At 65.0% G+C, this 56,253-nt stretch carries 49 protein-coding genes, 5 tRNA genes and 2 pseudogenes (1 of these 56 only partly in view); 17 read left to right on the top strand and 39 right to left on the bottom strand.

Going from position 1 to position 56,253, the window contains the following annotated elements; all coding sequences use genetic code 11:
• The 6 genes from N5C91_RS25560 to leuC all read right to left on the bottom strand — a co-directional run.
• Window positions 1-829, bottom strand: partial view of a FimV/HubP family polar landmark protein gene (locus N5C91_RS25560; protein WP_279832884.1) — the 5' portion only. It extends 359 nt beyond the left edge of the window; only the first 829 of its 1,188 coding nucleotides appear in the window; its start codon is at window positions 827-829; the stop codon falls past the left edge of the window.
• A gap of 257 nt (window positions 830-1,086) precedes the next feature.
• The gene (gene asd, locus N5C91_RS25555; protein WP_236170979.1) at window positions 1,087-2,199 is read right to left on the bottom strand and encodes an aspartate-semialdehyde dehydrogenase; all 1,113 of its coding nucleotides are present in this window, start codon (window positions 2,197-2,199) and stop codon (window positions 1,087-1,089) included.
• Between the two features lie 80 nt (window positions 2,200-2,279).
• Complete coding sequence (leuB, locus tag N5C91_RS25550; protein WP_279832881.1) at window positions 2,280-3,362, bottom strand: 3-isopropylmalate dehydrogenase; 1,083 nt, start codon at window positions 3,360-3,362, stop codon at window positions 2,280-2,282.
• Between the two features lie 88 nt (window positions 3,363-3,450).
• Entirely contained in the window at window positions 3,451-4,215 is a 765-nt protein-coding gene (locus N5C91_RS25545) for a class I SAM-dependent methyltransferase (RefSeq protein WP_279832880.1), read from the bottom strand.
• Between the two features lie 35 nt (window positions 4,216-4,250).
• Window positions 4,251-4,895: a 3-isopropylmalate dehydratase small subunit gene (gene leuD, locus N5C91_RS25540; protein ID WP_236170982.1), complete on the bottom strand. Its 645-nt coding sequence runs from the start codon at window positions 4,893-4,895 to the stop codon at window positions 4,251-4,253.
• Between the two features lie 11 nt (window positions 4,896-4,906).
• On the bottom strand, window positions 4,907-6,334 hold the full coding sequence (leuC, locus tag N5C91_RS25535) for a 3-isopropylmalate dehydratase large subunit (protein WP_236170983.1): 1,428 nt from the start codon (window positions 6,332-6,334) through the stop codon (window positions 4,907-4,909).
• A gap of 204 nt (window positions 6,335-6,538) precedes the next feature.
• Between leuC and N5C91_RS25530 the strand changes: the two genes are divergently transcribed.
• Both N5C91_RS25530 and N5C91_RS25525 read left to right on the top strand, forming a co-directional pair.
• Window positions 6,539-7,432 (top strand): LysR family transcriptional regulator, encoded by an 894-nt coding sequence (locus tag N5C91_RS25530; protein ID WP_017520368.1) that lies wholly within the window; start codon window positions 6,539-6,541, stop codon window positions 7,430-7,432.
• Between the two features lie 112 nt (window positions 7,433-7,544).
• Window positions 7,545-10,421 carry a GGDEF domain-containing phosphodiesterase gene (locus N5C91_RS25525; protein WP_279832877.1) on the top strand — a complete coding sequence of 959 codons (2,877 nt, stop codon included), beginning with the start codon at window positions 7,545-7,547 and terminating at the stop codon, window positions 10,419-10,421.
• A gap of 6 nt (window positions 10,422-10,427) precedes the next feature.
• Here N5C91_RS25525 and N5C91_RS25520 read toward each other — a convergent pair whose 3' ends face one another.
• Window positions 10,428-11,051 carry an XRE family transcriptional regulator gene (locus tag N5C91_RS25520; protein WP_279832875.1) on the bottom strand — a complete coding sequence of 208 codons (624 nt, stop codon included), beginning with the start codon at window positions 11,049-11,051 and terminating at the stop codon, window positions 10,428-10,430.
• 111 nt (window positions 11,052-11,162) lie between these two features.
• Between N5C91_RS25520 and N5C91_RS25515 the strand changes: the two genes are divergently transcribed.
• From N5C91_RS25515 to N5C91_RS25505, 3 genes are read left to right on the top strand one after another with little or no spacing between them, the layout of a single operon-like run.
• Complete coding sequence (locus N5C91_RS25515; protein WP_236170986.1) at window positions 11,163-12,278, top strand: FAD-binding oxidoreductase; 1,116 nt, start codon at window positions 11,163-11,165, stop codon at window positions 12,276-12,278.
• Window positions 12,279-12,298: 20 nt separating this feature from the next.
• On the top strand, window positions 12,299-12,673 hold the full coding sequence (locus N5C91_RS25510) for a RidA family protein (RefSeq protein WP_236170987.1): 375 nt from the start codon (window positions 12,299-12,301) through the stop codon (window positions 12,671-12,673).
• 58 nt (window positions 12,674-12,731) lie between these two features.
• Window positions 12,732-13,799 (top strand): hypothetical protein, encoded by a 1,068-nt coding sequence (locus N5C91_RS25505; RefSeq protein WP_279832871.1) that lies wholly within the window; start codon window positions 12,732-12,734, stop codon window positions 13,797-13,799.
• A gap of 95 nt (window positions 13,800-13,894) precedes the next feature.
• On the opposite strand, the gene N5C91_RS25500 is transcribed toward N5C91_RS25505, so the two are convergent.
• Window positions 13,895-14,341 carry an Hsp20 family protein gene (locus tag N5C91_RS25500; protein ID WP_236170989.1) on the bottom strand — a complete coding sequence of 149 codons (447 nt, stop codon included), beginning with the start codon at window positions 14,339-14,341 and terminating at the stop codon, window positions 13,895-13,897.
• Between the two features lie 147 nt (window positions 14,342-14,488).
• On the opposite strand from N5C91_RS25500, the gene N5C91_RS25495 reads away from it, so the two are divergent.
• Window positions 14,489-15,235 (top strand): SDR family oxidoreductase, encoded by a 747-nt coding sequence (locus tag N5C91_RS25495; RefSeq protein WP_279832869.1) that lies wholly within the window; start codon window positions 14,489-14,491, stop codon window positions 15,233-15,235.
• Window positions 15,236-15,334: 99 nt separating this feature from the next.
• On the opposite strand, the gene N5C91_RS25490 is transcribed toward N5C91_RS25495, so the two are convergent.
• From N5C91_RS25490 to N5C91_RS25440, 11 genes are all read right to left on the bottom strand, one after another.
• Window positions 15,335-16,294 (bottom strand): tRNA-dihydrouridine synthase, encoded by a 960-nt coding sequence (locus tag N5C91_RS25490; protein WP_236170991.1) that lies wholly within the window; start codon window positions 16,292-16,294, stop codon window positions 15,335-15,337.
• A 76-nt stretch (window positions 16,295-16,370) separates the two neighbouring features.
• Window positions 16,371-16,826, bottom strand: a complete 456-nt coding sequence (locus N5C91_RS25485; RefSeq protein ID WP_279832866.1) for a thioesterase family protein — start codon at window positions 16,824-16,826, stop codon at window positions 16,371-16,373.
• Window positions 16,823-17,473: a bifunctional 4-hydroxy-2-oxoglutarate aldolase/2-dehydro-3-deoxy-phosphogluconate aldolase gene (locus N5C91_RS25480; RefSeq protein WP_279832864.1), complete on the bottom strand. Its 651-nt coding sequence runs from the start codon at window positions 17,471-17,473 to the stop codon at window positions 16,823-16,825. The genes N5C91_RS25485 and N5C91_RS25480 overlap by 4 nt, the downstream gene beginning before the upstream one ends.
• 165 nt (window positions 17,474-17,638) lie before the next feature.
• Window positions 17,639-18,478 carry an alpha/beta fold hydrolase gene (locus tag N5C91_RS25475; protein ID WP_236198541.1) on the bottom strand — a complete coding sequence of 280 codons (840 nt, stop codon included), beginning with the start codon at window positions 18,476-18,478 and terminating at the stop codon, window positions 17,639-17,641.
• Window positions 18,479-18,490: 12 nt separating this feature from the next.
• On the bottom strand, window positions 18,491-19,030 hold the full coding sequence (locus tag N5C91_RS25470) for a TetR/AcrR family transcriptional regulator (RefSeq protein WP_236170995.1): 540 nt from the start codon (window positions 19,028-19,030) through the stop codon (window positions 18,491-18,493).
• A 169-nt stretch (window positions 19,031-19,199) separates the two neighbouring features.
• Window positions 19,200-19,275: transfer RNA gene (locus N5C91_RS25465), tRNA-Glu, on the bottom strand.
• A gap of 58 nt (window positions 19,276-19,333) precedes the next feature.
• Window positions 19,334-19,409: transfer RNA gene (locus N5C91_RS25460), tRNA-Ala, on the bottom strand.
• Between the two features lie 44 nt (window positions 19,410-19,453).
• Window positions 19,454-19,529 (bottom strand) — tRNA-Glu (locus tag N5C91_RS25455).
• A gap of 52 nt (window positions 19,530-19,581) precedes the next feature.
• A tRNA-Ala gene (locus N5C91_RS25450) sits at window positions 19,582-19,657 on the bottom strand.
• Window positions 19,658-19,937: 280 nt separating this feature from the next.
• Complete coding sequence (gltX, locus tag N5C91_RS25445; protein WP_236170996.1) at window positions 19,938-21,422, bottom strand: glutamate--tRNA ligase; 1,485 nt, start codon at window positions 21,420-21,422, stop codon at window positions 19,938-19,940.
• Between the two features lie 61 nt (window positions 21,423-21,483).
• Window positions 21,484-22,404, bottom strand: a complete 921-nt coding sequence (locus N5C91_RS25440; protein WP_236198539.1) for a LysR family transcriptional regulator — start codon at window positions 22,402-22,404, stop codon at window positions 21,484-21,486.
• 110 nt (window positions 22,405-22,514) lie between these two features.
• On the opposite strand from N5C91_RS25440, the gene N5C91_RS25435 reads away from it, so the two are divergent.
• Both N5C91_RS25435 and N5C91_RS25430 read left to right on the top strand, forming a co-directional pair.
• Complete coding sequence (locus tag N5C91_RS25435) at window positions 22,515-23,549, top strand: HlyD family secretion protein (protein ID WP_279832862.1); 1,035 nt, start codon at window positions 22,515-22,517, stop codon at window positions 23,547-23,549.
• Window positions 23,550-23,598: 49 nt separating this feature from the next.
• A complete protein-coding gene (locus N5C91_RS25430) occupies window positions 23,599-25,098 on the top strand; it encodes an MDR family MFS transporter (protein WP_236171066.1) in 1,500 nt (499 codons plus the stop codon).
• Window positions 25,099-25,186: 88 nt separating this feature from the next.
• Here N5C91_RS25430 and uvrB read toward each other — a convergent pair whose 3' ends face one another.
• A complete protein-coding gene (gene uvrB / locus N5C91_RS25425; RefSeq protein WP_236170999.1) occupies window positions 25,187-27,202 on the bottom strand; it encodes an excinuclease ABC subunit UvrB in 2,016 nt (671 codons plus the stop codon).
• Between the two features lie 184 nt (window positions 27,203-27,386).
• Here uvrB and N5C91_RS25420 point away from each other — a divergent pair, with 184 nt between their 5' ends.
• Together N5C91_RS25420 and N5C91_RS25415 are read left to right on the top strand one after the other, a co-directional pair.
• On the top strand, window positions 27,387-28,583 hold the full coding sequence (locus N5C91_RS25420) for an amino acid aminotransferase (protein ID WP_236171000.1): 1,197 nt from the start codon (window positions 27,387-27,389) through the stop codon (window positions 28,581-28,583).
• Between the two features lie 69 nt (window positions 28,584-28,652).
• A tRNA-Asn gene (locus tag N5C91_RS25415) sits at window positions 28,653-28,728 on the top strand.
• Window positions 28,729-28,975: 247 nt separating this feature from the next.
• Here the strand turns inward: N5C91_RS25415 and N5C91_RS25410 are convergent.
• The 9 genes from N5C91_RS25410 to N5C91_RS25370 form a co-directional block, all read right to left on the bottom strand.
• Complete coding sequence (locus tag N5C91_RS25410) at window positions 28,976-29,323, bottom strand: helix-hairpin-helix domain-containing protein (protein WP_236198538.1); 348 nt, start codon at window positions 29,321-29,323, stop codon at window positions 28,976-28,978.
• Window positions 29,324-29,516: 193 nt separating this feature from the next.
• The gene (locus tag N5C91_RS25405; RefSeq protein ID WP_236171002.1) at window positions 29,517-31,505 is read right to left on the bottom strand and encodes a nucleoside-diphosphate sugar epimerase/dehydratase; all 1,989 of its coding nucleotides are present in this window, start codon (window positions 31,503-31,505) and stop codon (window positions 29,517-29,519) included.
• Window positions 31,506-31,578: 73 nt separating this feature from the next.
• Entirely contained in the window at window positions 31,579-32,604 is a 1,026-nt protein-coding gene (locus N5C91_RS25400; protein WP_236171003.1) for a glycosyltransferase family 4 protein, read from the bottom strand.
• Window positions 32,601-33,563, bottom strand: a complete 963-nt coding sequence (locus N5C91_RS25395; RefSeq protein ID WP_279832857.1) for an SDR family oxidoreductase — start codon at window positions 33,561-33,563, stop codon at window positions 32,601-32,603. Before N5C91_RS25395 ends, N5C91_RS25400 begins: the two co-directional genes overlap by 4 nt.
• A 55-nt stretch (window positions 33,564-33,618) precedes the next feature.
• Window positions 33,619-34,644, bottom strand: a complete 1,026-nt coding sequence (locus tag N5C91_RS25390; RefSeq protein WP_279832855.1) for a tetratricopeptide repeat protein — start codon at window positions 34,642-34,644, stop codon at window positions 33,619-33,621.
• Window positions 34,645-34,762: 118 nt separating this feature from the next.
• The gene (locus N5C91_RS25385) at window positions 34,763-35,068 is read right to left on the bottom strand and encodes a LapA family protein (RefSeq protein WP_236171006.1); all 306 of its coding nucleotides are present in this window, start codon (window positions 35,066-35,068) and stop codon (window positions 34,763-34,765) included.
• A gap of 33 nt (window positions 35,069-35,101) precedes the next feature.
• The gene (gene ihfB / locus N5C91_RS25380) at window positions 35,102-35,386 is read right to left on the bottom strand and encodes an integration host factor subunit beta (RefSeq protein WP_003091441.1); all 285 of its coding nucleotides are present in this window, start codon (window positions 35,384-35,386) and stop codon (window positions 35,102-35,104) included.
• Between the two features lie 199 nt (window positions 35,387-35,585).
• Window positions 35,586-36,185 (bottom strand): FMN-dependent NADH-azoreductase, encoded by a 600-nt coding sequence (locus N5C91_RS25375; RefSeq protein ID WP_236171007.1) that lies wholly within the window; start codon window positions 36,183-36,185, stop codon window positions 35,586-35,588.
• A gap of 142 nt (window positions 36,186-36,327) precedes the next feature.
• A complete protein-coding gene (locus N5C91_RS25370) occupies window positions 36,328-36,642 on the bottom strand; it encodes a 3-phosphoglycerate kinase (protein WP_279832850.1) in 315 nt (104 codons plus the stop codon).
• A 55-nt stretch (window positions 36,643-36,697) separates the two neighbouring features.
• Here N5C91_RS25370 and N5C91_RS25365 point away from each other — a divergent pair, with 55 nt between their 5' ends.
• From N5C91_RS25365 to N5C91_RS25350, 4 genes are all read left to right on the top strand, one after another.
• Complete coding sequence (locus N5C91_RS25365) at window positions 36,698-37,624, top strand: LysR family transcriptional regulator (protein ID WP_236198533.1); 927 nt, start codon at window positions 36,698-36,700, stop codon at window positions 37,622-37,624.
• Window positions 37,625-37,653: 29 nt separating this feature from the next.
• On the top strand, window positions 37,654-38,445 hold the full coding sequence (locus N5C91_RS25360) for an alpha/beta fold hydrolase (protein ID WP_279832848.1): 792 nt from the start codon (window positions 37,654-37,656) through the stop codon (window positions 38,443-38,445).
• A gap of 29 nt (window positions 38,446-38,474) precedes the next feature.
• The gene (locus N5C91_RS25355; RefSeq protein ID WP_279832957.1) at window positions 38,475-39,035 is read left to right on the top strand and encodes a peptidylprolyl isomerase; all 561 of its coding nucleotides are present in this window, start codon (window positions 38,475-38,477) and stop codon (window positions 39,033-39,035) included.
• Window positions 39,036-39,110: 75 nt separating this feature from the next.
• Window positions 39,111-40,943 (top strand): ABC transporter ATP-binding protein, encoded by a 1,833-nt coding sequence (locus N5C91_RS25350; protein WP_279832845.1) that lies wholly within the window; start codon window positions 39,111-39,113, stop codon window positions 40,941-40,943.
• 151 nt (window positions 40,944-41,094) lie between these two features.
• On the opposite strand, the gene N5C91_RS25345 is transcribed toward N5C91_RS25350, so the two are convergent.
• Genes N5C91_RS25345 through zwf form a run of 3 tightly spaced genes read right to left on the bottom strand, consistent with a single transcriptional unit; the run spans window position 41,095 to window position 43,932 of the window.
• Complete coding sequence (locus N5C91_RS25345) at window positions 41,095-41,742, bottom strand: bifunctional 4-hydroxy-2-oxoglutarate aldolase/2-dehydro-3-deoxy-phosphogluconate aldolase (protein WP_138520581.1); 648 nt, start codon at window positions 41,740-41,742, stop codon at window positions 41,095-41,097.
• A 17-nt stretch (window positions 41,743-41,759) separates the two neighbouring features.
• Window positions 41,760-42,476 carry a 6-phosphogluconolactonase gene (gene pgl / locus N5C91_RS25340; protein WP_236171013.1) on the bottom strand — a complete coding sequence of 239 codons (717 nt, stop codon included), beginning with the start codon at window positions 42,474-42,476 and terminating at the stop codon, window positions 41,760-41,762.
• Window positions 42,463-43,932: a glucose-6-phosphate dehydrogenase gene (zwf, locus tag N5C91_RS25335; RefSeq protein ID WP_236171014.1), complete on the bottom strand. Its 1,470-nt coding sequence runs from the start codon at window positions 43,930-43,932 to the stop codon at window positions 42,463-42,465. Before zwf ends, pgl begins: the two co-directional genes overlap by 14 nt.
• 185 nt (window positions 43,933-44,117) lie before the next feature.
• On the opposite strand from zwf, the gene N5C91_RS25330 reads away from it, so the two are divergent.
• On the top strand, window positions 44,118-44,975 hold the full coding sequence (locus N5C91_RS25330; RefSeq protein ID WP_236171015.1) for a MurR/RpiR family transcriptional regulator: 858 nt from the start codon (window positions 44,118-44,120) through the stop codon (window positions 44,973-44,975).
• 79 nt (window positions 44,976-45,054) lie between these two features.
• Here N5C91_RS25330 and N5C91_RS25325 read toward each other — a convergent pair whose 3' ends face one another.
• From N5C91_RS25325 to edd, 3 genes are all read right to left on the bottom strand, one after another.
• Window positions 45,055-45,891, bottom strand: coding sequence for a D-hexose-6-phosphate mutarotase (locus tag N5C91_RS25325; protein ID WP_236171016.1), 837 nt, complete (start codon window positions 45,889-45,891; stop codon window positions 45,055-45,057).
• Window positions 45,892-46,130: 239 nt separating this feature from the next.
• Entirely contained in the window at window positions 46,131-47,129 is a 999-nt protein-coding gene (locus tag N5C91_RS25320) for a glucokinase (protein ID WP_279832837.1), read from the bottom strand.
• A gap of 122 nt (window positions 47,130-47,251) precedes the next feature.
• The gene (gene edd / locus N5C91_RS25315) at window positions 47,252-49,078 is read right to left on the bottom strand and encodes a phosphogluconate dehydratase (protein WP_279832834.1); all 1,827 of its coding nucleotides are present in this window, start codon (window positions 49,076-49,078) and stop codon (window positions 47,252-47,254) included.
• A gap of 128 nt (window positions 49,079-49,206) precedes the next feature.
• Here edd and gap point away from each other — a divergent pair.
• Window positions 49,207-50,193 (top strand): annotated as a pseudogene (gap, locus tag N5C91_RS25310) (type I glyceraldehyde-3-phosphate dehydrogenase); the annotation flags it as partial.
• A 116-nt stretch (window positions 50,194-50,309) separates the two neighbouring features.
• Here the strand turns inward: gap and N5C91_RS25305 are convergent.
• A complete protein-coding gene (locus N5C91_RS25305; protein WP_024766417.1) occupies window positions 50,310-50,492 on the bottom strand; it encodes a DUF1289 domain-containing protein in 183 nt (60 codons plus the stop codon).
• A 153-nt stretch (window positions 50,493-50,645) separates the two neighbouring features.
• Here N5C91_RS25305 and N5C91_RS25300 point away from each other — a divergent pair, with 153 nt between their 5' ends.
• On the top strand, window positions 50,646-51,425 hold the full coding sequence (locus N5C91_RS25300; protein WP_279832829.1) for a hypothetical protein: 780 nt from the start codon (window positions 50,646-50,648) through the stop codon (window positions 51,423-51,425).
• Window positions 51,426-51,486: 61 nt separating this feature from the next.
• Here N5C91_RS25300 and bglX read toward each other — a convergent pair whose 3' ends face one another.
• The 3 genes and pseudogenes from bglX to N5C91_RS25285 form a co-directional block, all read right to left on the bottom strand.
• Complete coding sequence (bglX, locus tag N5C91_RS25295; protein ID WP_236198855.1) at window positions 51,487-53,784, bottom strand: beta-glucosidase BglX; 2,298 nt, start codon at window positions 53,782-53,784, stop codon at window positions 51,487-51,489.
• Between the two features lie 205 nt (window positions 53,785-53,989).
• Complete coding sequence (gene scpB / locus N5C91_RS25290) at window positions 53,990-55,030, bottom strand: SMC-Scp complex subunit ScpB (protein WP_236198525.1); 1,041 nt, start codon at window positions 55,028-55,030, stop codon at window positions 53,990-53,992.
• A gap of 263 nt (window positions 55,031-55,293) precedes the next feature.
• Window positions 55,294-56,001, bottom strand: a pseudogene (locus tag N5C91_RS25285) (ScpA family protein); the annotation flags it as partial.
• Window positions 56,002-56,253 lie beyond the last annotated feature (252 nt).

The raw sequence follows: 56,253 nt of genomic DNA, 5'->3' as shown, positions 1-56,253 counted from the left end.
GCGCACTCCCCGCCTCGGCCTTGTGGGTGGCGTCGAGTTGCCGCCCCTGCTGGGCCGTTTCCGGATTGCGCTTGGCCTTCCACTGCGAATTCTGGGTTTCCACATGCGCCACTGCCTGGGCATGGGTCTGCTCACGAACCTGCTGTTCGCTGGGCAGACGCAGCACCTGGCCGACCTTGATGCGGTTGATGTTGCCGTCGACGAAGGCATCCGGGTTCATCCGCTGGATCGCCGCCATGGTCTGCATGACCGAGACGCTGATGGACGGGCGATTGCGCGAGGCGATGTCCCACAGCGCGTCATTGCGCTGGATCCGATAGCTGTCCGCGGCCGGCGCGCTGGCCACCGACGGTGCCAGCGGCTGCGCCTGCGCTGCGCGCACTGCGGCAATCGGCGCGATGGCCGGCGGCACCACCGGGCTGGCCACATAGGTCGGCGGGTCCAGCAACAGGGTGAATTCGCGCACCAGACGCCCCTGCGGCCAGACGACCTGCAGGACGAAATTCACGTAGGGCTCGCGAATCGGCTTGGACGAGCTGACATGAATGACGCCACGGCCATTCCCGCCGAGGTCGGGCGTGAACTTCAGCCCGCTGGTGACCACATTGCGATCCACCCCCAGGCGCTCGAAGTCTTCTGCCGAGGCGAGGCTGACCACGACTTCCTCGGAGCTCAGGTCTGCCGTGCCACGCAGGTCGATATTGGCCGAAAGGGTCTGCCCCAGCGCCGCGCGCGAGGAAATGTCGCCCAGTTCCAGTGCGCCCGCCATGCCCGGCATGAAGGCTGCCGCCACCGCCGTCGCCAACCACAATCTGTGTAACCGAGCCATTTTCTCCCCCGCTGCTTGCTTGCCGTCGGCCGGCACGAAAAGGCGCGCCGAAACCTGTCCCCATGGACGGGCTGCGAGGATAGCGACTGGTTCCCGGTGGCTTTTCCGGGTGCGTCACAGAAACTGGCGCCAAAGTACCGGCAGCCAGACGGACTGGCGTTTTTGTGCGGCGGTTCACCTACACAACCGGAACTTCTCGTGCTCCAGAAAGCACAACGCCGGCACTGGGCCGGCGTTGCGAGGTCACGCGGGGTGGATCAGCGCTCCAGCAGGATACGCAGCATGCGGCGCAGCGGCTCGGCAGCGCCCCACAGCAGCTGGTCGCCGACGGTGAAGGCGCCGATGTACTGCGAGCCCATGTTGAGCTTGCGCAGACGGCCGACCGGAACGCTCAGGGTGCCGGTAACGGCCGCCGGAGTCAGTTCGCGCATGCTGATTTCACGCTGGTTGGGGATCAGCTTGACCCACGGGTTGTGCTGGCTGATCAGGCCTTCGATGTCGGCCATCGGCACATCCTTGTTCAGCTTGATGGTCAGCGCCTGGCTGTGGCAACGCATGGCGCCGATGCGCACGCAGATGCCGTCGACCGGGATCGGGTTCTTGAAGCGACCGAGGATCTTGTTGGTCTCGGCCTGGCCCTTCCACTCTTCGCGGCTCTGGCCGTTGGGCAGTTCCTTGTCGATCCACGGGATCAGGCTGCCGGCCAGCGGCGCACCGAAGTTCTCGGTGGGCATGGCGTCGCTGCGAATGGCCTCGGCGACCTTGCGGTCGATGTCGAGGATGGCGCTGGACGGGTTGGCCAGGTCATCGGCGACGGAGGCGTTGATGGCGCCCATCTGCTTGATCAGCTCGCGCATGTTCTGCGCGCCGGCGCCCGAGGCCGCCTGATAGGTCATGGCGCTCATCCACTCGACCAGGCCAGCCTCGAACAGGCCACCCAGGGCCATCAGCATCAGACTGACGGTGCAGTTGCCGCCGATGTAGTTCTTGGTGCCGGCATCCAGCGAGTTGTCGATGACCTTGCGGTTGACCGGGTCGAGAACGATGACCGCGTCATCCTGCATGCGCAGGCTGGAAGCAGCGTCGATCCAGTAACCCTGCCAGCCGGCTTCGCGCAGCTTGGGGAAGACTTCGCTGGTGTAGTCGCCGCCCTGGCAGGTCAGGATGACGTCGAGGGTTTTCAGTTCCTCGATGCTGTAGGCGTCTTTCAGGGGGGCAATGTCCTTGCCAATGGACGGACCTTCGCCACCCACATTGGAGGTGGTGAAGAACACCGGCTCGATCAGGTCGAAGTCCCGCTCTTCCAGCATCCGCTGCATGAGCACCGAACCCACCATGCCACGCCAACCGATCAGACCTACACGCTTCATCGCTACTACACCTTCAAATATTTAGAGGGCCGTCGTTCCCGCCTTCCTACAAAAGTGCGGGAACGAGCGAGCCGAACAGATTACAGATTCCGCAGAGCCGCGACTACCGCATCGCCCATTTCGCGGGTACCGACCCTGGTGCAGCCTTCGGACCAGATATCCCCGGTACGCAGACCCTGGTCGAGCACCAGGCTCACGGCCTTCTCGATGGCGTCGGCGGCAGCACCTTCATTGAAGGTGTAGCGCAGCATCATCGACACCGAGAGGATGGTCGCCAGCGGGTTGGCGATGCCCTTGCCGGCGATGTCCGGCGCGGAACCATGGCAAGGCTCGTACATGCCCTTGTTGTTCGAGTCCAGCGAGGCGGAAGGCAGCATGCCGATGGAGCCGGTGAGCATGGAAGCCTCATCCGACAGGATGTCGCCGAACATGTTGTCAGTGACCATCACGTCGAACTGCTTGGGCGCGCGGACCAGCTGCATGGCGGCGTTGTCGACGTACATGTGCGACAGCTCGATATCCGGGTAGTCCTTGGCGACTTCCTCGACCACTTCGCGCCACAGCTGGCTGGAAGCCAGGACGTTGGCCTTGTCCACCGAGCAGAGCTTCTTGCCACGCACGCGGGCCATGTCGAAGCCGACGCGGGCGATGCGGCGGATTTCGCTTTCGCTGTACGGCAGGGTGTCGTACGCCTGGCGCTCGCCATTCTCCAGCACGCGCTGCTCGCGCGGTTGGCCGAAATAGATGCCGCCGGTCAGCTCGCGGACGATGAGGATGTCCAGGCCGGCGACCACTTCGGGCTTCAGGCTGGAGGCATCGGCCAGTTGCGGGTAGAGGATGGCCGGGCGCAGGTTGCCGAACAGGCCCAGTTGCGAACGGATCTTCAGCAGGCCGCGCTCGGGGCGGATGTCACGCTCGATCTTGTCCCACTTCGGGCCGCCCACGGCGCCCAGCAGCACAGCGTCGGAGTTGCGCGCGCGTTCCAGGGTCTCGTCGGCCAGCGGTACGCCGTGTTTGTCGATGGCGGCACCACCGATCACGTCTTCGGTCAGCTCGAAGCCCAGGGCGAACTTGTCGTTGGCCAGCTCCAGCACCTTGACCGCTTCGGCCATGATTTCCGGGCCGATACCGTCGCCGGGAAGAACCAGAATCTGTTTGCTCATGAAATGTTTTCCTTCGGAAAAAGCTGCAGGCCGCAGGCTTCAGGCCACAGGCTTTTTCTTACTGCCTGTAGCCTGCCGCCTGCAGCCGTTATTTGATTGCCCAGAGCACCAGCACGTCAGTGCTGAAAGAACCCTCGGCGTCGATCTCGAAATACTCGCGCACCTCGTCGCCCATCGAAAGCTGCAGGGCACGAATGGCCTGGCGCATCACTTCGGGCGTACGCATGCGCTCGACCCAGGAGGTGAACTCCAGGCGCAGGCGCTGACGCTTGGCAGCGGTCACCGCAAGCCCAGCCTCGCCCACTAAGCGCGCCCACTCCGACGGCGAGTAGTCACGCACGTGGCTGGTGTCGCGCAGGACCTCGACAGTCTGCAGATAGGTGTCCAGCAGAGGCAAGCCGGGCGCTGCGACATCGATGAAGCAGGCCACGCCACCCGGCTTGAGCACCCGGCGCACTTCGCGCAGCGCCTGGCCAACATCCCGCCAGTGGTGCGCGGAATAGCGGCTGAAGACGAAGTCGAACTCGCCCTCTTCGAACGGCAACTGCTCGGCGCCGCCACAACGCGTGGCGATGTTGCCCAGGCCGCGCTCGGCGGCGGCCGAAGCCACCACGTCGAGCATCTGCTGGGACAGGTCGTAAGCCACCACTTCGCCAGCCAGCGGCGCGACGTTGAAGCTCACGTGCCCTGCCCCGCAACCCAGGTCCAGCACGCGCGCACCGTTAGTCGCCGACAGTCGCTCGCGCAGCTGGGCGAATTCCTCGCCCTGGGCGTGTACGGCACTGGTCAGGTAAGCGCTGGCCTGGGCGCCGAACTGGCGCTGGACCACTTGCTCGTGACGACTCTCGGTCATGACTGTCTCCTTGGCTTGCGGCTGCTGCGGCGCCATCAGGCGTCGCGGAATAACCAGGGCTGCTGCTGTTTATAACCACCTTCGAAACTGCGGATGGCGTCGGCGTCCTGCAGGGTCAGGCCGATGTCGTCCAGGCCGTTGAGCAGGCAGTGCTTGCGGAACGCGTCCACCTCGAAGCTGTACTGCTTGCCGTCCGGACGGGTCACGGTCTGCGCGGCGAGGTCGACGGTCAGTTGGTAACCCTCGGTGGCTTCGCACTGGGCGAACAGCTCGTCCACTTCTTCGTCCTTCAGGATGATCGGCAGCAGGCCGTTCTTGAAGCTGTTGTTGAAGAAGATGTCGGCGAAGCTCGGCGCGATCACGGTGCGGAAGCCGTACTCGTCCAGCGCCCACGGCGCGTGCTCGCGGGAGGAGCCGCAACCGAAGTTCTCACGGGCCAGCAGCACGCTGGCGCCCTGGAAACGCGGGAAGTTGAGAACGAAGTCCTGGTTGATCGGGCGCTTGGAGTTGTCCTGGTTCGGCTGGCCGACGTCCAGGTAACGCCACTCGTCGAACAGGTTCGGGCCGAAGCCGGTGCGCTTGATCGACTTGAGGAATTGCTTGGGGATGATCTGGTCGGTGTCGACGTTGGCGCGGTCGAGCGGCGCGACGAGACCGGTGTGCTGGGTGAATGCTTTCATCTCTGGTCTCCTCAGGCCTGCATCAATTCACGTACGTCGATGAAACGACCGGTCACGGCTGCCGCGGCGGCCATCGCCGGGCTCACCAGGTGGGTACGACCACCGGCGCCCTGGCGGCCTTCGAAGTTGCGGTTGGAGGTGGAAGCGCAGTGCTCGCCGCTCTCCAGGCGGTCCGGGTTCATCGCCAGGCACATGGAGCAGCCCGGTTCACGCCACTCAAAGCCGGCTTCGATGAAAATCTTGTCCAGGCCTTCCTGTTCGGCCTGGGCTTTCACCAGGCCCGAGCCCGGTACGACCAGCGCCTGCTTCACGGTAGCGGCGACCTTGCGGCCCTTGGCCACGGCGGCGGCGGCGCGCAGGTCTTCGATGCGCGAGTTGGTGCAGGAGCCGATGAACACGCGGTCCAGCTGGATATCGGTGATCGCCTGGTTGGCGTTCAGGCCCATGTACTTGAGGGCGCGGGTGATGGAATCGCGCTTGACCGCATCCGCCTCGGCAGCCGGGTCCGGCACGTTCTGGTCGACGGCCAGGACCATCTCGGGCGAGGTGCCCCAGCTGACCTGCGGCTTGATGTCCTCGGCACGCAGCTCGACGATGGTGTCGAAGTGCGCATCGGCGTCGGAAACCAGGTCGCTCCAGGCTTCGACGGCCTTGTCCCAATCGCTGCCTTGCGGCGAGAACGGACGACCCTTCACGTATTCGACGGTCTTCTCGTCGCACGCCACCATGCCGACGCGGGCGCCTGCCTCGATGGACATGTTGCAGATGGTCATGCGGCCTTCCATGGACAGGTCGCGGATGGCGCTGCCGGCGAACTCCAGGGCATGGCCGTTGCCGCCCGCGGTGCCGATCTTGCCGATCACTGCGAGGACGATGTCCTTGGCGGTCACGCCGAAGGGCAGTTTGCCTTCCACGCGAACCTGCATGTTCTTCATCTTCTTGGCGACCAGGCACTGGGTGGCGAGCACGTGCTCCACTTCGGAGGTGCCGATGCCATGGGCCAGCGCGCCGAAGGCGCCGTGGGTCGAGGTGTGCGAGTCGCCGCAGACCACGGTCATGCCCGGCAGGGTCGCGCCCTGCTCCGGGCCCACCACGTGGACGATGCCCTGGCGAATGTCGTTCATCTTGAATTCGAGGATGCCGAAGTCATCGCAGTTCTCGTCCAGGGTCTGGACCTGGATGCGCGACACTTCGTCGGCAATGGCCGCGAGGCCGCCCTTGCGCTCGACCTGGGTGGTCGGCACGTTGTGGTCCGGGGTGGCGATGTTGGCATCGATGCGCCACGGCTTGCGGCCGGCCAGGCGCAGGCCTTCGAAAGCCTGCGGCGAGGTCACTTCGTGAAGGATGTGACGGTCGATGTAGATGAGCGACGAACCATCGTCACGGCGCTTCACCTCGTGCATTTCCCAGAGTTTGTCGTAGAGCGTCTTGCCGGCCATCAGAGAGTCCTCATCAGCGTCTTTCTATGCCCCTTGGGCTTGTGGGGATGATCCTATGGAAAGGCACCGAATAACTCAAATTCATATTTTTCATCCGAAGGATTCCCATAAGGAATGCGACAAGCTATAAGCTTCAAGCTGCAGGCAAAAACGCTCCGCCCGCTGTTGCCTGCAGCCTGACACCTGACGCCTGGAGCCGCCCCGATGGACCTGACCAGCCTCAACACCTTCCTCGCCATCGCCGAGTCCGGCAGCTTCTCCGAAGCCGGCGAGCGCCTGCACCTGACCCAGCCGGCGGTGAGCAAACGCATCGCCGCCCTGGAAAACCAGCTGGGCGTGCGCCTGTTCGACCGGGTTGGCCGCGAAGTGACGCTCACCGAGTCCGGGCGCGCCCTGCTGCCGCGCGCCTACCAGATTCTCAGCGTGCTGGACGATACCCGTCGGGCACTGACCAACCTCAATGGCGAGGTCAGCGGTCGTCTGGTCCTGGCCACCAGCCACCACATCGGCCTGCACCGCCTGCCGCCGTTGCTGCGCGCTTTCACCAAGGCCCACCCGCAGGTGGCACTGGACATCCAGTTCTGTGACTCGGAAGTGGCCTACGAAGAGATTCTCCATGGCCGCGCCGAACTGGCCGTGATCACCCTCGCCCCGGAAACCGCCGAACCCGTGCGCGCCGTGCCGGTATGGGACGACCCGCTGGACTTCGTCGCCGCCCCGGAGCACCCGCTGTCCGTGCAGGGCCCGGTGTTCCTCGCCGATGTGGCGCGGCACCCGGCGGTATTCCCCGGCGGCAACACCTTCACCCACCACATCGTGCGGCGCATGTTCGAAGCCGAAGGCCTGACGCCGAACATCGGCATGAGCACCAACTACATGGAGACCATCAAGATGATGGTTTCCATCGGCCTGGCCTGGAGCGTCCTGCCGCGCACCATGCTCGATGACAGCGTCGTCCGCCTGCCGCTGCAGGACATCCAGCTCAGTCGCCAACTGGGCTACATCCTGCACACCGAGCGCACCCTATCCAACGCCGCGCGGGCCTTCATGCGCCTGCTCGACGCCCAGGCGGCCGGGCTTGCGCCTGTCGCGGCCTAACCTCTATTGTTCTGACAGAACTAGAAGAAGGGGCCCGAATGCCCGTCCGCACGCCACCTCGCGTTAGCCGGCCTCGATTGACCGGCGCCGCCAGCCATCGGGGAAGCGCCGCATGAACCGCGCCCCGCGTACGCCCCCGTTCGCCACCGACGGCCAGGACCAGTTCGCCAAGGCCTTTCATACCGCGCCTGACGCCATGGTCATCACCGACCGCGACAGCGGTAAATTCCTCGAATTGAATGCCAGCTTCGTCGACCGCTTCGGCTGGAGTCGCGAGGAAGCGCTTGGTCGCACGTCCGTGCAGCTTGGCCTGTGGCGCAGCCTCGACGAGCGCCAGCGCATGCTCGAGCGGATGGCCGCCGAACAGCAACTCGACGGTTTCGAAGTCACCTTGCTGACGCGCACCGGGGAGATCCGCAGTGCCCGCGTCTACGGCTGCCAGATCGAACTGGACGAGCAGCCCTGCCTGGTCCTGACGGTACGCGACATCACCCACGTGCGCGCCCAGGAACAGGCCCTGCGCGACAGCCAGGAGCGCCTCGACCTGGCCCTGGATTCCGCGCAACTGGGCATCTGGGACTGGCACATTCCCAGCGGCCTGCTCTACGGCTCGGCCCGCGCTGCCGTCCTGCACGAATTGCCTGATCGGGATTTCCACGGGCCCTTCGGCGAATTCTTCGCCTGCGTCGACAAGAGCGACCGCCAGCGCATGCGCCAGGCCTACGCGCGGCTGGCCCGCGGGCCGGAGAACGACTACCAGTTCACCTACCGTGCCCAGCTCGACTCGGGCGAAGTCCGCTACCTGGAAAGCCGCGCACGCCTGTACCGCAATGCCCACGGTAAGCCGTTGCGCATGGCTGGCACCCTGCTCGACATCACCGAGCGCGTACTGCGCGAGCGCAGCCTGCAGGCCTCGGAGGAGAAGTTCGCCAGTCTGTTCCAGGGCAGCCCTGACCCGATCTGCGTGTCCAGGGTGCGCGACGGCGAATTCGTCGAAGTGAACCCCAGTTTCTGCAGCACCTTCGGCTGGCTCGCCGAGGACATCATCGGCCGCTCATCCCACCAGGTCGCCTTCTGGGCCGACCACCACCAGCGCTCGCGACTGTTCGAGCAACTGATGCGCGACCACTCGCTGCAGAACGTCGAGGTGCAGTTCCTCACCCGCGAGGGCCAGACCATCACCTGCATGGTCGCCAGCCGGCTGATCTGGGTCGACCGCCAGTTGTGCATTCTCTCCAGCTTCCGCGACGTCACCCGGCGCCTGCAGGCCGAGGCGGCGCTCAAGGCCAGCCAGGAAAAGTTCGCCAAGGCGTTCCACTCCAGCCCCGACGCCATCACCATCACCGAACGCGAGACGGGCCGCTACATCGAAGTCAACGAAGGCTTCCACCGCCTCACCGGCTACCGCACCGACGAAGTGATCGGGCAGACCGCCCTGGGCATCAATATCTGGGCCGACCCGGACGAGCGCCTGAACATGATCGCCGCGCTGAACCGCGACGGCTTCGTCCACCACCTGGAAATGCGCGGCCGCCACCGCGACGGCACGATCAAGACGGTGGACGTGTCGGTGGAGCCGATCGAGCTGGGCGGCGTGAACTGCCTGCTGCTGACCGCCCGCGACACCAGCGAACTGCGCGAGGCCGAGGCGCGCATTCAGCACCTCGCCTACCACGACGCGCTGACCGACCTGCCCAACCGCGCCCTGCTGATGGATCGCCTCAAGCAGCAGATCGCCCTGCTGCAACGCCACAGCCTGCGCGGCGCGCTGCTGTTCCTCGACCTCGACCACTTCAAGCACATCAATGACTCGCTCGGCCACTCGGTCGGTGACTCCATCCTGCAGATGGTCACCGCGCGCCTGGAAGCCAGCGTGCGCCAGGAAGACACCGTGGCGCGCCTGGGCGGCGACGAGTTCGTGGTGCTGATCACCGGTATCGAGGGCAGCCGCCTGGAGACCGCGCAGCAAGTGCGGCAACTGGCGGAAAAGCTGCGCGACCTGCTGGCCGAGCCGATGCTGCTGGACGGCCACCGCCTGCAGATCACCCCGAGTATCGGTATCGCGCTGATCCCCGACGACGGCGCGACCCCCGACGACCTGCTCAAGCGCGCCGACATTGCCATGTACCGCGCCAAGGACGCCGGGCGAAACACCGTGCAGCTGTTCCACGAATCCATGCAGCAGGCCGCCAGCGAGCGCCTGCGCCTGGAGAACGGCCTGCGCATGGCCCTCGCCCGGCGTGAATTCAACCTGCACTACCAGCCGCAGGTGGACACCCGCGATTCACGTATCGTCGGTGCCGAGGCGTTACTGCGCTGGCGCCACCCGACTCGTGGCCCGCAATCGCCGGCCAGCTTCATCCGCGTCCTGGAAGACAGCGGGCTGATCGTCGAGGTCGGCCAGTGGGTCATCGAGGAGGCCTGCCGCACCGGCGCGCAGCTGCTCGCCGAGGGCCGCATCGACATCGAGAATTTCAGCCTGAGCGTGAACATCAGCCCGCGGCAGTTCCGCCAGAGCGACTTCGTCGAGCGCCTGCTGGCGCTACTGCACAAGACCAGGCTGCCAGCCAGCCTGCTGAAACTGGAGATCACCGAGGGCATCGTGATCCAGCAACTGGACGACACCATCGCGCGCATGGAACGCCTGCGCGAGGTTGGCGTGCGGTTCGCCATGGACGACTTCGGCACCGGCTACTCATCGCTCACGTACCTCAAGCGCCTGCCGGTGGACAGCCTGAAGATCGACCAGAGTTTCGTGCGCGACGCCCCCAACGACAGCAACGACGCGGAAATCGTCCGCGCCATCATCGCCATGGGCCACAGCCTCGGGCTGGAACTGGTGGCCGAAGGCGTGGAAACCCCCGAACAGCTGGCGCTGCTGACCGAACAGGGTTGCCACCTGTACCAGGGCTACCTGTTCAGCCGCCCGGTGCCGCTGGAGGACTTCATCGCCCTGCTGCCCCGGCGCGACTCACAACAGGTGACGTAAGGCCCGCTACTCGGCGGGCCGCAACTCCGACATCACCACCATCACCTGCGCCTCGTCGGCTTCACCGTCGTTGAGGTAGAGGTGGCCGACGCTGCTGTCGAAGTACGCCGTCTCACGCGGGCCGATGCTTACCGACTCGCCTGTCTCGAACTGGATGCGCACGCGGCCGGCCACCACCATGGCGAACTCCTGGCCGGGGTGGCGGACGTAATCATCGAACTCGCCCACTTCGCGGGCAAAGATGCGCGCGTACAGTGGCGTCATGCTGCGCTGCGGGAAATCACCGGCGATGGGGTAGTACTCGTAGCCCCCGGTGTCGTAACCGCCAGCGTCATCGACACGGGTCTTCACGAACGTCTTCAGTCCCGCCAGCACTCCGACGGGCGGCAATGGGCGGAACAACTGGGCGATATCCACCTGCAAGGCGCGGGCGGCGGCGGCCAGCTTGTCATAGCTCACCGCGACCTGCGCCAACTCCATCTTCGACAGGGTGGAAACCGCCACCCCAGACAGGTCGGAGAGCTGTTTCAGGGTCAGCTTCTGTTGCTTGCGAACCGCCCGCAGGCGCGCACCGACTTCGTCTCGATCCAGTTGCTGGGGTTTGGCTAGTATCTGCGCGGTTTCGCTCATGGGACATCTCGTGAGGGGGCCGACGAAAGTTTACCGGGCCTTGCCTTTGGCGCAAAAATTCTCATATCTTAGATTTCTCACATAAGAGAATACCGGCAGAAGGCCCTTGCAGTGAGCCATTTCGATTTCGTCATCATCGGTGCCGGCATTGCCGGTGCTTCTCTCGCCTACCGCCTGAGCGAGACCCACAAGGTGTTGGTGCTGGAACGCGAAGAGCAGCCCGGCTACCACGCCACCGGGCGCTCCGCGGCAATGTTCATGGAGGCCTACGGCACGCCGCAGATCCAGGCGCTGACCCGCGCCAGTCGCGCCTTCTACGAGAATCCACCGGCAGGTTTCAGCGAGCACCCGATCCTCACCCCGCGCGGCTGCCTGTACGTCGGCGGCCCCGAGGACATCGAGCGGCTGAACCAGGCCGAAGCCACGCCCGGTGTCGAGCGCATCAGTACCGAACAGGCGCTGGAGCTCCTCCCGGTGCTGCGCGCCGACGCGATCATCGGCGCGCTCTACGAGGCAGATGCGCGCGATCTCGACGTCCATGCATTGCACCAGGGCTACCTGCGCGCGCTGCGCCAGCGTGGCGGCGAGTTGCGCTGCAACCGCGAGTTGCTCTCCGCCCGATACGCGAATGATGGCGGCTGGACGCTGCAACTCAGCCATGGCGAAGTCATACAGGCCGCGCAACTGGTCAACGCTGCCGGCGCCTGGGCCGACCATGTGGCCGAGCGCTGCGGCATCCGCCCCGTCGGCCTGCAACCCTGCCGGCGCACCGCCTTTACCTTCGCCGTGCCGGAAGGTGTCGATGTCAGTCGCTGGCCGACCGTCATCGGCATCGATGAAAGCTTCTACTTCAAGCCGGACGCCGGCCAACTGCTCGGCTCGCCCGCCAATGCCGATCCGGTGCAGGCCCAGGACGTGCAGCCCGAAGAGCTGGATATCGCCATCGGCGTGCACCACATCGAGGAGCACACCACCCTGGCGATCCGCCGGCCGAACCACAGCTGGGCCGGCCTGCGCTCATTCGTCAGTGATGGCGACCTGGTGATCGGCAGCGATGCCCGGAACCCGGCGTTCTTCTGGCTGGCCGCCCAGGGCGGCTACGGCATCCAGTCCGCCGACGGCGTCTCGCGCCTGGCCCAGTCGCTGCTGCTCGGCCAGCCGCTCCCCGAATCCCTGCGCCTGGAAGGCGTCGACCCCCAGCGCCTGAGCCCGGCGCGCCTGCGTTGAATTCCCCCGGAGACTTACCCATGAGCGATATCCAGCGTTTTCCCAGCACCCTGCCCTTCCCTTTCTCCCGCGCCGTGAAGGCCGGTGGCTTCCTGTTCCTCTCCGGCCAGGTGCCGATGACCGCCGACGGCCAGGTGGTGAAGGGTGACATCCAGACCCAGACCGAAGCGGTGATGACCCGCATCGCCGAGAGCCTGGAAGCCTGCGGCGCCAACTTTTCCCAGGTGGTGAAGGCCACCGTGTGGCTGTCCGACATGACGCACTTCGCCGGCTTCAACGAGGTGTACAAGCGCTACTTCGACCAGGGCCTGCCGGTACGCTCCTGCGTGGCTTCGGCCCTGGCGCTGGGCGTGGATGTCGAGGTGGAAATCCAGGCCTACGTCGGCGCAGCGTGACCCCTTTCGGCCCCGCCGCGAGCGGGGCCGCTCGCATAACAACAACAGAGTCTCGATCATGAAAACCAGTCTCAAGCTCGGCGGAGCCTACATCGGCCTGGTGGTGGGCGTCGGCTTCGCCTCGGGCCAGGAGATCCTCCAGTTCTTCGGCGGCTTCGGCATCATGGGCCTGGCGGGCGCGCTGGTGGCGCTGGCACTGTTCGCCTTCCTGCTGATGAACCTCTACCAGATCGGCAGCCGCCTGCAGACCCAGTCGCACAAGGAAGCCATGGAGTACATCTGTGGCAAGCCGCTGGGCCGCGTCGTCGACCTGATGCTGACGTTCTTCCTGTTCGGCACCATGGTGGTGATGTTCGCCGGCGCCAACTCCTCCTTCGAACAGCAACTGGGCATCGGCCACTCCATCGGCGGGATGGTCCTCGGCGTGCTGACCATCATCACCGTGTGCCTGGGCCTGAAGCGGGTGATCACCCTGATGAGCCTGATCACCCCGGTACTGATGATCATCGTGGCGATCATCGCCATCTACGCGCTGACGCATATCCACAAGCCGCTGGCGGAGCTGGAGCAGATTGCCCAGGCCGTGCCGCATCCGGCGCCCAACTGGCTGCTCGGTGCGCTGCTCTACGTCTCCTACAACGTCGCCGCCACCGCGGCGGCCGTGGTGGTGATGGGCGGCAGCGTGGCGAACCTGCGCACCGCGGCAATGGGCGGAGTATTCGGCGGTATCGGCGTCGGCGTGCTGATTCTCGCCATGGCCCTGGTGATGCTGGTGCAGATCGACGTGATCGGCGGCAGCGCCATTCCCACCCTGCTGCTGAGCAACAACATCGCGCCCTGGTTCGGCGACGTGATGCTCGCCCTGCTGCTGGTGAAGCTGTACTGCACCACCAGCGGTTTCGCCTACACCCTGGCCGCACGCTGCGCCGCCTATGGCGTGCCGTTCCGCGTTGCCACCGTGGTCGCGGTGGTGCTCGCCTTCATCGCCAGCCAGGTCGGCTTCGTCAAGCTGGTGGGTCTGGTCTACCCGGCCATGGGCTACCTGGGCTTCGTGCTGATGGCGGCCATCGTCATCGCCTGGTGGCGCAATCGTTCGGCACCATTGCCGGACCAGCAGAAAGCCTGATCGGCAGCCGATCGAGGTACCAACGAAAACGCCCGTCTCCTGCGAGACGGGCGTTTTGCTTTGCGGCTACGGCCCGGCTAGTACCGGGGCGCCTCTCAGCCTTCGATGGCCGGGTTCTGGCCGTTGATGGCGATCCGCTTGGGCTTGGCCTCTTCCGGAACGATGCGTACCAGCTCGACACTGAGCAGGCCGTTCTTCAGCGATGCGCCCTGGACCTCGATGTGATCGGCGAGGCGGAACGACAGCTTGAAGGCGCGCTGGGCAATGCCCTGGTGCAGGTAGGTGACGCTCTCGGAAGCCTTTTCGCGCTTGCCGCCATGGACGGTCAGCACACCGCGCTCCACTTGCAGCTCCAGGTCTTCCTCCTGCAGGCCGGCGGCGGCGATGACGATGCGGTACTGGTCGTCACCATGCTTCTCGACGTTGTAGGGCGGGTAGGAACTGCCGCTTTCACTGCGCAGGGCGGATTCGAACAGATCATTGAAACGATCGAAGCCAACGGACTGGCGGAACAGCGGGGCGAGGGAAAGGACGTTGCTCATTGCGAATCTCCTGAAAATTTCAGCAAGGTATGATCGGGAGCCTGACATCAGAACTCCGGTGCGGGACCCGTCTTCGGCCTCCCGCAGGAACATAGATTGGGCTGCCCGAATCCATTTCAAGCCCCCTTCGCCACAGGATGATTTTCCATGGACAAGGTCATGCTGATCACTGGCGCCAGTCGCGGCATCGGCGCTGCCACCGCGCTGCTCGCTGCCGAACGCGGCTTCGCCGTGGCGCTCAACTATCGCCGCGAGCAGGAAGCGGCCCAGGCGCTGGTCGCACAGATCACCAGGGCCGGAGGCGACGCACGCGCCTTCGCCGCTGACGTGGCGAACGAGGAAGACGTGCTGCGACTGTTCCGCGAAGTGGACGAACACTTCGGCCGTCTCGACGCACTGGTGAACAACGCTGGCATCCTCGAGCGCCAGATGCGCCTCGAAGACATGGACGTGGCACGCCTGCAGCGGGTGTTCGCGGTGAATGTCACCGGCACCTTCCTCTGCTGTCGCGAGGCGATCAGACGCATGGCGCGCAAGCACGGCGGCAACGGCGGAAGCATCGTCAATGTCTCGTCGATGGCTTCGCGCCTGGGCTCGCCCAACGAGTACATCGACTACGCCGCCGCCAAGGGCGCGGTGGACAGCCTGACCATCGGCCTGGCCAAGGAAGTGGCGGCAGAAGGCATCCGCGTGAATGCCGTGCGACCAGGGCTGATCAGGACCGAAATCCACGCCAGTGGTGGCGAGCCGGGCCGCGTGGAACGCCTGCAATCGGCGATTCCGCTGGGGCGCGGCGGCGAGGCCGCGGAAGTGGCGCGGGCGATCCTGTTCCTCGCCTCGGACGAGGCGAGCTACTCCACCGGCAGCTTCGTCGACGTCAGCGGCGGCCGCTAAGCGTTTTTCTGTAGGAGCGAGCTTGCTCGCGAACCGCCCAACACCGATGTGCCGGGAGGAACCGCGTTCGCGAGCAAGCTCGCTCCTACGAAGAGCAGATCAGGCGGCTGCTTCGATCTCGACCTGGAGCATCCGATCCAGCACATCGCAATCATTCTCGCGGCGCACCTGGGCAAACAGCTCCACGGCTTCGGGATAACTGCGGGTGAGCATCCCCAGCCACTGCTTCAGCCGCCCCGGCGCATAGCGTGGCGCCAGCTTGCGCCGGGCCTGGCGCCAGAAGTCGTCGAGCAGCACGCGCACCTCGGACCAGGGCATCGGCACCACCTCGCGGCCATCGCGCCAGGCGGCGATCTGCCGGGCGAGATCGGGGCGTGATACCAGCCCGCGGCCGAGCATGATATCGGCCACACCGCTGATGGAGCGACAACGGTGGTAATCCTCGAGGGTCCAGACTTCGCCGTTGGCGAACACCGGCACCTTTACCGCATCGGCGACCTTCGCCACCCATTCCCAATGCGCCGGCGGCTTGTAGCCGTCGGCCTTGGTCCGCGCGTGGACCACCACGTGGGCTGAGCCGGCGTCGGCCAGGGCGCGGGCGCAGTCGATGGCGCCGTCCGGGCTGTCATAGCCCAGGCGCATCTTCGAGGTCACCGGGATGTGCGCCGGCACCGCACGGCGCACGGCCTCGATGATGCTGAACATCAGCTCGGGCTCCTTCAGCAGCACCGCGCCGCCACGGGAACGGTTCACCGTCTTCGCCGGGCAGCCGAAGTTCAGGTCGATCACCGGGGCACCCAGCTCGCAGGCCTGCACGGCGTTTTCCGCCAGCAGTTGCGGGTCGGAACCGAGCAGTTGCACACGCATCGGCACGCCGGCGCGGGTCCTGCTGCCGTGCGCCAGCTCCGGCGCGAGCGCCAGGAAGGACGACGGCGGCAACAGTCGGTCGTTGATGCGGATGAATTCGGTGACGCACCAGTCGATGCCGCCGACGCGGGTCAGCACATCGCGCAGGATGTCATCTACCAGCCCCTCCATCGGGGCCAGGGCGATCTGCACGGAAAAATCTCGGGAAATGGCGAAGGCCGCGGATTGTAGGGAATGCGCCGCGCCGGGAAAAGCGCAGCGCGACGGATCACGCGCCCGTTGCGACGTTTGCCGCCGGCAGCAGGGCGCGGCCGTAGCCTTCGATGAACTCGGCCGGCATGCGCTTGGGCCTGCCGCTGGACAGCTCGATGCAGACGAAGGTGGTCTGTGCGCGCAGCAGCGTCACCGCATCGGCGGGACGCATCAGCTGGAAGTGGCGGGTCATCTTCAGGCGCTGGTCGGACTCGACGATCCAGGTCGCCAACTGCAACTGATCGCCTTCGTAGGCAGCGGCCAGGTAGTCCACTTCATGGCGCACCACGGCCATGGCGCGATCCAGCCGGCGGTACTCGGCCAGGTCCAGCCCCAGGCTCTGGGAGTGGCGCCAGGCGCAGCGCTCCAGCCAACTGACGTAGACAGCGTTGTTGGCGTGACCGAGGCCGTCGATGTCCTCGGACTTGACCTCGATATCGATGACGAACGGGTCGGGCAACTGCCAACTCATGAAGCATGCTCCAGGCTTGCGGCCAGCGCGATCGCCTCGGCGGCCAATTGGGTGATCTGGTCCCAGGCGCGGGCGCGGACCAGGCTGGGCGGCGCGATCCAGGTGCCGCCGACGCAGGCGACGTTAGGCAGGCGCAGCACGTTGAGCAGGTTTTCCTGGGTGATGCCGCCAGTCGGACAGAAGCGGATGCCGGCGAAGGGCGCCTTCAGGCTCTTGAGCATCTTGATCGCGGCGTTGCCATCGGCGGGAAACAGCTTCAGCGAGCGGTAGCCGTACTCCAGCGCGACGAGCACTTCCGACGGCGTCATCACGCCCGGCAGGAACGGCAGCTTGGCATCGTCGGCAGCGGCCACCAGCCGCGGCGTGCAGCCGGGGCTGACGGCGAACTGGGCACCGGCATCGCGGGCTTCCTGGAACTGCTCGGTGTGGATCAGGGTGCCGGCACCGACGATCATTTCCGGTAGCTCGCGGCGGATCTCCGCGACCGCATCCAGCGCCTGCGGCGTCCGCAGGGTCACTTCCAGCACCCGCACGCCACCGTCATACAGCGTGTGCGCCAGGTCAGCGGCGAGCGCCACATCGTCGATCACCAGCACCGGCATGACCGGGCGTGCCTTCTGCAGCACCCAATCCAGCGACAGATTCATGCTTCCCCCATCGACCGCCCGCGTGCGCAAGACCTCGCGCCCAGGCCGGGGCGGCCGGAAATGCCCGAAAGTCTACGCCAGCACGGCAAACCTGACGACCCGCAACGGGCCATCATTCAACGAAAACGGCGGCCTGTAGCCGCCGTTATCAGCCTGCTGAATGTTTCAGGAAACCAGCGCCAGGGGGAGTGGCATCTCGGCTTCCTCCAACAGTTCGAGGATCGCCTCGGTGACTACGGCATCCGCCAACACACGGTGGTGCCCGCCGGCGGGCAGGCGCAACAGTCGGCTACGCGGCCAGGCCTGGTGAATGGCGGCGGCCTCGCCCACGCGCACGTACTGGTCATCCTCGGCGTGCACCACCAGGCCGGGGAAATCCAGCTGGTAGCGCGCGACGTCCAGTTGCCTGGCGGCAATTCCCGTGCGCCCCTCGATCATGCGGATGAAGCGCGAACGTGCGAGCGGCGGCAGCCCGACCATTCTGGAGAAGCCGCGCAGGACGCCAAGCACATTGCTCGGTGCGCCGATGGTCACCAGCGTCTCGGTGCGCAAGCCCATCTGCGTCGCCAGCAGGGCGCTGGCACCGCCCATGGAATGGCCGATCACGGCACGCAGCGGCGGCAGCTCGCCGGCCGCTTCCAGGAGGGCGCGGGCGAACAGCACGATATCCGCTTCCTGTCCGGGCGAGCGACCATGGCCTGGGCCATCGAGGGCAATCACGCCGTAACCGGCGCCCACCAGCTTCTCGATCAGCGTGGCGAACTGGGTGGGCCGCCCTTCCCAACCGTGCATCAGCAGCACGGCCGGGCCCTCCCCCCAGCGCAACGCGGACAGGCCAAAGCGCAAGGTGACGCGCTCGGAGCTGGCCAGCAACGGCAGCTCCCAGTCGCGCGGCGAATACCCGTTGGGCGTCACGAACAACTGCCGCATGCGCTGCGCCGCCCATTCCGGCGCGACGCGCCCCAGGGTGGCATTGATGCCTCGAACCCAGTTGAGACCATTCATTTCCGCACCTCCTCAGATCACCGCCTTCTTCGCGGCACGCAGGACACGATCGGACAGGTCTCCGCTGCCCAGGGCTCGGGCCAGCGCCAATCCGCCAATCATCAGGGCCATGTCGCTGAGCACGGAGTCGATTTCCTCGGGGCGGCCGGCCAGCGCCGCGACCATCAGCTCCACGTGTTCTTCCAGGGTCTGGCGGAATTCTTCCGGCAGATTGGCCACCTCGTTCAGCGAACTGGGGATCGGGCAGCCTTCCTCTTCGGTATCGCGATGCTTGCGCGACAGGTAGAACTGCGCCGTCAGCGCCCGCCGCTCGGCGAAGCTCAACTGCGGATCGAAGCGCTTGAGCCCTTCGCGGCGTTTGGCGAGCAGTTGCCGGAACGCCTCGAGCATCAGCGCGTCCTTGCTCTCGAAGTGCGAATAGAAGCCCCCCACCGTCAGCCCTGCCGCCGACATCACCTCGCCCACGCTGGGGCCAACAGGCCCGCGCTGCAGCAACGCACTGGTGGCAGCGGACAGAATGCGTTCGCGGGTCTGGGCTTTCTTGTCGCTCATGGCTGGGTTCTCGCTCGGGGAAATATTATGGATAGAATATTATTCCCATAATAAAAATCAGCAAGCAGAACGCGCGACCACTGGTCGGAGGAAGCTTTTTCGGAAGGGAAAAAACAAAAGGGCCACTGAAAGTCTCAGTGGCCCTATAGGCATCGCAGAGCGATAAAAATGGCGTCCCCTAGGGGACTCGAACCCCTGTTACCGCCGTGAAAGGGCGGTGTCCTAGGCCACTAGACGAAGGGGACATATCCTTCGAAGAAACCCACCAGGCGGTGGATTCTGGCTTCATCCCGTTTGGGAAATTGGTGGAGCTAGACGGGATCGAACCGTCGACCTCTTGCATGCCATGCAAGCGCTCTCCCAGCTGAGCTATAGCCCCAGATGACTCTGGCTGACGACGCGAACGCATCGTCGCTGGAATAGTGGCGTCCCCTAGGGGACTCGAACCCCTGTTACCGCCGTGAAAGGGCGGTGTCCTAGGCCACTAGACGAAGGGGACGCAAAACCTTCGATTTCAGCTCCGTTCGGACAAACGAAGCCTACTGGTAATTTGGTGGAGCTAGACGGGATCGAACCGTCGACCTCTTGCATGCCATGCAAGCGCTCTCCCAGCTGAGCTATAGCCCCAAAGTACCGCTGGATCTATCGTTCCGCTTCGCCCTGTCAGTTCAGTTCGTCGCTGGAACGGGGCGCATCTTAGGGGCGAGGCGAACCCCTGTCAACAACATTTTTTCAGATTTCTTATTTTTTTCTCCCACAGAACAATCACTTAAGTGACCGCCGCGGTTTCCGGCCGGCGAAATCCGCGGCTCGCCCGCCCTCCTCCGGTACGTCCACAATCAACGATGCCGGTATGAAAAAGGCCGGAGCTTTGCGGCATCCGGCCTTTTTCAGTGTAGGAAAGAACTCAGGAGCCGATGGCGTCGCGAATCTTTTCCCACTCCTTGGCTTCTTTCTTCGACGCACCGCCCAGCAGCTCCAGGGCCTGGCGCAGGCGATAGCGCGACAGGTCGGCACCGAGGATTTCCATGGCGTCGAGTACCGACACTGAACTGGCCTGGCCGGTGATCGCCGGGAACATCAGCGGCATCACATCACGCAGCTTGAGGCCCAGGTGCTCGGCCACGGCCTGGATGGTCGCGGTGATGCGGTCCTTCTCCCACTGGCGCAGCGCTTCGAGCTTCCACAGCACCAGCTGCAACACCTGGCGGACCTGGGTGGCATCGAGTTTCTTGTGCTCGAACAGCTTGGCGTCCAGCTGCACACCGCCGCTGAAGAAGAAACCGGCCAAAGGAGCGATCTGGCTGAAGTTCTCCACGCGGCCTTGCACGTGCGGGGCGATCTTCATCAGGTACTCGGGATTGAGCGCCCACTTCTGCACTTCCTTGGCGAAGTCCTCCACGGTCAGCTCACGGATCCACTGGCCGTTCAGCCAGGAGAGCTTCTCGATGTCGAAGATCGGCCCGCCCAGCGACACACGGGACAGGTCGAAGTGCTCGATCATCTCCGCCAGGCTGAACTTCTCGCGCTCGTCGGGCATGGACCAGCCCATGCGGCCGAGGTAGTTCAGCAGCGCCTGGGGCAACAGGCCCATGCGTTCGTAGAAGGTGATCGACGTGGGATTCTTGCGCTTGGACAGCTTGCTCTTGTCCGGGTTGCGCAGCAGCGGCATGTAGCAGAGCACCGGCTGTTCCCAGCCGAAGTACTCGTACAGCTTGATAAGCTTGGGCGCCGACGGCAGCCACTCTTCGCCACGCAGGACGTGGGTGATCCCCATCAGGTGGTCGTCGACCACGTTGGCGAGGAAATAGGTGGGCAGGCCGTCGGCCTTCATCAGCACCTGCATGTCCATGCGGTCCCACGGGATTTCCACATCGCCACGGAGCATGTCCGGCACCACGCAGACGCCCTCGGTCGGCACCTTCATGCGCACCACGTGGGACTCGCCGGCGGCGATGCGCCGGGCCGACTCCTCTTTCGCGAGGTGCATGCAGTGGCCGTCGTAGCGCGGAGTTTCCTTGCGTGCCTGCTGCTCGGCGCGCAGGGCGTCGAGGCGCTCGGAGGAGCAGAAGCAGGGGAAGGCGTGGCCCTTCTCGACCAGTTCGTCGCTGTACTGCTTATAGATGGCGCCGCGCTCGCTCTGCCGATACGGGCCGTGCGGGCCACCGACGTCCGGGCCCTCATCCCACTCGATCCCCAGCCAGCGCAGCGCGTCGAAGATCTGCTGTTCCGATTCGCGGGTCGAGCGCACCTGGTCGGTGTCCTCGATACGCAGAATGAACTGACCGCCGTGCTGGCGGGCGAAGCAGAGGTTGAACAGCGCGATATACGCGGTGCCGACGTGCGGGTCGCCGGTGGGAGACGGCGCGATACGGGTGCGGACTGTGGTCATGAAGGCTCTCGTGTGCAGCAATTCTTCGTGTGAAGCGGACAGCGCGCGACGGCGCGCGCGCTCATGGGTGCGATGGTATCAGGCGGGCCGCCTTCGGCTCCAGCCAGCGGCCGGGATCAATGGGCAGGTTATTGATCAGGAAGTCGAGGAAAGCCTTCACCTTCATCGCCTGGAAACGCCGCGACGGGTACACCGCGTACAGCTCGCCCACCGGTAGCTGGACCTGCGGCAACACGCGCACCAGACGGCCGCTGGCCAACTGCTCGTCAACGATCAGCTCGGGCAGCGAGGCGATTCCCGCCCCCGCCAGCACTGCTTCGCGGGCGAAAGTGATGTTGTTGCACGACAGCACCCGGTGGCACGGTACCGTTTCCCCGCGCAGCGGCCAGTAGCGCTGCGAATCGGCCTGCAGCAGGACGGCGCGGTGGCCAGCCAGTTCCTCGACGGTTTCCGGCCAGCCATGCAACTTCAGGTACTCGGGGCTGGCGCACAGGCAGCGGTTGGTGGTCAGCATGCGCCGGGCAATCAGGGTCGAGTCTTCCGGCTGGCCGACCATGATGACAATGTCCACGCCTTCCTCCAGCGGATCTACATTGCGCGAGGTCAGCTCGACCTCGGCGGTGATCTGTGGATAAAGGTTCATGAAATCACCCAGCACCTTGGCCAGGTACATCTGGCCGAATTCGATGGGCGCGCTGATCCGCAACAATCCCGAGGGCGCCTGCTGCAACTGCATCACCGCCTGCTCGGCCTCGGCGAAGTCATGCATGATCTGCCGGCAGCGGTCGTAATAGGCCTGGCCCACTTCGGTCAGGCGCAGCTTGCGCGTGGTGCGGTTGATCAGGCGCACACCCAGGCGCTCTTCCAGCAGCGCGATACGCCGGCTCACCGTCGACTTCTGCATGCCCAGGCTCTGCGCCGCCTGGGTAAAGCTGTGCAGTTCCACGACGCGAGTGAAGATCAGCGCATCATCCAGCCCCATGATTGTTCCCTATAAGCAACAAAGTTTCCGAAGTGTAGCGGCTACGTGCCGCCACGGAACACTGTTACATTGGCAAACATTTTTTTGGCCAACCAAACGCTCGTTTACCTATGCCCGCACAATTACAACGCCGCCTGACCGTGTTCTTCGTCATCCTCGCCGTGGTCGCCCTCGCCTTCCTGGCGCGCTGGTACTTCATCGGCCGCTTCGTCGAGACCACCGACAACGCTTACGTGCAGGGCGAAATCACCCGCATTGCCAGCCAGCTCGGCGCGCGCGTCGATGAGGTGCTGGTGCAGGACAACCAGCACGTCGAGAAGGGCCAGTTGCTGGTAAAACTGGAGGCCGCTGACTTCCAGCTCGCGCTGGACCGCGCCAAGGCCACCCTGGCTACCCGCGAGGCGGAGCTGGAACAGGCGCGCAGCAAGCTCAAGGGCCAGACCAGCATGATCGCTGCCAGCGCCGCCGATGTGAACGCCAGCCAGGCCACCCTCGGCCGCACCGAAGTCGACCTCGGCCGCGCCCAGGCACTGCGCAAGCCCGGCTATGTCTCGGAAGAGCGCGTCACCACCCTGGCTGCCGATTCCAATGTGGCCCGCTCCCAGGTGGCCAAGGCCCAGGCCGACCTGCAGGCCCAGCGCGTGCAGCGCGAAACCCTGGGCACCGACGTGCAGCGCCTGCAGGCGCAGATCGAGAGCGCCCGCGCCGACATCACCCAGGCCGAGATCAACCTCGCCCGCACCGAGATTCACGCGCCGGTCAGCGGCCTGGTCGGTCAGCGCGGCGCCCGCGTCGGCCAGTACGTGCAGGTCGGCAGCCAACTGCTGTCGCTGGTGCCGGACGACGGCATCTGGGTCCAGGCCAACTTCAAGGAAACCCAGATCGGCAAGATGCGCCCCGGCCAGACCGCCAAGCTGGTGTTCGACTCCTTCCCCGACCAGCCCATCGACGGCCAGGTGCAGAGCCTGTTCGCCGCGTCCGGTGCGCAGTTCAGCCTGCTGCCGCCGGACAACGCCACCGGCAACTTCACCAAGGTGGTGCAGCGCATTCCGGTCAAGATCACCTTCGCCGACGACAACCCGCTCAAGGGCCTGATCCGCCCGGGCATGTCCGTCGAGGCCGAGGTCGAGCTGCGTGTCCGCTGATGCACTGGTGCGGCCGGTCGGGGAACCGACCCGCCGCGACTGGATCGCCGTGTTCAGCGCCATGCTCGGCGCGTTCATGGCAGTCCTCGACATCCAGATCACCAACTCCTCGCTGAAGGACATCCAGGGCGCGCTGGCCGCCACCCTGGAGGAAGGTTCGTGGATCTCCACCTCCTACCTGGTGGCGGAGATCATCATGATCCCGCTCACCGCCTGGCTGGTGCAGCTGCTCTCGGCGCGCCGGCTGGCGTGGATGATCTCGGTCGGTTTTCTGTTTTCCTCGCTGCTCTGCTCGTTCGCCTGGAATCTGGAGAGCATGATCGTGTTCCGCGCCATGCAGGGCTTCACCGGCGGCGCGCTGATTCCCCTGGCCTTCACCCTGGCGCTGATCAAGCTGCCGGAGCACCACCGCCCCAAGGGCATGGCGCTGTTCGCCATCACCGCCACGTTCGCGCCCTCCATCGGCCCGACCCTGGGCGGCTGGCTGACCGAGAACTTCGGCTGGGAATACATCTTCTACATCAACATCCCGCCGGGCCTGCTGATGATCGCCGGGCTGCTCTACGGCCTGGAGAAAAAGCCGCCACACTGGGAACTGCTGAAGAGCACCGACTACGCCGGCATCGTCACCATGGCCATCGGCCTGGGCTGCCTGCAGGTGTTCCTGGAAGAAGGCCACCGCAAGGACTGGCTGGAATCGAACCTGATCGTCAGCCTGGGCAGCATTGCCCTGGTCAGCCTGATCCTCTTCGTGATCCTGCAGACCTCACGGCCCAACCCGCTGATCAACCTGGGCATCCTGCGCAACCGCAACTTCGGCCTGTCGAGCATCTCCAGCATCGGCCTGGGCATGGGGCTGTACGGTTCGATCTACGTGCTGCCGCTGTATCTCGCGCAGATCCAGGGCTACAACGCCATGCAGATCGGCGAGGTGATCATGTGGATGGGCGTGCCGCAGCTGTTCCTCATCCCGCTGATTCCCAAGTTGATGAAGATCATCGAGCCGCGCCTGCTGTGCGCCGTCGGCTTCGGCCTGTTCGGCATGGCGAGCTTCTTCTCCGGCGTGCTCAACCCGGACTTCGCCGGCCCGCAGTTCAATCAGATCCAGCTGCTGCGCGCTCTCGGCCAGCCGATGGTGATGGTCACCATCTCGCTGATCGCCACCGTCTACCTGCAACCGCAGGACGCCGGTTCGGCCTCCAGCCTGTTCAACATCCTGCGCAACCTCGGCGGCGCCATCGGCATCGCGCTGCTGGCAACCCTGCTGGATAGCCGCGCCAAGGTCTATTACGACTACCTGCGTGAAGCAGTGGTGCCGGTGAACGGTGCAGTGGACGAGCGCCTGGCGCAGCTGACCTCGCAGCTGGGAACGCAGCAGGCGGCGCTGGGCAAGATCAGCGAGATCGTCCACCAGCAGGCAGCGATCATGGCCTACAACGACGCCTTCCATGCCATCGGTATCGTGCTGGCAATCAGCATGGTGGCGGTGCTGCTGACGCGCCCGCTGCCCGCCGGCATGGGCGCAGGCGCGGGGGCCGGGGCGCACTGAGAGGCTTCAGGCTTCAGGCTTCAGGCTTCAGGCATGAGCTCACCTACGCTTTTGCCTGTCGCTTGTAGCCTGAGGCCTGCCGCCGCCCCTAGCCCATCGACACCATGCGGTCGCGCAACTTGCCGATCTCGTCGCGCACACCGGCCGCGGCCTCGAACTCCAGGTCGCGGGCCAACTGGTACATGCGCTCTTCCAGCTGCTTGATGCGCTTGCCGATCTCGTCCGGCGTGCGCAGTTCGTTCTCGTAGCGGCCGCTCTCCTCCGCCACTTTCGCCAGGCTACGGCGCTTGCCCTTGGCGCCCGGCACCACGGCACCTTCGAGAATGTCCTTGATGTCCTTCTTCACGCCCTTGGGCACGATGCCGTGCTTGGCGTTGAACTCCAGCTGCTTGGCACGGCGACGCTCGGTCTCGTTGATCGCCCGCTGCATCGAGCCGGTCATGTTGTCGGCGTAGAGGATCGCCTTGCCGTGCAGGTTCCGCGCGGCACGGCCGATGGTCTGGATCAGCGAACGCTCGGAACGCAGGAAACCTTCCTTGTCCGCATCGAGGATCGCCACCAGCGCCACTTCGGGCATGTCCAGGCCTTCGCGCAGCAGGTTGATACCCACCAGCACATCGAACTTGCCCAGGCGCAGGTCGCGGATGATTTCCACCCGCTCCACGGTATCGATATCCGAGTGCAGGTAACGCACGCGCACGTCGTGGTCGCCCAGGTAATCGGTGAGGTCTTCGGCCATGCGCTTGGTCAGGGTGGTAACCAGCACGCGCTGATCGACTGCCACACGCTTGCCGATCTCGGAGAGCAGGTCATCCACCTGGGTGGTCGCCGGGCGGATTTCCACTTCCGGGTCGACCAGGCCGGTGGGGCGCACTACCTGCTCGATCACGCGTCCCGCGTGCTGGTCCTCATAGGGGCCGGGAGTCGCCGAGACAAAGATGGTCTGCGGGCTGATCGCCTCCCACTCCTCGAAACGCAGCGGCCGGTTGTCCAGCGCCGAGGGCAGGCGGAAACCATATTCCACCAGGGTTTCCTTGCGTGAACGGTCGCCCTTGTACATGGCGCCGACCTGGGGAACGCTGACGTGGGATTCGTCGATTACCAGCAGGGCGTTGTCCGGCAGGTAGTCATAGAGCGTCGGCGGCGGCTCGCCGGGACCACGCCCGGAGAGGTAGCGCGAGTAGTTCTCGATGCCATTGCAGTAGCCCAGCTCGAGGATCATCTCGAGATCGAAGCGGGTACGCTGCTCCAGGCGCTGCGCCTCCACCAGCTTGTTGTTGCTGCGCAGGTAATCCAGGCGCTGCTTGAGTTCGGCCTTGATGTGCTCCACCGCCTCCAGCAACGTCTCCCGCGGGGTGACGTAGTGGCTCTTGGGGTAGAAGGTGAAGCGCGGCAATTTGGTCAGCACCTCGCCGGTCAGCGGATCGAAGGCGGCGATGTTCTCCACTTCGTCGTCGAACAACTCGACGCGAATGGCCTCCAGGTCCGATTCCGCCGGGAAGATATCGATCACGTCACCGCGCACACGGAAGGTCGCACGAGCGAAATCCATGTCGTTGCGGGTGTACTGCAGGCTGGTCAGGCGGCGCAGCAGCTCGCGCTGGTCCATCTTGTCGCCACGATCCAGGTGCAGGACCATCTTCAGGTAGGACGCCGGATCACCCAAGCCGTAGATCGACGACACGGTGCAGACGATGATGGCGTCCTTGCGCTCCAGCAGCGCCTTGGTCGCCGACAGCCGCATCTGCTCGATGTGGTCGTTGATCGAGGAGTCCTTCTCGATATAGGTATCCGAGGACGGTACATAGGCCTCGGGCTGGTAGTAGTCGTAGTAGGAAACGAAGTACTCGACGGCATTGTTCGGGAAGAAGGTCTTGAACTCGCCGTAAAGCTGGGCTGCCAAGGTCTTGTTCGGCGCCAGCACCATGGTCGGGCGCTGCACCTGGGCAATGACGTTGGCGATGCTGAAGGTCTTGCCGGAGCCGGTCACCCCCAACAGCGTCTGGTGCGACAGCCCTGCTTCCAGCCCTTCCACCATCTGTCGGATGGCTTCGGGCTGATCGCCGGCGGGCTCGAATCGCGAATCCAGCTGAAAAATCGACATGGGAACCTCGCATTGGCGTGTGACGCTTCGGTCGCCAAAGCGTCATACCAGTCGAAAAGCATGCGCGACAACTCGCCGCCTGCCATAGAGGCCTATATAATACCGGCCCGTCGACGCAACCCCCAGCGCCGTGAGCGGGTGGGTTGCAATTGCACTTCACTCCCGCCTTAGAGCTGCTGCCAAAATGAGTCTGTTCTCCGCTGTCGAAATGGCCCCCCGCGACCCGATCCTGGGCCTGAACGAAGCTTTCAACGCCGATACCCGCCCGGGCAAGATCAACCTGGGCGTGGGCGTGTATTACAACGAGGAAGGTCGCCTCCCGTTGCTGCGCGCCGTACAGGCCGCGGAGAAGGCCCGCATCGAGGCTCACGCCCCGCGCGGCTATCTGCCGATCGAAGGCATTGCCGCCTACGATTCGGGCGTGCAGAAGCTGCTGTTCGGCGCTGACTCCGAGCTGCTGGCCGAAGGCCGTGTGGTCACCACCCAGGCCGTTGGCGGTACCGGCGCGCTGAAGACCGGTGCCGACTTCCTCAAGCGCCTGCTGCCCAACGCCACCGTCGCCATCAGCGACCCGAGCTGGGAAAACCACCGCGCTCTGTTCGAAGCGGCCGGCTTCCCGGTGCAGAACTACCGCTACTATGACGCCGCCACCAACGGCGTGAACCGTGCCGGCCTGCTGGAAGACCTCAACGCCCTGCCCTCGCAGTCGATCGTCGTGCTGCACGCCTGCTGCCACAACCCGACCGGCGTCGACCTGACCATGGACGACTGGAAGCAGGTCCTGGACGTGCTCAAGGCCAAGGGCCACGTACCGTTCCTCGACATCGCCTACCAGGGTTTCGGTGACGGCATCGACGAAGACGCCTCCGCCGTGCGCCTGTTCGCCAAGTCGGGCCTGAACTTCTTCGTCTCCAGCTCGTTCTCCAAGTCGTTCTCGCTGTACGGCGAGCGCGTTGGCGCCCTGTCGGTAGTGACCGACAGCCGCGAGGAGTCCACCCGCGTGCTGTCCCAGGTCAAGCGCGTGATCCGCACCAACTACTCCAACCCGCCGACCCATGGCGCCAGCGTCGTCGCCGCCGTGCTGAACAGCCCGGAACTGCGTGCAGTCTGGGAAGAAGAGCTGGGCGAAATGCGCACCCGCATCCGCGCCATGCGCGTAGCCATGGTCGAGCAACTGGCTGCCCTGGGCGCCAAGCGCGACTTCAGCTTCGTTGCCCAGCAGCGCGGCATGTTCTCCTACTCCGGCCTGACCGCCGAGCAGGTTGAACGCCTGAAGAACGAGTTCGGCATCTACGCCGTCGGCACCGGCCGCATCTGCGTTGCTGCGCTGAACAACGGCAACCTGGACACCGTCACCCGCGCCATCGTCCAGGTGCTGTAAAAAAATCAGGGGAAGTCGTCGGCACATTGTTGACTTCCCCTTTTTAATCAGTAAGATACGCACCGTTGTTCCGCGATAGCTCAGTCGGTAGAGCAAATGACTGTTAATCATTGGGTCCCTGGTTCGAGTCCAGGTCGCGGAGCCAAATTCAAAGCCCTCGGCACATGCCGGGGGCTTTTTTATTGGGCGCTGGACTCTCTCCAGGGACTGCGTCCCAGGTGATTCCCCCTTCGGGGCCGCGCTGAAGCGCGTTCGGCTGGCGCCGTCGAGTCCAGGTCGCGGAGCCAAAATTCAAAGCCCTCGGCACATGCCGGGGGCTTTTTATTGGGCCAGGGAATGCCACCCAATAAAAAGCCGGTCATCGACCGGCTTTTTATCCCATCAGGCAAGGCTCAGAGCGAAATCCTGTCGCGGTTCTTGTCCAGCGTATTCTTGCCGATGCCTTTCACTTCCAGCAGCTGATCGACCGTGGTGAACGGACCGTTGCTGGCGCGATAGTCGACGATGGCCTGCGCCTTGACCTTGCCGATACCCTTGAGGGATAGCTGCAGTTCCTCGGCGGACGCCGTATTGATGTTCACAGCTCCAGCCTGGGCGGCAGGTGCCTTGGCCGCCGGAGCCGGGGCCTCAGCTACAGGCTTGGTCGCGGGCTCGGTCTTCGTGGCGGCCTGGACGCTGCCGCCGAAAGCGAGACTGGCGGACAGGATCATGCCTGCGATGGTAAGCAGATTCTTCTTCATGGATTGCTCCTTAACATGAAAGCCTTCTGGGCAGGCACGATTGCGCTGCCCGGAAAACATAGCGTCAGGAATATCCACGAAACCGCCGGTTTAGAGAGTCGGCGGCAATTTCCGGCGCCGCCGACAGATCAGCAAGAAAGGACTGACAACGCTAGCAGATGCAGTAATTGAAACTTCTGCTAGGAGCCCGGGCTCAGGGCTCCATCCGCCGCTGCTGATGGATCAGGTCGACAATCTCGCCCTCGGGGCAATAGCCGCTGACGGTTTCCCGCAACAGTTGCCGCACCCGTGCGTAATTGCCCTGGTCTACCGCCCTGAGCAGATCGGCCAGGACCAGCTTGAAGCCCTCCCAGGGCATCAGCTCCTCGTTGGCCTTCATGATCATCGGGTGTTCGGTGGCGCTGACGTTGTCACCAATCAGCAGCTCCTCATAGAGCTTCTCGCCAGGCCGAAGACCGCTGAACTCGATGGAGATGTCGCCGTGCGGTACCCGCTCCGAGCGAACACTCAGCCCGGACAGGTGGATCATCCGCTCGGCCAGTTCGAGAATCTTCACCGGCTGCCCCATGTCGAGCACGAAGACGTCGCCACCGCGCCCCATGGAACCGGCCTGGATCACCAGCTGGGCCGCCTCGGGAATGGTCATGAAATAGCGCGTGATCCCCGGATGGGTCACGGTGACCGGGCCGCCGCGCTTGATCTGCTCGCGGAACAGCGGAATGACCGAGCCGGACGATCCCAGCACATTGCCGAAACGCACCATGGTGAAACGGGTCTTGTTGACCTGATGCACCCCGGGCCTGTCGCCGAACAGCACTGGCGCAGACTCCTGGCTGAGGGCCTGCAGGATCATCTCCGCCAGTCGCTTGGTGCTGCCCATGACATTGGTCGGACGCACCGCCTTGTCGGTGGAGATCAGCACGAAGTGCTCGACACCGGCCTGCACAGCCACCTGGGCGGTATGCAGGGTGCCCATCACATTGTTCAGCACGCCCTCGGAAATGTTGTGCTCGACGATGGGCACGTGCTTGTAGGCAGCAGCGTGATAGACAGTGGCGACCTTCCAGGTACGCATGACATCCAGCAGTCGCTCGGCACTGCGCACCGAACCCAGGATCGGCACCAGTTGCACCGCGAGGGACTCGCGCTTGATGCGGTTCTCCAGCTCCTGGTGCACCCGGTAGAGGTTGTATTCACTGTGCTCGAACAGCACCAGCACGGTTGGCGATGAACCGAGGATCTGCCGGCACAGCTCGGAACCGATGGAACCGCCTGCACCGGTCACCATCACCACTTCGCCACGGATACAGTGCTCGAACAGCTCTTTTCGCGGCTCGACCGGGTCGCGTCCGAGCAGGTCGGCGATATCCACTTCCTGGATGTCGTCCACCCGCACGCGGCCGTTGGCCAGGTCGATGAATCCGGGAACGCTTCGCACGTGAACCGGATAGGGCTCGAGCAAGCCGAGGATTTCGCGGCGGCGCGCGCGCGTCGCGGAAGGAACCGCCAGCAGCACTTCCTGCACGCCGGTCTCGTCGATCATCTGCTGAATGTGCTTGGGCTTGTAGACGCGCAGGCCGGCGATGACGCGATTGGCGATCTCGTCATCATCATCGATGAAAGCCACCGGACGCATCGCACGGCCGAGGCGCAACGCGGCCACCAGTTGATTGCCCGCAGACCCCGCACCGTAGACGGCGACCTTGGGCAGGCCATCCTGTTGCTTGAGGAAAGGAACGGCCTGAACCGTGCTGTACCAGTCGCCCATGAAGTACTGGCGCATGGCCAGACGCAGCCCGCCGATCATCAGCAGGCTCAGCCACCAGTAGTTGAGTACCAGGGAACGCGGTACCGCTTCGATCACCGAGCGATTCCAATAGACCACCAGCGACAGCAGCAACGCCGAGATGGTCACCGCCTTCCAGATCGCAATCAGCGCGTCATTGCCCAGATAGCGCATGACGGCCCGGTACATGCCAAATCGAATGAACAGCGGAATCGCCACGGCCGGCGCCGCCAGGAACAGCCAGCCATGCACGCGGAACGGGTACTCCAGATCGTCAGTACCCAGCCGCACGATGAAAGCCAGCCACAGCGCGAACCACACCAGACAGATGTCGGTGGCGACCTGCAATAACCGTTTATGTCGTCTCGGAAGCCTCAGCAGGCGTTCTCGGAGCATCAGCGCTTGTCCTTAATCCCGAGCGGAGGAAATCGCCCCCACCCGCTACATTGACCACCAAATCCGGCGGAGTTCAGCTCACATCCTGTTCATCCGGGCGCCCAGCCCCCAGATGAGCTACGACAAGCACCAATGGAGCATAGGCCACAATCAGCGCCAGCAAACCCGGAACATGCCCCAGCGCGACCAGCAATGCCAGTGGCAGAAGCCACAGCAGGTTGATCAAGGTTACCCACAGCGACACCTTCAGGTGGCTGCCAAAACGCCGCGATGCGCGCTGGTACGCGTGGCTGCGATGCGCTTCGTAGACGCGCTCACCGCGCATCAGGCGATGGCACAGGGTGAAGGTCGCGTCCACGACGAAAACGCCAAGCAGGATCAACCAGCTCCAGACCAGCGGCGGTGCCACCGCCGCCGCCTGCAGCGCCAGCCCACCCAGGACCAGGCCGAGGAACCCGCTACCCGCGTCCCCCATGAAGATTCGCGCGGGGGGGAAATTCCAGACCAGAAAGCCAGCCGCCGCCATGCCCAGGATCAACGGCAACCACAGCAGTTGCGACGCTCCGACGACCCATCCACAAAGCGCTCCGCCCAGGCAGACGCTGATGGCCTCCAGGCCCGCGATGCCGTCGATGCCGTCCATGAAGTTGTACAGGTTGAGCAGCCAGACCAGGAACACCAGCCCCAGGAAGTCGCCCAGCAACCCCAGATCCAGCATTCCCCAGGGCGTTGCCAGCGCGGGCACTCCCCCCAGCCAGCCAAGCAGCCAGAGCGCGGCGACAAAATGCCCGAGCAATCGCCAGCGCGCCGGAATATGGCGGTGATCATCGAGGAAGCCAATGGCCGCAACCAAAGCGCCGGCCGGCAGCAGGGCCAACAGGCTACGGCCATCCACTGCCCCCAGAACGCCGGCCAACGGCAGGCAACCGAGGAACCCCAGCACGATGGCCACCCCGCCGCCGCGCGGCGTGGGGATCCGGTGCGAGCTGCGGGCATTGGGAATATCCATGATGCTGCGCGCCAGCGCATAACGACGCACACCGGCGGTCATCGCCCAGGACGCGATAAATACCGCTGCCAGCAGAACTCCCATGCTCATCGCTTCTGCTCCTGAGCGCATGCCCGCGCCGTTTCCCGCAGCGCCTGCTCGACACTGACCGGCGGAGTCCAGTCCAGACGATTGCGCGTCGCGGCAATATCCACCTGCAGCGACCCCAGCAAGCGCTGGACCTGCTGGCTACGCCCTGTCAGCGCCCCCACCAGGCGCAGCAGCGCAGCGGGAACCGGAAGCAGCCGCGGACGCACCCCCAGGGCCTTGCTCAAACCACGACACAGTTGCGCTGTAGACAGGTCCTCGCCATCGCTCACCAGGAACACCTGCCCCGCGGCTGCGGGGTGGCGGCAGCACAGCAGCAGCAGATCGACCAGATTGTCCCGCGCTACAAGGCTGCGGCGATTGTCGATGGCGCCAAAGGGCAATGGCAGGCGCCGCTGTAGGGCGCGCATCAGACTGGCGAAATTGGCTTTCACGCCTGGGCCATAGATCAGCGGCGGGCGCACCACGACCACTTCCAGGCCGCTCTGCCGGGCGATGGCGAACAAGGCCTGCTCGGCCTCGAGCTTGGATTGAGCGTATGGGTCCTGCGGTTGCGGCTCTGCATCGGCGGTAAAGGGGCGACCGGGCGCGGTCTGCTCGCCATTGACCTTGATCGAACTGACGAAGACGAAACGCCTGACACCTGCCGCCACTGCCTGCTCTGCCAGATGCCGGGTCGCCTCGACGTTTACCGCGCGAAACTCGGCGAGAGGATCGGCGGCCTGCTCGTCCATGACGTGAACCCGGGCAGCGCAATGAATCACTGCGTCGATCCCGTGCAGGGCCTGCTGCCACGACTGAGCCACGCTCAAGCCGTCGATGAGCGCCACGTCGACGCCCTCGGGGAATTGCGCAGCCAGGCCACGCTGGGCGACGCGAACCTGTACGTTATCTTCCTGGCACAAGCGTGCCAGCACGCCTCGGCCGACAAATCCGCTCGCGCCCGTGAGTAAAACCTTCAATCCAGCACCTGCAGAACCTGACGCCGATGGCGTCTTCCATGTTTGAGCGAACGCGTCAGAGCGGCGAAATGACCGGCCGCAGCGCATTCCAAGCGTGGCAGCTGGGGCATTGCCAGTGCAGTTCGCGACCGGCAAAGCCACACTTGCCGCATCGATAGCGCGGCATTGTCTTATACAACCCAATGATTATTGGAGCGATTTTTCCCGTCGCCGAGTGTTTTTCCGTTTCGCTCCCAACCACTTCCAGGTATTCGCCCACTCCCTGCCAGGAGGGATGGCGCTCGACCCGCTCCAGCAGGCTTTCGCGCCAGGTTGGCGAACTGGCTGACTGCTCGCTTTCGGCCAGCAATGCAAGGATCGCCGGCGGTACTTCCTCGCCCGCCGCCAGCTCACGCAGGCAGGCCAGCAGCTCGGGCCGTGCAAGGCCGTCATGGCGCCGCAGCAACGGCACGATCTCCCCCAGGAAGGTCTTGGCGTCACGCGCCAATTCGCCGATCGTGGCAACGGCCGCCGGCTGATCCTTGCGCCACAGCTCGCAGTCCAGGCGCATCAGCAGCGCCCGCACGCAGTGTTTGTCGACGCGCCGTGCTTCACGCAGCAATTCCTGCATGGCACTGCGATCGCCGCCCTTGCCCTTTGCCTGGGCCAGCTCGCAGTAGTAATTGGCCAGTGCAGCGCTCAATTCGGGCCTGCTCGGCACCAGCCGGGCGGCCAACTCGATGGCGCGGGACCAGTTCTTCTCGCGCTCGCAGATCAAGCGCTGCTCATCCAGCGCTTCAAGGGAAATGGGCTCGTCACGCTGCTGCGTCAGTTCGTCGAGCAATTCCTCCGCGCTGCCCAGCAGGCCGCCGGCGATGTAGTCGCGCGCCAACTCCAGACGCACCTGGGCGACCAGCGCGCCGTCCTCACCGGCACGACCCAGCAGGTCCTGGTGGATGTGAATGGCTTTTTCGATATCGCCGCGGCGCCGGAACAGGTTGCCGACGTGCAGGTGGCTTTCCAGCGTCTCGGGACTGACCACGAGCCCCTGCGACAGGCTCTCCAACGCGTCGTCGGAGTGCCGCTCCAGCAGGTTGTGCATGCTGTGCACACGAGCCCGGAGGTTCTCTGGCGGGGCAGTCCCGGCCCGGGAAAGAGAGCGACGCCCCATCCACCAGCCGATGGCCAGGGCGCAGAAGAAGAACAGCGTGGCGATGACGCTAGGCATGGTCCGTCAGCGACTTTTCACGCAGCGCGTCATTCTCCTTGCGGAAACGGGTGACTTCGGAGCGCAGGCCGGTCATGCGGACGTGCGCCTTCGCGCGGAAGGGAATGCTCAGCAGCAGGCCGATCGCGCCGCCGACGATGAAGGCAAGGGTGATGAAGACCACCAGCGGCCACTGCGGCGATTGCCAGCCGAGGAAGGTCAGTTGTGCAGGCTGCAGGTTTTCCAGGACGAAAACCACGACGACGGCGGCCAGGACGACCAACGCCAGAATCAGCAGGAAACGTTTTGCCCGAAGCATGGACACTCCTTCTTGAAGACGGATACCCCGGGGTCACTCGGGTTCGTTGACGCGGTCGCGCAGCTCCTTGCCGGGCTTGAAGTGCGGGACGAACTTGCCGTCCAGGCGCACCGACTCACCGGTTTTCGGATTACGCCCCACGCGCGGTGCGCGGTAGTGCAGAGAGAAGCTGCCGAACCCCCGGATTTCGATGCGATCCCCCGTCGCCAGAGCCTGGGACATTTGCTCAAGCATGGTCTTGATCGCCAGCTCCACATCCTTTGCGGAAAGCTGCCCCTGATGGGTGACGATTCTCTCGATCAACTCCGACTTGGTCATGGTTTTCCCTTCTTTTTCAAGCGGCTAGATCAGCTCTAGGTTCTTTTAGCATGCTGATCATGCTTTGAACAGCCCGAACGGAAAGGATGTGTTTTCACCCGGTCAAGTGGTTGGCAAATAAAAAATGGCCGATCCCCGGGGAGGAGATCGGCCACGGTCGCGCCCAGGAGCGGAAGGACGCGCAAGGGAGAAACGAAAGTCAGGCGACGCTGGCGAGTTGCGCCTTGGCCTTGGCCAGGCCCTTCTCGGCGAATTCGCCGCCCATGTTCAGGCCTTCGGCGTGGATGAAGGTCACGTCGTGGATGCCAACGAAGCCCAGCGCCTGGCGCAGGTACGGCTCCTGGTGATCCAGCGCACCGCCGGCGTAGACACCGCCGCGGCTAGTGAGCACGAAGGCACGTTTTCCGCTGAGCAGGCCCTGCGGGCCGGTCTCGGTGTACTTGAAGGTGACGCCGGCGCGCAGCACGTGGTCCAGCCAGGACTTCAGGGTGCTGGGGATGGCGAAGTTGTACATCGGCGCGGCCAGCACCAGTACGTCGGCGGCCTGCAGTTCGGCGGTCAGCAGATTGGAGCGTTCCAGTGCGGCGCGCTCGATCGCGCTGTGCTCCTGCGCCGGCTTCATCCAGCCGCCCAGCAGGTTGGCGTCCAGATGCGGCACCTGGTCGACGGCCAGGTCGCGGATCTGAATGGCGTCGGCCGGGTGGGCGAGCTGCCACTGAGCGATGAAGTCGCGGGTCAGTTGGCGGGAAACGGAACCTTCCTGACGAGCACTGCTTTCGATTACCAGAACGCGGGACATGGACTGGACCTCCATCGGTCGTTGAATGTGTCGATGGAGGCCATCCTAAAGATGAACAAATCGATAAAAAAGCGCAAATAGTCGCTTCTAATTATCGAATAAATTGATTTCTTGCCGGGTTGGTTCTAGTCTTGTCCCGGAGTCAGGACGGATTGCAGGTCAGCTTGATACGCAGCTTGATCACTGCGCGGCTGAAGCTGGAAGTGAGGTTCGCCTCCTTGCCCGGCGCCATGGTGGCCTTGCGCACATGAGGCGTCTCGGGCCCGTTGACGAACACTGCCGTGCAAGTCACCGGCTGCTGGCCGCCGTTGCGCAGGATGATCGCCCCCATCTGGTCACCGATATCCTGGGTTTCGACATCCACCTCGGTACCATTGAGGCTCTTCTGCACTTCGATGGGATAAGCCAGGGCGGTCAGCGGCAACATGGCCAGAACGGCACAACAGATTTTTTTCATGGCGGTCTCTTGTTGGTCTTCTGCGGACCGCCAGAGTAGACAAGAGGAAGCGAGGATGAAAGCGCCCCGCGTTACCCTGGATCAGTGGAGAACCCTACAGGCCGTGGTCGATCACGGCGGCTTCGCCCAGGCGGCGGAAGCCCTGCACCGTTCGCAGTCGTCGATCAGCTACACCGTGGCGCGCATGCAGGAGCAGCTCGGCGTGCCGCTGCTGCGCATCGACGGGCGCAAGGCCGTGCTCACCGAGGCCGGCGAAGTACTGCTGCGCCGCTCGCGGCAACTGGTCAAATCCGCCGGCCAGTTGGAAGAGCTGGCCCACCACATGGAACAGGGCTGGGAGCCCGAAGTGCGCCTGGTCGTCGACGCCGCCTACCCCACCGTGCGCCTGGTGCGTGCGCTTTCCGCCTTCATGCCGCAGAGCCGCGGCTGCCGCGTACTGCTGCGCGAGGAAGTGCTCTCCGGCGTGGAGGAAGCCCTGGTGCAGGGTCATGCCGATCTCGCCATCAGCGGCCTGAACATTCCCGGCCATCTGGGAGCGGATCTCTCCATCGTCGATTTCGTCGCCGTCGCCCATCCCGATCATCCGCTGCACCGCCTGCAACGCGAGGTCACCCACCAAGACCTGGAAACCCAGATGCAGGTGGTGATCCGCGACTCCGGTCGCCTGCAACCGCGCGACGTCGGCTGGCTCGGCGCCGAGCAGCGCTGGACCGTGGGCAGCCTGGCTACCGCCGCCACCTTCGTCAGCAATGGCCTGGGCTTTGCCTGGCTGCCGCGGCACATGATCGAACGCGAGTTGCGCGATGGCCAGCTCAAGCCGCTGCCGATGAAACAGGGCGGCGTGCGCGAGAGCCGCTTCTATCTTTACCCGAACAAGGAAAAGCCCCTGGGCCCGGCCACGCAGATCCTCGTGGAGCTGCTGACCACCTTCGCCAACGTGCCACTCGACGCCCATTTCGCCGCCCCGGAAAGCCCGGCCTGATTACAGGCCGCCCGAAAAAGGAGCCCGTCATGCCGTTCTTCGATCACGCCGGTCACCGCCTGCACTACGAGGAAAGCGGATTCGGCACACCGGTACTGCTGGTGCATGGGCTTGGCTCCAGCACCAGCGACTGGGAATACCAGGTGCCGGAACTGGAGAAGCGCCATCGGGTGATCGCCCTCGACGTGCGCGGCCACGGCCAGTCGGACAAACCACGCCAGCGCTACAGCATTGGCGCTTTCGCCGAGGACGTGATCGCCCTGCTCGACCACCTGAGTCTCGGCCGCGTGCATCTGGTAGGGATCAGCATGGGCGGCATGATCGGCTTCGAGCTGGCCACCCGCTGGCCGGAGCGGCTGGACAGCCTGACCATCGTCAACAGCGCCCCGGAAGTGAAACCACGCAGCCTGCGTGAATACCTGGAAGTGGCGCGCCGATTGTTTCTCGCCCACGTGCTGGGCCTGGACACCGTGGGCAAGGCGCTGGGCAGGATGCTCTTTCCCAAGCCCGAGCAGAGCGCGCTGCGCCACAAGATCCAGCAGCGCTGGCCGCAGAACGACAAGCGCGCCTACCTCTCCAGCCTGCACGCCATCATCGGCTGGGGTGTGCAGGAACGGCTGGCGCGCATAACCTGTCCAACCCTGGTGATCAGCGCCGACCGCGACTACACCCCGGTATCGCTCAAGCAGGCCTATGTCGGGCGCATGCCCAACGCGCGCCTGGTGGTGATCGAGGACTCGCGCCACGCGACGCCGCTGGACCAGCCGGAACGATTCAACACCACCCTGCTCGACTTTCTCGAGCAGGTCGACCATCCCTAGAACCTTCAGGAAACATCCGCCAAATGACCCTGTTCAAACGCTTCCTGCTCGCCGCCTGCTCCCTGGTCCTGGCCGGTTCGGTATTCGCCGCCGACAGCAACAACCCGCACGTGCTGCTGTCGACCACGTCCGGTGAAATCGAAATCGAGCTGTACGCCGACAAGGCGCCGATTTCCGTGAAGAACTACCTGTCCTACGTCGACAGTGGCTTCTACAACGGAACCATCTTCCATCGCGTGATCCCCAACTTCATGATCCAGGGCGGCGGGTTCACCGAAGCCATGAAGGAGAAGGACACCCAGGCACCGATCACGAACGAGGCCGACAATGGCCTGCTCAACGAGCGCGGCACCCTGGCCATGGCGCGCACCAGCGACGTCAACTCCGCCACCAGCCAGTTCTTCATCAACCTGACCGGCAACGACTTCCTCAACCATGGCGCCCGCGACTTCGGCTACGCCGTGTTCGGCAAGGTCGTACGCGGCATGGGCGTGGTCGACCAGATCGCCGGGGTGAAGACCGGCAACCGCGGCATGTTCCAGGACGTACCGACCACCCCGGTGGTCATCCTCTCCGCCAAGCGTCTGTGATTCTGCGCAATCACGGCTGACGGAGGCCATTCAAGGCGGGGCCAGGACGGCCCCGCCGACAACCCGAGAGCTATCATGCTTTACCGTCGTTTCGAGCGTCTGATCGATCCCTTCCGCGACGTACCCGAGCGCATGCCGCCGTCCGACGTCATCCGCTTCTACGTCTATTACCTGCGCCAGGTCTGGCCGGTCTTCCTCGCCCTGCTCTTCGTCGGCCTGATCGCCGCACTGATCGAAGTTGCGCTGTTCAGCTACCTGGGGCGCATCGTCGACCTCGCGCAAGGCACCGCCCCTGCCGACTTCTTTACCCAGCACGGCAGCGAACTGATCTGGATGGCCGTGGTGGCGCTGATTCTGCGCCCGGTATTCTTCGGCCTGCACGACATGCTGGTGCATCAGAGCATCAACCCCAGCATGACCAACCTGATCCGCTGGCAGAACCACCGCTACGTGCTCAAGCAGAGCCTGGGCTTCTTCCAGAACGACTTCGCCGGGCGCATCGCCCAGCGCATCATGCAGACCGGCAACTCGCTGCGCGATTCCGCCGTGCAGGCGGTCGACGCGATCTGGCACGTTCTCATCTACATCATCAGCTCCCTCGTGCTGTTCGCCGAGGCCGATTGGCGACTGATGATCCCGCTGTTGCTCTGGATGGTCGGTTACATCGGCGCGCTGGGCTACTTCATTCCACAGGTGAAGCACCGCTCGGTGGTCGCCTCGGACTCGCGCTCGAAACTCATGGGCCGGATTGTCGACGGCTATACCAACATCACCACCCTCAAGCTGTTCGCCCATACGCGCCAGGAAGAGGACTACGCCCGCGAAGCCATCGACGACCAGACCCGCAAGGCCCAGCGCGCCGGACGCGTGGTGACCTCCATGGACGTCACCATCACGGTGTTCAACGGCCTGCTGATCGCCGGCACCACGGGTCTGGCCCTGTGGCTGTGGACCCAGTCGCTGATCTCGGTGGGCGCCATCGCCCTGGCCACCGGCCTGGTCATCCGCATCGTCAACATGTCCGGCTGGATCATGTGGGTGGTCGGCGGCATCTTCGAGAACGTCGGCCAGGTGCAGGACGGCATGCAGACCATCGCCCTGCCCCGCCAGGTGGTCGACGCCCCTGGCGCCAGGCCGCTGCTGGTGAAGCATGGCGAAGTGCGCTTCGACCAGGTGGACTTCAGCTACGGCAAGGGTGGTGGACTGATCAGCGGCCTGGACCTGACCGTGCGCCCCGGCGAGAAGATCGGCCTGGTCGGGCCGTCCGGCGCCGGCAAGTCGACCCTGGTCAACCTGCTGCTGCGACTCTACGACCTGGAAGGCGGACGCATCCTGATCGACGGCCAGGACATCGCCCAGGTAACGCAGGAAAGCCTGCGCGCGCAGATTGGCATGGTCACCCAGGACACTTCGCTGCTGCACCGTTCGATCCGCGACAATCTGCTCTATGGTCGCCCGGACGCCAGCGAGGCGGAATTGCAGGACGCCATCCAGAAGGCACGCGCCTCGGAGTTCATCCCGCAGCTGAGCGACGCCGAGGGCCGCTCCGGCCTCGACGCCCATGTCGGCGAACGCGGGGTGAAGCTCTCCGGCGGCCAGCGCCAGCGCATCGCGATCACCCGCGTACTGCTCAAGGACGCGCCGATCCTGATTCTCGACGAAGCCACTTCAGCGCTGGACTCGGAAGTGGAGGCGGCGATCCAGGAAAGCCTGGAGACGCTGATGCAGGGCAAGACAGTGATCGCCATCGCCCACCGCCTTTCCACCATCGCGCGCATGGATCGCCTGGTGGTGTTGGAGCACGGCCGCGTGGTCGAGAGCGGCAGCCATGCCGAGTTGCTGGCCCATGGCGGGCTCTATGCGCGGCTTTGGCGGCACCAGACGGGCGGGTTTGTCGGGGTGGACTGAAGCCCGGGAGTCGCGCCCGCTCCTGTCGCGAACAGCCCTAAGTCGGGGTTTGTTCGCGAGCAAGCTCGCTCCTACGAAGAGCACCCGGCACAAAACCAACGCCCATAAAAAAGCCCGGCACAAGGCCGGGCATGTCCAAATCCAGGACAGCTCAGTGTGTATCCAGTAGAGCCAGCGCCTCGCGGCTCAGGCGCTCGACCGTGGCCCAGTCGCCACTGTCGATGGCCGCCTTGGGCAGCATCCAGCTACCGCCCACGCACATCACGTTGGCCAGGCGGTAATAGTCATTCAGGTTGTCCGGGCCGACGCCGCCGGTGGGGCAGAAACGGATGTCCGGGAACGGCCCGCCGAAAGCCTTGAGCGCCTCCACGCCACCAGCGACTTTCGCCGGGAACAGCTTGAAACGACGCAGGCCATGACGGTACGCCGCCATGATTTCCGAAGCGGTGGCCACCCCCGGCAACAGCGGCACCGGACGAGTCACCGCATACTGCAGCAACTCATCGGTGCAACCGGGGGTGACGATGAACTTCGCCCCCGCCTCTTCTGCCTGGGCAAAGGTTTCCGGGTCGAGTACGGTGCCGGCGCCGACGATCAGTTCCGGGCGCTGCTCGCTCAACTGGCGAATCGCGGTCAGGCCCAGCGACGTCCGCAAGGTCACTTCCAGAACGGTGATACCACCCGCCGCCAGGGCATCCGCCATGGGCAGGATGTCCGCCTCGCGGTCGATGGTGATCACCGGCAGGATGCGCGCGCGCTGCGCCAGGGCATCGATCTGCTGGATGTGTTGTTCAGACATTGCGGTAACTCCGTGCCTCAGGGGCACCAGTGGATCGAAAGAGGTGAACGCAGGAATGCATTGATTGGCATGCGTTGGTCATCGTTGTCGCTGAGCGCCTGGCTCAACGTGGCGAGCTTGGATTCGCCCTGGATGGCCAGGATCTGCACCCGCGCGCCCTGCAGCACGGCGCGGGTCAGGGTCAGGCGCTGGTGCGGCACGCTCGGCGCCCACATCGGCAGGCAACGGCGCGTACCGGCCGGGTCGAGCGCCTCGAGCAGATTGGCGCTGCCAGGGAACAGCGACGCGGTATGACCGTCGTCGCCCATGCCCAGCACCAGCACATCGATGGGCAGCGACAGTTCATGCAGATGGCGATCGGCTTTGTCCGCCGCTTCCTCCAGGCTGCTCGCCGGCTGATACAGGCCGATGAACTGCGCCTTGGCCGCCGCTCCCCGGAACAGGTGACGGCGCAGCAATCCGGCGTTGCTGTCCGGGTGCGACTCGGGCACCCAGCGCTCATCAGCGAGGCTCACGGCCACCTTCGACCAGTCCAGCACCGCACCGCTCAGGGCTTCGAGGAAGGCCACCGGGCTGCGCCCGCCGGACACCACCAGCAGCGCGCGGCCGCGTTCGATCAATGCCTCGCGCAGCGCGTCGGCTACCGCTTCGGCGAGGCCGCGAGCCTGCTCGGCGGCGTTGTTCCAGGTTTTCCAGGCCATGCCTTCAGCCAGTTTGGGTTCAAAGATCGCCATACCAATCCCTCCCGTCGCGGGCGATCAGGGCAACCGCAGCCTGTGGTCCCCAGCTTCCGGCCGGATAGGGCTTGGGCTCCTCGCCCAGGCGGCCCCAGCCGTCGATCAGGCCGTCGCACCAGGTCCAGGCGGCCTCGATTTCATCCTTGCGAACGAACAGGTTCTGGCTGCCTTGCGTGACTTCCAGCAGCAGCCGCTCGTAGGCGTCCGGCGTCCGCGCGGTCTGGAAGGTTTCAGAGAAATTCAGTTGCAGCGGGCCGGTGCGCAGTTGCATGCCCTTGCCCAGGCCCTGGTCCTTGGTCATTACCTGCAGGGAGATGCCTTCGTCCGGCTGCAGGCGGATGATCAGCCGGTTGCTGATCAGCGAACGCTGCTCAGGGGCGAAGATGTAGTGCGGCGGTTCCTTGAAGTGAATCACTATCTGCGACAGCTTCTGCGGCATGCGCTTGCCGGTACGCAGGTAGAACGGTACGCCGGACCAGCGCCAGTTACGGATGTCCACCCGCAGGGCGACAAAGGTCTCGGCATCGCTGTTGGTGTTGGCGTTTTCCTCGGCCAGGTAGCCGGGCACCGCCTTGCCGTCGATGTAGCCGGCGGTGTACTGGCCACGCACCACGCGGGTCGCCAGTTGCTCCGGGGCGATGGGCTCGAGCGCACGCAGCACCTTCACCTTCTCGTCGCGGATGCTGTCGGCGGTGAGGTCCGCCGGCGGGTCCATGGCGATCAGGCAGAGCAGTTGCAGCAGGTGGTTCTGCACCATGTCGCGCAGCTGGCCGGCCTTGTCGAAGTAACCCCAGCGGCCTTCGATGCCGACCTTCTCGGCCACGGTGATCTCCACATGGGAGATGTGGTTCTGGTTCCACTGGGTCTCGAACAGGCTGTTGGCGAAGCGCAGTGCAATGAGGTTCTGCACCGTCTCCTTGCCCAGGTAATGGTCGATCCGATAGATGCGATTTTCCGGGAAGAAGCGCGCTACGGCGTCGTTCACCGCACGGGACGACTCCAGGTCGTGACCGATGGGCTTCTCCAGAACCACCCGGGTGCGCTCGGCAAGACCGGCGGCGGCAAGGTTCTCGCAGATGCTACCGAACACCGAGGCAGCGGTAGCGAAGTAGGCAACCAGAGTCTTCTCGTCACCCACCAGCTCGGCCAGCGCCTGGTAGGAGCCGGCATCGAGGAAATCCAAGCTCAGGTGATGCAGGCGCGCCTGGAAGCGCGCCCAGACGGTTTCGTCCCACTCCTTCGCCGGCACGGCCTGGCGCAGGCGGCGCTCGATGGTCGCCAGGGGCTCTTCGCTGGCGCCGTCGTCGCGGGCCAGGGCAAGGATGCGGGTGTCGCGGTGCAGCAGGTCTTCGCGATCGAGCTGATAGAGCGCCGGCAGCAGCTTGCGCAGGGCGAGATCACCCAGGGCGCCAAACAGTGCGAGAGTGCAGGGCAGAACGCGGACTTCAGGCATTTGTTGTTACCAACCAAATTTTGAACGATAGTTAGCCTTCTACGCCGGCATTAAGACAAATATGTAGTAATTAAACAACATATTTTTCCAGCCTCGCGCCGTTGTTGGTCGCCTGCCGGCCTGAAGTTAGGATAGCGCCGCTGGCCGGCCCTATCCGGTCAACCGTCGATTACCAAGGAGCACGGATGAAGAACCTGCTGGAGCAGATCCAGAGCCGACTGGAAGAGCTGAACAAGGCCGAGCGCAAGGTCGCCCAGGTGATCCTGCACGACCCGCAGCAAGCCACGCGCTTCAGCATCGCCGCGCTGGCCCAGGCGTCCAGCGTCAGCGAGCCGACGGTGAACCGTTTCTGTCGCTCCTTCGGCATGAGCGGCTACCCGGAGTTGAAGATCCAGCTGGCGCAGAGCCTGGCCAGCGGCGCAGCCTTCGTGACCCAGGCAGTGGCCGCCGACGATGGTCCGGAGGCTTACACCCGCAAGATATTCAGCAGCACCATCGCTTCGCTGGACAGCGCCCACAAGCTGCTCGACCCCAAGCTGATCGACCGCGCCGTGGACTTGCTGATCCAGGCCCGGCAGATTCACTTCTTCGGCCTCGGCGCCTCCAGCTCCGTGGCGCTCGATGCGCAGCACAAGTTCTTCCGCTTCAACCTGGCAGTGTCGGCCCACAGCGATGTGCTGATGCAGCGCATGATCGCTTCGGTGGCACATACCGGCGACCTGTTCGTGGTGATCTCCTACACCGGGCGCACTCGCGAGCTGGTCGATGTGGCACACCTGGCGCGGCAGAACGGCGCCTCGGTACTCGGCCTCACGGCCGCGAACTCGCCACTCGCCCGCGCCAGCACCCTGAGCCTGGACATTCCGCTGCCGGAGGACACCGACATCTATATGCCGATGACCTCGCGAATCATCCAGTTGACCGTCCTCGACGTGCTCGCCACCGGCGTGACTCTGCGCCGCGGCGTGGACTTCCAGCCGCACCTGCGCAAGATCAAGGAGAGCCTGGTGCCGACGCGCTACCAGCTCGACGAGGAAAGCTGAGGCCGCCTGCGAGGGCTGAGCGGAATGGTAGGAGCGAGCTTGCTCGCTCCTACAGGGAAGTCGGCGTAATCCGGCCGGGTCAGACCAGCCCGGCGCGCAGATTCAGCAGCATCCGCTCGCCCTGGGCGAGGATCAGCCCGCCGGCGCGGTAGCCGGCGGCGCCGATGCAGAGGAAGCGTTCCGCCTCGCCCGGCTCCACCTGCTCGACTGTCCGGCTGCCCGGGTGCCAGATGACACTGCCGGCACTGGTGTTCTTGTCGATGCGCAGGCGGCGTTGCCAGCCGGCATCCTCCAGCACCAGGGAGCCGGTGTTGTAGAGCACCTGCTTGACCGCGCCCCGCGGCGCCCAGGTGTTGGGCAGGCCGCTGGCCTTGCCGTCCAGCTCCATCCCGTGGACCACCGAGCGACGCAGCGAACCCACGCGCCAGTAGGGCTGCAGGGCGAAGCTGAACAGGCAGTCGCTGTCGTCCTCGTGGTAGCTGGAGAGTTCGATGTCCAGGTCCTGGCCCAGGCGCGCTTCCAGGCGCACATGCCAGTCCTCGATATCCAGCTGCCAACTGACTACCGCCTTCTGATCGTCAGCCCAGGCGTCGAGCATCCGCCATTCGCGTTGGCGCGCCCAGCCATGCTGAGGCCAGTCGGCCTCCGTTGGATGGCTGCCAAACCACGGCCAGCAGACCGGAATACCGCCACGGATCGGCGCCGTGCTCAGGCTCGGCCACTGGCTGGAGCACCACAGCAGCGGGCGCGCGCCGCGCGGCTGGAAGTGCAGCAATTGCGCACCCTGGCGGCTGAAAACGGCCTGGCATTGCGGGTGATCGATGAGCAACAGGTCGCGACGCTGGAAGCGCACCCAGTCGAAGGGCCGCTTGGCCCGCATGGAATGAAAAAAGCGCTGCAGCGGATGCTCGAGCATGGTCCGAATGTCCTGATCCAATCCCTGCCCGGACATTCCGGGGCGTGAAGATCTCTGTAGTTTCACTACATCTTACAGAAAAGGCCGCGATTCTACTCGCAAAGCCTAGTCACGCGCAGCGCCCACGCCAATGAAAAAGGCCCGTCATCGGGATGCAGCAGATTTGCACCAACCGTTCACCAGAGCGACCCGGCAGCCCTGGGGACATCACAAAGGGGAGCCTGAAGTGAAAGGAGCGCTCAGCCCTGATCTCGCAAGGCCTGCTCAAGAGCGACGCCGGCGCCGAACAGGCCCGGATGATCCGCCGTCATGACCCACACCGGAACCGGCTCGAGATAAGGTCCGCTGGTCTTGCCGCGGGTGCGGAACGCCTCGACGAAGCCGCTGCGCTGGAAGCGTTCGAGGAAGCGCGGGACGATGCCCCCGGTGATGTACACGCCGCCCAGCGCGCCGACCGTCAGCACGGCGTTGCCGGCGACCCGCGCCAGCCAGAGGAAAAAGTGCTCGAGCACCGCGTCGGCGTAGGCATCGCCGGCCATGGCGCGCTCGCCGATCTCGGCGGCGGTGGCGCATTTCGGTTCCACGCCATCGAGCTGGCAGCTCATGCGGTAGAGGTTTTCCAGGCCGCTGCCGGAAAGCACGCGTTCGGCAGAGACGTGCCCGTATTTCTCGCGCAGCAGTTGCCAGATCGCGAAGTCGCGCTCGGAAGTCACCGGCAGGTCGACGTGGCCGCCCTCGCAGGGCAGCACTTCCCAGCCACCGTTCGGCAGCGGCATCAGGCTGCCAACGCCCAGGCCGGTGCCGGGGCCGATGATCAGCCTGGCGCGGCCTTCCAGCACCTTGCCGGGGCGCACCTGCACCAGATGTTCTTCCGACAGCCGCGAGGCCGCCCAGGCCATGGTGCTGAAATCGTTCACCAGCAGCAGGTGGCTCAGGCCCAGCTCGGCGCGGAAGGCATCGCGCTGGATGACCCAGTGGTTGTTGGTGAACTTGAAGTCGCCGGCGCCGACTGGCCCGGCACAGGCCAGGCAGACATTTTCGACGGCGGAGAGCGGCTCGCCGATACGCTGCAGGTAATCGCGCACGGCATCTTCCGGGCGCGGATAGTCGGCGCAGGCCAGGACCTCGATGGATTCGAGGACTTCACCGCGCCACAGGGCGAAGCGGGCATTGGTGCCACCGATGTCGCCGACCAGGGCGAAACCGTTCGAGACGGAGTGAGCTTTGCTGGAGTTCATTGCGGGCTCGGGCCTGGAAGTTGGGTGAAAGGGTGCGGCGCGGAATCATGCCAGCATAGGCCAGCACCGAAAACGCCCCGCGCGATGGACAGACAATCCCTTCGCACGGGGCGCTGCAACAGTCAGCTCGGGCCGTTCAGCTCAGCCGTAAAGCTGCAGGCGCCCTGCTCTGCCGGGCTGAAGGCGTTGCGCATGAAGGCGAACAGCTCGCGGCCCATGCCCAGGTTATCAATGGCCGGAGTCTCGACGAGCGGGCGCGCTTCCCATTCCGCCGCATCCACCAGCACACGCAGCTCACCGGTGGTGCCGTCGACGCGTACTACGTCGCCGTCGCGCAGCTTGGCCAACGGGCCGCCATTGAGCGCTTCCGGGGACACGTGGATGGCCGCCGGCACCTTGCCGGACGCGCCGGACATGCGCCCGTCGGTGACCAGCGCGACCTTGAAGCCGCGGTCCTGCAGCACGCCGAGGAACGGTGTGAGCTTGTGCAGCTCCGGCATGCCATTGGCGCGCGGACCCTGGAAACGCACCACAGCCACCAGGTCGCGCTCCAGTTCGCCGGCCTTGAAGGCTGCAGCCAGGCTCGACTGGTCGTGGAAGATGCGCACCGGTGCCTCGACGATCTGGTGCTCCACAGCAACGGCGGAGACCTTCATCACGCCGCGGCCGAGGTTGCCTTCCATCAGGCGCAGACCGCCTTCCGGGGAGAAGGGTTTGTCGATGGGGCGCAGGATGTTCTCGTCGAGGCTCGCCGCCGGGCCTTCGCGCCAGACCAGCTTGCCGTCGTCGAGGAAGGGTTCCTGCAGGTAGCGGCGCAGGCCCTTGCCCATCACGGTCTGCACGTCTTCATGCAGCAGGCCGCCATCGAGCAACTGGCGGATCAGGAAGGACATGCCACCCGCCGCCTGGAAGTGGTTGATGTCGGCCTGGCCGTTGGGATAGATGCGCGCCAGGGTCGGCACGATCTCGGAGAGGTCGGCCATGTCCTGCCAGGTCAGCTGGATGCCAGCGGCCTGGGCGATGGCAAGCAGGTGCAGGGTGTGGTTGGTCGAGCCGCCGGTGGCCAGCAGTGCCACCACCGAGTTGACCATGGCCTTCTCGTCGACGATCTCCGCCATGGGCAAGAACTGGCCGTTCTCCGGGGTCAGGCGCGCGGCCTGGCGGGCGGCTTCGCGGGTCAGTTCGTCGCGCAGCGGGGTGTTCGGGTTGACGAAGGAAGCGCCGGGCAGGTGCAGGCCCATCACTTCCACCAGCAACTGGTTGGTGTTGGCGGTGCCATAGAAGGTGCAGGTGCCCGGCGCGTGGTAGGAGGCCATTTCCGAAGCCAGCAGTTCCTCGCGGGTGGCCTTGCCTTCGGCGAACAGCTGGCGCACCGCGGCCTTCTCCTTGTTGGAGATGCCGGTGGGCATCGGCCCGGCGGGCACGAACACCACCGGCAGGTGGCCGAAACGCAGTGAGCCGATCAGCAGACCGGGAACGATCTTGTCGCACACACCCAGGCACAGCGCGGCATCGAACATGTTGTGCGACAGCGCGATGGCGGTGCCCATGGCGATCACATCGCGGCTGGCCAGAGACAGCTCCATGCCCGGCTCGCCCTGGGTCACGCCGTCGCACATGGCCGGCACGCCGCCGGCGAACTGGCCGACCGAACCGATCTGCCGCAGGGCGTCCTTGATCAGCTCGGGGAAGCGCTCCAGCGGCTGGTGCGCGGAGAGCATGTCGTTGTAGGCGGAGACGATGGCGACGTTGGCCTGGTTCATCAGCCGCAGCGCCTGTTTGTCGGAATCACCACAGGCCGCAACGCCGTGGGCGAGGTTGCCGCAGGGCAGCGTGCCACGGTGCGGGCCCTTGGTGGCGGCTGCCTTGACCAGGTCGAGGTAGCGCTGTCGCGTGGCCGCGCTGCGGGCCTGGATACGCTGGGTGACTTCAAGCACACGGGGGTGCATGGCAGCATTCTCCTACAGACTATCAGTTGTTGTTTTTACAACATAATTGTTTATTCCAAGGCGTTTACTTTTCAACGGCGTGGAAATTTAATGGTTTTTACCACAACAAAAGAAAAGAGACGACCTCAATGACTATACGCCTGGCAATCAACGGATTTGGCCGCATCGGTCGGAACATACTCCGCGCGCTCTACTCGGACGGCTATCGCCAGCACCTGCAAGTGGTGGCGATCAACGACCTCGGCGACGCCGCGATCAACGCCCATCTGCTGCAGTTCGACAGCGTGCACGGACGCTTTCCCGGCCAGGTCGAGCATGACGCCGAAAGTCTCAGGGTAGAGGGCGACGTGATTGCCGTCACGGCCATCCGCGATCCGGCGCAGCTGCCGTGGAAAGCCCTGGGAGTGGATATCGTGCTGGAATGCACCGGCCTCTTCACCTCCCGCGACAAGGCCGCCGCACACCTGCGGGCCGGCGCGCGCCAGGTGTTGATCTCGGCGCCGGGTCAGGGTGCCGACGCGACGGTGGTCTTCGGCGTCAACGAAGGCATCCTGCGCGCCGAACACCAGATCGTCTCCAACGCTTCCTGCACGACCAACTGCCTGGCGCCGGTGGCCCAGGTGCTGCAGCGCGAGCTGGGTATCGAGCACGGGCTGATGACCACCATCCACGCCTACACCAACGACCAGAGTCTCTCCGACGTCTACCACAGCGACCCGTACCGGGCGCGCTCGGCCACCCAGTCGATGATCCCGACGAAAACCGGCGCCGCCGAAGCGGTGGGCCTGGTGCTGCCGGAGCTGGCCGGCAAGCTGACGGGCCTGGCGGTGCGGGTGCCGGTAATCAACGTCTCGCTGGTGGACCTCACGGTGCAGGTCGGCCGCGATACCAGCGCGCAGGAAATCAACGAGCTGATGGAACGAGCCGGCGAACGCTCACCGATCCTCGGCTTCAATCGCCTGCCGCTGGTCTCGGTGGACTTCAACCATGACCCGCGCTCGGCCATCTTCGACGCCAGCCACACGCGGGTGAATGGGCGGCTGGTGAAGGTGATGGCCTGGTACGACAACGAGTGGGGGTTTTCCAACCGGATGCTGGATACGGCGCGGGCGATGGGTTGCGGCGCGGGGGTGAAGCGAGGTTCGCGAGCTAGCTCGCTCCTACAGGTCTGCAGTCCGGGCTCTTCGTAGGAGCGAGCTTGCTCGCGAACAGCCGCCACGCCGAACGCCGATCAGCGATAAAGCCGCTTGCCCTGCGCCTCCAGCACCAGCAGGCGCATGTCGGCCTCGGCGCGGATCGCTTCCTGGCCGAGATGATCGACGCGCTTCCACGCCTTGATTTCTTCGCGGCTGCGGCCACAGCCCAGGCAGATGCCCTCTTCGAACTCGCAGACCTTGATGCACGGACTCTTCACGGACTTCCTCTCGACTCGATGGGTGAACGTCAGTGGGCCTGCACAATGGACACCGGGGCGGCGCCAAGGTCCAACTCGATTTCCCCATCGGCGCCATCAATCCGGCCAATCGACGCGCTAGAATCCGCCCTCCACGCCTTTCCGACCTCGTCCATGCTCGCCCTCAAGCTCACCCTGGTCCCGCTGTTCCTGCTGCTGGTCTCGCTCTCCGGGCGCTGGTGGGGTCCAGCGGTGGCCGGTTGCCTGGCCGCCCTGCCCGCCATCGCCGGGCCGATCCTCTACCTGATCAGCGTGGAGCATGGCCGCGAGTTCGGCGCCCACGCCGCGCTGCTCGCGCTGGCCGCGATCTTCGCCGCCGAGGCGTTCAATTTCGCCTACGCCTGGATCTGTCGGCGCCATGGATGGCCGCTGGCATTGACCGGCGCCATGCTTGCCTGGCTGGTGGCCGGTTGGGCACTGACACAATTGCCTGCCCTGCCCGTCTGGGCGCTGCTCGCGGCGGCCGTGGGCGCGTTGACCAGTCAGCTATTCATGCCGCGTGCCGAGCCGAGCGCCGCCATCGCTCCACTGGGCCGCTTCGAACTGGGCCTGCGCATGCTTACCGGCGCGCTGCTGACGCTGGCCGTCACCGCCCTCGCCGGCTGGGCTGGCCCGAGCTGGAGCGGATTGCTGGCGGTGTTTCCGTTGCTCTCCATCGTGCTCTGCGTGTCGTCGCAACGCCTGCATGGCGCAGGCTTCGTCATCGCCCTGCTGCGCGGCATGGTCAGCGGGCGCCCGGCCTTCGCGGCGTTCTGCCTGTGGCTGGTCTTGCGCCTGCCGGACAACGAAACTCTGCCCAGCTTTGCCGAGGCGGCGCTGCTGGCCGTGCTGGTACAGGGCGCAGTGCGCTGGCTGATCGGCTGGCGATCGCGGAGGCTCGGCAACGCCGCCTGACAAAGAAAAACGCCACGGCTGAACCAGCCGTGGCGTTTTCGTTTGCAGCAGCGGTTGACGCTTAGAGCAGCGTGAAGCTCTGCTCCTTCACGTTGTCCGAATCCAGGCCGACGTAGACCTTGAACTCGCCCGGCTCCGAGGCGTAGCGCAGCTGGCTGTCGTAGAAGCGCAGGTCTTCCTCGCGGATCGGGAACTGCACCACCTTCGACTCACCCGGCTGCAGCAGGATCTTCTCGAAGCCCTTGAGCTCCTTGACCGGACGACTGATGGACGCGGCGACGTCGCGCAGGTAGAGCTGCACGGTGGTTTCGCCGGCGACCTTGCCGGTGTTCTTCACGGTCACACTGGCGGTCAGCTGGTCACCCTTCTTCAACTTGCTGCCCGACAGCTTCACCTCGGAGACGCTGAAGTCGGTGTAGCTCAGGCCGTAGCCGAACGGGTACAGCGGGCCGTTCTCCGAGTCGAAGTAGCGCGAGGTGTACTTGTTCGGGTGCTCGTGGTCGAACGGGCGGCCGGTGTTCAGGTGGTTGTAGTAGATCGGCACCTGGCCCACGGAGCGCGGGAAGGTCATGGTCAGCTTGCCCGACGGGTTGTAGTCGCCGAACAGCACGTCGGCGATGGCGTTGCCGCCCTCGGTGCCGCTGAACCAGGTTTCCAGCACGGCGTCGGCGTTGGCGCTTTCCCAGCGCAGGTCCATCGGCCGGCCGTTCATCAGCACCAGCACCAGCGGCTTGCCGGTGGCCTTGAGGGCCTTGAGCAGCTCGATCTGGCTCTGCGCGATATGCAGGTTGGTCTTGCTCGAGGCCTCGTGGGCCATGCCCTGGGACTCGCCGACCACAGCCACCACCACGTCGGCCATCTTCGCCTTCTCGACGGCTTCGTCGATCATGGCTTTCGGGCTGCGCGAGTCGACCTTCACGTCATCGCTGTACTCGTTGAGGTATTTGACGATCTCCGGATCGTCGGTGACGTTGGCGCCCTTGGCATAGAGCAACGCGGCATGGCCACGGGTGGCGGCGCCCATGCCTTCGAGCACGGTCACGGCCTGGAAGGCCTTGCCGGCGGCGGACCAACTGCCCATCACATCACGCTTGCTGTCGGCCAGCGGGCCGATCAGGGCGATCACGCCGTCACGCTTGAGCGGCAGCACACCGCCCTGGTTCTTCAGCAGGACCATGCCCTTGCGCGCGATCTCGCGGGCGTCGGCGCGGTGCAGACGGTCTTCGGCGTCGGTGTCGACCGGGTCCTTGCCCTGCAGGTAACGGTACGGGTCCTGGAACAGGCCCATGTCCCACTTGGCGGCGAGCACGTCGCGGCAGGCGCGGTCGATCTCGTCCTGGCTGATCAGCCCGGCCTTGAGCAGCTCGGGCATGTGCTTGCCGTAGAGGTCGTCGTTCATGTTCATTTCGACGCCGGCGTTGATCGCCGCCTGGGTGGCGTCGCGCTCGGTGGCGGCTACGCCGTGCTTGATCAGCTCCAGCACTGCGCCGTGGTCGCTGAGGGTCAGGCCCTTGTAGCCCCACTGCTTGCGCAGCAGGTCCTGCAGCAGCCACTTGTTGGCGGTGGCCGGCACGCCATTGATGCTGTTGAGCGAGACCATCACCGCGCCGGCGCCGGCGTCGATGGCCGCGCGGTACGGCGGCAGGTAGTCCTGGAACATGCGCTGCGGGCTCATGTCCACGGTGTTGTAGTCGCGGCCGCCTTCGCCGGCGCCGTACAGGGCGAAGTGCTTGACCCCGGCCATGATGGTTTGCGGCTGGTTCAGGCCCTTGCCCTGGTAGCCCTTGACCACCGCGGCGGCGACCTTGCTGGTCAGCCAGGCATCTTCGCCGAAGCCTTCGGAGACTCGACCCCAGCGTGGATCGCGGGCGATGTCGACGGTGGGCGAATAGGTCAGGTTGAGGCCGTCGGCGCTGGCCTCGATGGCCGAGACGCGGGCGCTGCGTTCGATGGCGGCGAGGTCCCAGCTTGCCGCCAGGCCCAGGCCGATGGGGAACACGGTACGGTGGCCGTGAACCACGTCGTAGGCGAAGAACAGCGGAATCTTCAGACGGCTCTTCATCGCCGCGTCCTGCAGGTCGCGGATACCCGGACGGACCACGGTGTTGAACACCGCGCCGGTGGTGCCCTCGGCGATTTCCTTCAGCAATACCGGCTTGGGATGGTCCGGCCCGACACTGACCAGGCGCAGCTGGCCAATCTTCTCTTCCAGCGTCATGCGCTGCATCAGGCTGTCGAGGAAGACTTCCTTGGACTGGCCGGCCAGCGGCACGGCGGGTGCGGCGGCAGGCGCCTGGGCGGCGGAAAGCGAAGCGCTGCTCAGGCCCAGCAGAAGGCCGAGCCAGCAGATACGGCTGATTGGAGTTCTTTTCATATGGGTACTCAGCGGCCTGCGCGAGGCGCCAGGTCACTGTGGAATGTTGTCGAGAGACGTCGTCAGGGCGGTTGATCGGGCGGCATCCCCGGGTGTTGCCGCCTGCGCCTTGCAAACGCGGCACATAAGGTCGTCGCGCCGAAGGCGGAAGTCAATCACCGAACGGCTGGAAAACGCCGCTGAATGGAACTCAATGGTCGCGATTGAGCCGGTTGAACTCCATTTCCTCGCGCATGGCCTCGCGCAGCGCGCGTTCCTCGTCCCACTCATCCTCCGGCGCGGCGGCCGGTGGCTGGGGCGCGGGCTCAGGCAGCGCGGCAGGCTCTACCGGCGCAGCATGCTCGGCAGCGCCGGCATCCTCGTTGTCGGACGCGACTTCGGGCAGGCCGTGGACGCCGCTGAAATCGGCATCCACACCGCTGTCTTCGTCGTCACTCGGCGGGCGGTCGATGAGGTCGTCGAAGTCGGTTTTCAGGCCCTGCTCCATCTCGTCCAGCTCGGCGAGCAGGCTGCGGAAACTGGTCTCTTCCTTCGGCTCTTCCGGCGGCGCGGGCTCCGGCTCCTCGCCGGCATCACGCACCGCCTGGTCGGCCAGGGCCTGCAGGGACGGCGGAATGTAGTCCTCGTCGTATTCCTCGGGGCTCGGCAGGCTGGCGACCGGCGCCATGTCCTCGAGGATCGGCTGCGGCTCGGGCTCCATCAGCTTCAGCTCGGCCAGCGGCGGCAACTCCTCCAGGCTCTTCAGGTTGAAGTAGTCGAGGAAGGTCCGGGTGGTGGCGAGCATGGCCGGGCGGCCGGGGACTTCGCGGTAGCCGACGATGCGGATCCACTCGCGTTCCATCAGCGTCTTGACGATCTGGGTGTTCACTGCGACGCCACGGATTTCCTCGATCTCGCCACGTGTAATCGGCTGGCGGTAGGCAATCAGCGCCAGGGTCTCCAGCAGCGCACGGGAATAGCGCTGCGGGCGCTCTTCCCACAAACGGCCGACCCACGGCGCGAACTTCTCGCGCACCTGCAGGCGGTAGCCAGTAGCAACCTCCTTCAGCTCGAAGGCCCGACCGGAACAGGACAGCCCCAGCACCGCCAGCGCGTCGCGGAACTGCTGTGGCTCCGGCCGTTCGGCTTCCTCGAACAGCTCGCCAAGGCGCTCCAGCGACATGGGCTTGCCGGCAGCCAGGAGGATGCCTTCGAGCAGGGTCGCCAGTTCTTGCGGGTCGGAGAGGTTCATCGGAGCGCTCGGGTCAGATAGAAGGATGGGCCGTTCAGGCGGGAAAGCTACTCAAAGCGCGCCGCCAGGGCAACGCTGGCGGTTCAGCGCGGCTCTTCTTCCGGCTCGCCGTCCAGTTCCTGATCGAGCGTCGACTCGTCCTCCGGACCATCGAAATGGCCATCCTCGAAGGTCAGCTCGGCCGGTGCTTCCTCGCGGGGTTCGAAGACGTCTTCGTCGCCTTCTTCCAGCACCTCCTCCGACGCTTCGCCGAAGCGCGCGGCGCCTTCCTGCACTTCGCTGCGGGCGCGCACGTGGATGGGGGCGAAAGCTTCGTTCTGCACCAACTCCACCAGTTGTTCCTTGACCAGCTCCAGCACCGCCATGAAGGTCACCACCACGCCAAGCTTGCCTTCCTCGACCCGGAACAGCGTGATGAATGGCACGAAACCCTCGCCCTTCAGGCGTTCGAGAATCTCGCTCATGCGCTCGCGGGTAGAGAGCATCTCGCGGGTGACCTGGTGGCTCTCGAACAGGTCGGCGCGGCGCAGCACCTCGGCCATGCACAGCATCAGCTCCTGCATGTCGACTTCCGGCAGCAACCGGCGCGCCCGCGCATCCGGCGCAGCGATGGTCGGCACCACGTAGTCACGGCCCAGGCGCGGCAGCTCGTCGAGGTCCTCGGCAGCCTTCTTGAAGCGTTCGTATTCCTGCAGGCGACGAATCAGCTCGGCACGCGGGTCGTCCTCTTCCTCCTCGGCCTCGGCCGAGCGCGGCAGCAGCATGCGCGACTTGATCTCGGCGAGCATGGCGGCCATCACCAGATACTCGGCGGCCAGCTCCAGGCGCACCGACTTCATCAGCTCGACGTAGCCCATGTACTGGCGGGTGATCTCCGCAACCGGAATGTCGAGGATGTTGATGTTCTGCTTGCGGATCAGGTAGAGCAGCAGGTCGAGCGGGCCCTCGAAGGCTTCGAGGAAGACTTCCAGGGCATCCGGCGGGATGTACAGGTCCTGCGGCATCTCCGTCAGGGCCTCGCCGTAGACGAGCGCCAGCTGCACCGGCACCTGGTATTCAGGGGCGGCGGCAGGGGCTTCCGGCTCGGTCAGGTCACTCATCGGCCACTCGTCAGGCTCAGGGGGGGAAAGCGGCATTATCCCTGCTTTTGCCAGCCGTGCGAGGGGCTTTTGGCGGATTCGCAGCGCACTCGGCACGCCTGTGCGTAGGAGCGGACTCTGTCC

This window comes from Pseudomonas sp. GD03903 (assembly GCF_029840045.1).
Classification (GTDB): Bacteria; Pseudomonadota; Gammaproteobacteria; order Pseudomonadales; family Pseudomonadaceae; genus Pseudomonas; species Pseudomonas pseudonitroreducens.
The sequence above is the reverse complement of the archived record's forward strand: the minus strand, read 5'-3'. Positions and strand labels throughout refer to the sequence as shown.

Bases quoted from the DNA above. Each gene is read 5' to 3' on its own strand.
- asd (WP_236170979.1), bottom strand. From the start codon at position 2,199: ATGAAGCGTGTAGGTCTGATCGGTTGGCGTGGCATGGTGGGTTCGGTG.
- leuB (WP_279832881.1), bottom strand. From the start codon at position 3,362: ATGAGCAAACAGATTCTGGTTCTTCCCGGCGACGGTATCGGCCCGGAA.
- N5C91_RS25545 (WP_279832880.1), bottom strand. From the start codon at position 4,215: ATGACCGAGAGTCGTCACGAGCAAGTGGTCCAGCGCCAGTTCGGCGCC.
- leuD (WP_236170982.1), bottom strand. From the start codon at position 4,895: ATGAAAGCATTCACCCAGCACACCGGTCTCGTCGCGCCGCTCGACCGC.
- leuC (WP_236170983.1), bottom strand. From the start codon at position 6,334: ATGGCCGGCAAGACGCTCTACGACAAACTCTGGGAAATGCACGAGGTG.
- N5C91_RS25530 (WP_017520368.1), top strand. From the start codon at position 6,539: ATGGACCTGACCAGCCTCAACACCTTCCTCGCCATCGCCGAGTCCGGC.
- N5C91_RS25525 (WP_279832877.1), top strand. From the start codon at position 7,545: ATGAACCGCGCCCCGCGTACGCCCCCGTTCGCCACCGACGGCCAGGAC.
- N5C91_RS25520 (WP_279832875.1), bottom strand. From the start codon at position 11,051: ATGAGCGAAACCGCGCAGATACTAGCCAAACCCCAGCAACTGGATCGA.
- N5C91_RS25510 (WP_236170987.1), top strand. From the start codon at position 12,299: ATGAGCGATATCCAGCGTTTTCCCAGCACCCTGCCCTTCCCTTTCTCC.
- N5C91_RS25505 (WP_279832871.1), top strand. From the start codon at position 12,732: ATGAAAACCAGTCTCAAGCTCGGCGGAGCCTACATCGGCCTGGTGGTG.
- N5C91_RS25500 (WP_236170989.1), bottom strand. From the start codon at position 14,341: ATGAGCAACGTCCTTTCCCTCGCCCCGCTGTTCCGCCAGTCCGTTGGC.
- N5C91_RS25495 (WP_279832869.1), top strand. From the start codon at position 14,489: ATGGACAAGGTCATGCTGATCACTGGCGCCAGTCGCGGCATCGGCGCT.
- N5C91_RS25485 (WP_279832866.1), bottom strand. From the start codon at position 16,826: ATGAGTTGGCAGTTGCCCGACCCGTTCGTCATCGATATCGAGGTCAAG.
- N5C91_RS25480 (WP_279832864.1), bottom strand. From the start codon at position 17,473: ATGAATCTGTCGCTGGATTGGGTGCTGCAGAAGGCACGCCCGGTCATG.
- N5C91_RS25475 (WP_236198541.1), bottom strand. From the start codon at position 18,478: ATGAATGGTCTCAACTGGGTTCGAGGCATCAATGCCACCCTGGGGCGC.
- N5C91_RS25470 (WP_236170995.1), bottom strand. From the start codon at position 19,030: ATGAGCGACAAGAAAGCCCAGACCCGCGAACGCATTCTGTCCGCTGCC.
- gltX (WP_236170996.1), bottom strand. From the start codon at position 21,422: ATGACCACAGTCCGCACCCGTATCGCGCCGTCTCCCACCGGCGACCCG.
- N5C91_RS25440 (WP_236198539.1), bottom strand. From the start codon at position 22,404: ATGGGGCTGGATGATGCGCTGATCTTCACTCGCGTCGTGGAACTGCAC.
- N5C91_RS25435 (WP_279832862.1), top strand. From the start codon at position 22,515: ATGCCCGCACAATTACAACGCCGCCTGACCGTGTTCTTCGTCATCCTC.
- uvrB (WP_236170999.1), bottom strand. From the start codon at position 27,202: ATGTCGATTTTTCAGCTGGATTCGCGATTCGAGCCCGCCGGCGATCAG.
- N5C91_RS25420 (WP_236171000.1), top strand. From the start codon at position 27,387: ATGAGTCTGTTCTCCGCTGTCGAAATGGCCCCCCGCGACCCGATCCTG.
- N5C91_RS25410 (WP_236198538.1), bottom strand. From the start codon at position 29,323: ATGAAGAAGAATCTGCTTACCATCGCAGGCATGATCCTGTCCGCCAGT.
- N5C91_RS25405 (WP_236171002.1), bottom strand. From the start codon at position 31,505: ATGCTCCGAGAACGCCTGCTGAGGCTTCCGAGACGACATAAACGGTTA.
- N5C91_RS25400 (WP_236171003.1), bottom strand. From the start codon at position 32,604: ATGAGCATGGGAGTTCTGCTGGCAGCGGTATTTATCGCGTCCTGGGCG.
- N5C91_RS25390 (WP_279832855.1), bottom strand. From the start codon at position 34,644: ATGCACAACCTGCTGGAGCGGCACTCCGACGACGCGTTGGAGAGCCTG.
- N5C91_RS25385 (WP_236171006.1), bottom strand. From the start codon at position 35,068: ATGCTTCGGGCAAAACGTTTCCTGCTGATTCTGGCGTTGGTCGTCCTG.
- ihfB (WP_003091441.1), bottom strand. From the start codon at position 35,386: ATGACCAAGTCGGAGTTGATCGAGAGAATCGTCACCCATCAGGGGCAG.
- N5C91_RS25375 (WP_236171007.1), bottom strand. From the start codon at position 36,185: ATGTCCCGCGTTCTGGTAATCGAAAGCAGTGCTCGTCAGGAAGGTTCC.
- N5C91_RS25370 (WP_279832850.1), bottom strand. From the start codon at position 36,642: ATGAAAAAAATCTGTTGTGCCGTTCTGGCCATGTTGCCGCTGACCGCC.
- N5C91_RS25365 (WP_236198533.1), top strand. From the start codon at position 36,698: ATGAAAGCGCCCCGCGTTACCCTGGATCAGTGGAGAACCCTACAGGCC.
- N5C91_RS25360 (WP_279832848.1), top strand. From the start codon at position 37,654: ATGCCGTTCTTCGATCACGCCGGTCACCGCCTGCACTACGAGGAAAGC.
- N5C91_RS25350 (WP_279832845.1), top strand. From the start codon at position 39,111: ATGCTTTACCGTCGTTTCGAGCGTCTGATCGATCCCTTCCGCGACGTA.
- N5C91_RS25345 (WP_138520581.1), bottom strand. From the start codon at position 41,742: ATGTCTGAACAACACATCCAGCAGATCGATGCCCTGGCGCAGCGCGCG.
- pgl (WP_236171013.1), bottom strand. From the start codon at position 42,476: ATGGCGATCTTTGAACCCAAACTGGCTGAAGGCATGGCCTGGAAAACC.
- zwf (WP_236171014.1), bottom strand. From the start codon at position 43,932: ATGCCTGAAGTCCGCGTTCTGCCCTGCACTCTCGCACTGTTTGGCGCC.
- N5C91_RS25330 (WP_236171015.1), top strand. From the start codon at position 44,118: ATGAAGAACCTGCTGGAGCAGATCCAGAGCCGACTGGAAGAGCTGAAC.
- N5C91_RS25325 (WP_236171016.1), bottom strand. From the start codon at position 45,891: ATGCTCGAGCATCCGCTGCAGCGCTTTTTTCATTCCATGCGGGCCAAG.
- N5C91_RS25320 (WP_279832837.1), bottom strand. From the start codon at position 47,129: ATGAACTCCAGCAAAGCTCACTCCGTCTCGAACGGTTTCGCCCTGGTC.
- edd (WP_279832834.1), bottom strand. From the start codon at position 49,078: ATGCACCCCCGTGTGCTTGAAGTCACCCAGCGTATCCAGGCCCGCAGC.
- N5C91_RS25300 (WP_279832829.1), top strand. From the start codon at position 50,646: ATGCTCGCCCTCAAGCTCACCCTGGTCCCGCTGTTCCTGCTGCTGGTC.
- scpB (WP_236198525.1), bottom strand. From the start codon at position 55,030: ATGAACCTCTCCGACCCGCAAGAACTGGCGACCCTGCTCGAAGGCATC.